Annotated in this window: 47 protein-coding genes (2 of these 47 running past the window's edge); 23 read left to right on the top strand and 24 right to left on the bottom strand. The window is 67.0% G+C overall.

The window, feature by feature from the left end; all coding sequences use genetic code 11:
• A protein-coding gene (locus QE393_RS02585) for a valine--tRNA ligase (RefSeq protein WP_310041982.1) crosses the window boundary here: on the top strand, positions 1-2,220 show its 3' portion. Its footprint begins 612 nt before the window's first position; only the last 2,220 of its 2,832 coding nucleotides appear in the window; its start codon lies off the left edge, out of view; it ends in the stop codon at positions 2,218-2,220.
• Between the two features lie 53 nt (positions 2,221-2,273).
• Complete coding sequence (locus tag QE393_RS02580) at positions 2,274-2,570, top strand: winged helix-turn-helix domain-containing protein (RefSeq protein ID WP_310041980.1); 297 nt, start codon at positions 2,274-2,276, stop codon at positions 2,568-2,570.
• 3 nt (positions 2,571-2,573) lie between these two features.
• On the opposite strand, the gene QE393_RS02575 is transcribed toward QE393_RS02580, so the two are convergent.
• The gene (locus QE393_RS02575; RefSeq protein ID WP_310041977.1) at positions 2,574-2,888 is read right to left on the bottom strand and encodes an NGG1p interacting factor NIF3; all 315 of its coding nucleotides are present in this window, start codon (positions 2,886-2,888) and stop codon (positions 2,574-2,576) included.
• Between the two features lie 105 nt (positions 2,889-2,993).
• Complete coding sequence (gene purL / locus QE393_RS02570) at positions 2,994-6,893, bottom strand: phosphoribosylformylglycinamidine synthase (RefSeq protein ID WP_310041976.1); 3,900 nt, start codon at positions 6,891-6,893, stop codon at positions 2,994-2,996.
• A gap of 315 nt (positions 6,894-7,208) precedes the next feature.
• Here purL and mltF point away from each other — a divergent pair, with 315 nt between their 5' ends.
• Positions 7,209-8,693, top strand: a complete 1,485-nt coding sequence (mltF, locus tag QE393_RS02565) for a membrane-bound lytic murein transglycosylase MltF (protein ID WP_310041975.1) — start codon at positions 7,209-7,211, stop codon at positions 8,691-8,693.
• Between the two features lie 230 nt (positions 8,694-8,923).
• Here the strand turns inward: mltF and tcdA are convergent, their stop codons facing one another.
• Complete coding sequence (gene tcdA / locus QE393_RS02560; RefSeq protein WP_310041973.1) at positions 8,924-9,709, bottom strand: tRNA cyclic N6-threonylcarbamoyladenosine(37) synthase TcdA; 786 nt, start codon at positions 9,707-9,709, stop codon at positions 8,924-8,926.
• 85 nt (positions 9,710-9,794) lie between these two features.
• On the opposite strand from tcdA, the gene dapE reads away from it, so the two are divergent.
• Genes dapE through QE393_RS02545 form a run of 3 tightly spaced genes read left to right on the top strand, consistent with a single transcriptional unit; the run spans position 9,795 to position 12,135 of the window.
• Positions 9,795-10,937 carry a succinyl-diaminopimelate desuccinylase gene (gene dapE / locus QE393_RS02555; RefSeq protein ID WP_310041971.1) on the top strand — a complete coding sequence of 381 codons (1,143 nt, stop codon included), beginning with the start codon at positions 9,795-9,797 and terminating at the stop codon, positions 10,935-10,937.
• Positions 10,934-11,746 (top strand): putative RNA methyltransferase, encoded by an 813-nt coding sequence (locus QE393_RS02550; RefSeq protein ID WP_310041969.1) that lies wholly within the window; start codon positions 10,934-10,936, stop codon positions 11,744-11,746. The genes dapE and QE393_RS02550 overlap by 4 nt, the downstream gene beginning before the upstream one ends.
• 5 nt (positions 11,747-11,751) lie before the next feature.
• Positions 11,752-12,135, top strand: a complete 384-nt coding sequence (locus QE393_RS02545) for a hypothetical protein (protein WP_310041967.1) — start codon at positions 11,752-11,754, stop codon at positions 12,133-12,135.
• Between the two features lie 41 nt (positions 12,136-12,176).
• Here the strand turns inward: QE393_RS02545 and QE393_RS02540 are convergent, their stop codons facing one another.
• A complete protein-coding gene (locus tag QE393_RS02540) occupies positions 12,177-12,389 on the bottom strand; it encodes a cold-shock protein (RefSeq protein WP_133862934.1) in 213 nt (70 codons plus the stop codon).
• 370 nt (positions 12,390-12,759) lie between these two features.
• Between QE393_RS02540 and plsB the strand changes: the two genes are divergently transcribed.
• Positions 12,760-15,270 (top strand): glycerol-3-phosphate 1-O-acyltransferase PlsB, encoded by a 2,511-nt coding sequence (gene plsB, locus QE393_RS02535; RefSeq protein ID WP_310041964.1) that lies wholly within the window; start codon positions 12,760-12,762, stop codon positions 15,268-15,270.
• A 49-nt stretch (positions 15,271-15,319) separates the two neighbouring features.
• A complete protein-coding gene (locus tag QE393_RS02530) occupies positions 15,320-15,802 on the top strand; it encodes a YbaY family lipoprotein (protein WP_310041962.1) in 483 nt (160 codons plus the stop codon).
• Between the two features lie 107 nt (positions 15,803-15,909).
• Here the strand turns inward: QE393_RS02530 and ung are convergent, their stop codons facing one another.
• The 4 genes from ung to QE393_RS02510 all read right to left on the bottom strand — a co-directional run bounded on the left by ung (position 15,910) and on the right by QE393_RS02510 (position 18,680).
• Positions 15,910-16,605, bottom strand: coding sequence for a uracil-DNA glycosylase (gene ung / locus QE393_RS02525; RefSeq protein WP_145153341.1), 696 nt, complete (start codon positions 16,603-16,605; stop codon positions 15,910-15,912).
• 64 nt (positions 16,606-16,669) lie between these two features.
• The gene (locus QE393_RS02520) at positions 16,670-16,969 is read right to left on the bottom strand and encodes a hypothetical protein (protein ID WP_007163043.1); all 300 of its coding nucleotides are present in this window, start codon (positions 16,967-16,969) and stop codon (positions 16,670-16,672) included.
• Positions 16,970-17,054: 85 nt separating this feature from the next.
• Entirely contained in the window at positions 17,055-17,507 is a 453-nt protein-coding gene (locus QE393_RS02515; protein ID WP_310041959.1) for an NUDIX hydrolase, read from the bottom strand.
• Between the two features lie 51 nt (positions 17,508-17,558).
• The gene (locus tag QE393_RS02510; RefSeq protein ID WP_310041957.1) at positions 17,559-18,680 is read right to left on the bottom strand and encodes a glycerophosphodiester phosphodiesterase; all 1,122 of its coding nucleotides are present in this window, start codon (positions 18,678-18,680) and stop codon (positions 17,559-17,561) included.
• 143 nt (positions 18,681-18,823) lie between these two features.
• On the opposite strand from QE393_RS02510, the gene QE393_RS02505 reads away from it, so the two are divergent.
• From QE393_RS02505 to QE393_RS02465, 9 genes are all read left to right on the top strand, one after another.
• A complete protein-coding gene (locus tag QE393_RS02505; RefSeq protein ID WP_310041956.1) occupies positions 18,824-19,039 on the top strand; it encodes a cysteine-rich CWC family protein in 216 nt (71 codons plus the stop codon).
• Positions 19,039-19,743 carry a pseudouridine synthase gene (locus tag QE393_RS02500; RefSeq protein ID WP_310041955.1) on the top strand — a complete coding sequence of 235 codons (705 nt, stop codon included), beginning with the start codon at positions 19,039-19,041 and terminating at the stop codon, positions 19,741-19,743. Before QE393_RS02505 ends, QE393_RS02500 begins: the two co-directional genes overlap by 1 nt.
• Positions 19,744-19,804: 61 nt before the next feature.
• Complete coding sequence (locus tag QE393_RS02495; RefSeq protein WP_310041952.1) at positions 19,805-20,776, top strand: aldo/keto reductase; 972 nt, start codon at positions 19,805-19,807, stop codon at positions 20,774-20,776.
• 205 nt (positions 20,777-20,981) lie between these two features.
• Positions 20,982-21,902, top strand: a complete 921-nt coding sequence (gene rlmF / locus QE393_RS02490) for a 23S rRNA (adenine(1618)-N(6))-methyltransferase RlmF (RefSeq protein WP_405046273.1) — start codon at positions 20,982-20,984, stop codon at positions 21,900-21,902.
• 493 nt (positions 21,903-22,395) lie between these two features.
• On the top strand, positions 22,396-24,039 hold the full coding sequence (gene mqo / locus QE393_RS02485) for a malate dehydrogenase (quinone) (protein ID WP_310041948.1): 1,644 nt from the start codon (positions 22,396-22,398) through the stop codon (positions 24,037-24,039).
• Between the two features lie 271 nt (positions 24,040-24,310).
• Positions 24,311-26,950 (top strand): MGH1-like glycoside hydrolase domain-containing protein, encoded by a 2,640-nt coding sequence (locus tag QE393_RS02480; RefSeq protein WP_310041947.1) that lies wholly within the window; start codon positions 24,311-24,313, stop codon positions 26,948-26,950.
• Positions 26,951-27,071: 121 nt separating this feature from the next.
• Positions 27,072-28,466: a diguanylate cyclase gene (locus QE393_RS02475; RefSeq protein ID WP_310041946.1), complete on the top strand. Its 1,395-nt coding sequence runs from the start codon at positions 27,072-27,074 to the stop codon at positions 28,464-28,466.
• A 729-nt stretch (positions 28,467-29,195) separates the two neighbouring features.
• Positions 29,196-31,007 (top strand): ABC transporter ATP-binding protein, encoded by a 1,812-nt coding sequence (locus QE393_RS02470; protein ID WP_310041945.1) that lies wholly within the window; start codon positions 29,196-29,198, stop codon positions 31,005-31,007.
• 65 nt (positions 31,008-31,072) lie between these two features.
• Positions 31,073-31,225 (top strand): hypothetical protein, encoded by a 153-nt coding sequence (locus QE393_RS02465; protein ID WP_007162537.1) that lies wholly within the window; start codon positions 31,073-31,075, stop codon positions 31,223-31,225.
• Between the two features lie 330 nt (positions 31,226-31,555).
• Here the strand turns inward: QE393_RS02465 and treA are convergent, their stop codons facing one another.
• From treA to QE393_RS02450, 3 genes are all read right to left on the bottom strand, one after another.
• Complete coding sequence (treA, locus tag QE393_RS02460) at positions 31,556-33,199, bottom strand: alpha,alpha-trehalase TreA (RefSeq protein ID WP_310041943.1); 1,644 nt, start codon at positions 33,197-33,199, stop codon at positions 31,556-31,558.
• A gap of 99 nt (positions 33,200-33,298) precedes the next feature.
• Positions 33,299-35,212, bottom strand: coding sequence for an ATP-binding protein (locus QE393_RS02455; RefSeq protein ID WP_310041942.1), 1,914 nt, complete (start codon positions 35,210-35,212; stop codon positions 33,299-33,301).
• Between the two features lie 126 nt (positions 35,213-35,338).
• A complete protein-coding gene (locus tag QE393_RS02450) occupies positions 35,339-38,764 on the bottom strand; it encodes an AAA family ATPase (RefSeq protein ID WP_310041939.1) in 3,426 nt (1,141 codons plus the stop codon).
• 172 nt (positions 38,765-38,936) lie between these two features.
• Between QE393_RS02450 and QE393_RS02445 the strand changes: the two genes are divergently transcribed.
• Complete coding sequence (locus QE393_RS02445; RefSeq protein WP_310041937.1) at positions 38,937-39,074, top strand: hypothetical protein; 138 nt, start codon at positions 38,937-38,939, stop codon at positions 39,072-39,074.
• 42 nt (positions 39,075-39,116) lie between these two features.
• On the opposite strand, the gene QE393_RS02440 is transcribed toward QE393_RS02445, so the two are convergent.
• From QE393_RS02440 to QE393_RS02400, 9 genes are all read right to left on the bottom strand, one after another.
• On the bottom strand, positions 39,117-40,292 hold the full coding sequence (locus QE393_RS02440; protein WP_310045609.1) for a zinc-dependent alcohol dehydrogenase: 1,176 nt from the start codon (positions 40,290-40,292) through the stop codon (positions 39,117-39,119).
• The gene (locus tag QE393_RS02435; RefSeq protein WP_310041936.1) at positions 40,292-41,131 is read right to left on the bottom strand and encodes an SRPBCC family protein; all 840 of its coding nucleotides are present in this window, start codon (positions 41,129-41,131) and stop codon (positions 40,292-40,294) included. Before QE393_RS02435 ends, QE393_RS02440 begins: the two co-directional genes overlap by 1 nt.
• A gap of 100 nt (positions 41,132-41,231) precedes the next feature.
• Positions 41,232-42,437 carry an exonuclease subunit SbcD gene (sbcD, locus tag QE393_RS02430; RefSeq protein ID WP_310045608.1) on the bottom strand — a complete coding sequence of 402 codons (1,206 nt, stop codon included), beginning with the start codon at positions 42,435-42,437 and terminating at the stop codon, positions 41,232-41,234.
• Positions 42,438-42,617: 180 nt separating this feature from the next.
• Positions 42,618-43,703, bottom strand: coding sequence for a sn-glycerol-3-phosphate import ATP-binding protein UgpC (locus QE393_RS02425; RefSeq protein ID WP_310041935.1), 1,086 nt, complete (start codon positions 43,701-43,703; stop codon positions 42,618-42,620).
• 2 nt (positions 43,704-43,705) lie between these two features.
• Positions 43,706-44,551 carry a sn-glycerol-3-phosphate ABC transporter permease UgpE gene (ugpE, locus tag QE393_RS02420; RefSeq protein WP_310041934.1) on the bottom strand — a complete coding sequence of 282 codons (846 nt, stop codon included), beginning with the start codon at positions 44,549-44,551 and terminating at the stop codon, positions 43,706-43,708.
• Positions 44,548-45,435, bottom strand: coding sequence for a sn-glycerol-3-phosphate ABC transporter permease UgpA (ugpA, locus tag QE393_RS02415; protein ID WP_310041933.1), 888 nt, complete (start codon positions 45,433-45,435; stop codon positions 44,548-44,550). The genes ugpE and ugpA overlap by 4 nt, the downstream gene beginning before the upstream one ends.
• 75 nt (positions 45,436-45,510) lie before the next feature.
• Entirely contained in the window at positions 45,511-46,827 is a 1,317-nt protein-coding gene (gene ugpB, locus QE393_RS02410) for a sn-glycerol-3-phosphate ABC transporter substrate-binding protein UgpB (RefSeq protein WP_310041930.1), read from the bottom strand.
• Positions 46,828-47,044: 217 nt separating this feature from the next.
• Positions 47,045-48,235, bottom strand: a complete 1,191-nt coding sequence (locus QE393_RS02405; protein ID WP_310041928.1) for an MFS transporter — start codon at positions 48,233-48,235, stop codon at positions 47,045-47,047.
• Between the two features lie 231 nt (positions 48,236-48,466).
• Positions 48,467-49,327: a LysR family transcriptional regulator gene (locus tag QE393_RS02400; RefSeq protein ID WP_310041926.1), complete on the bottom strand. Its 861-nt coding sequence runs from the start codon at positions 49,325-49,327 to the stop codon at positions 48,467-48,469.
• 97 nt (positions 49,328-49,424) lie between these two features.
• On the opposite strand from QE393_RS02400, the gene QE393_RS02395 reads away from it, so the two are divergent.
• Positions 49,425-50,330 carry a DMT family transporter gene (locus QE393_RS02395; protein WP_310041923.1) on the top strand — a complete coding sequence of 302 codons (906 nt, stop codon included), beginning with the start codon at positions 49,425-49,427 and terminating at the stop codon, positions 50,328-50,330.
• A gap of 75 nt (positions 50,331-50,405) precedes the next feature.
• Here QE393_RS02395 and QE393_RS02390 read toward each other — a convergent pair whose 3' ends face one another.
• Positions 50,406-50,561 carry a hypothetical protein gene (locus QE393_RS02390; protein WP_310041920.1) on the bottom strand — a complete coding sequence of 52 codons (156 nt, stop codon included), beginning with the start codon at positions 50,559-50,561 and terminating at the stop codon, positions 50,406-50,408.
• Positions 50,562-50,731: 170 nt separating this feature from the next.
• Positions 50,732-51,775, bottom strand: coding sequence for a GlxA family transcriptional regulator (locus QE393_RS02385; protein ID WP_273808503.1), 1,044 nt, complete (start codon positions 51,773-51,775; stop codon positions 50,732-50,734).
• A gap of 218 nt (positions 51,776-51,993) precedes the next feature.
• Between QE393_RS02385 and QE393_RS02380 the strand changes: the two genes are divergently transcribed.
• From QE393_RS02380 to QE393_RS02365, 4 genes are all read left to right on the top strand, one after another.
• Positions 51,994-53,448, top strand: coding sequence for an amino acid permease (locus QE393_RS02380; protein WP_310041918.1), 1,455 nt, complete (start codon positions 51,994-51,996; stop codon positions 53,446-53,448).
• 86 nt (positions 53,449-53,534) lie between these two features.
• Positions 53,535-54,413, top strand: coding sequence for a GntR family transcriptional regulator (locus tag QE393_RS02375; protein ID WP_310041914.1), 879 nt, complete (start codon positions 53,535-53,537; stop codon positions 54,411-54,413).
• Positions 54,414-54,476: 63 nt separating this feature from the next.
• Positions 54,477-55,484 (top strand): nucleoid-associated protein YejK, encoded by a 1,008-nt coding sequence (yejK, locus tag QE393_RS02370; RefSeq protein WP_273808500.1) that lies wholly within the window; start codon positions 54,477-54,479, stop codon positions 55,482-55,484.
• Between the two features lie 163 nt (positions 55,485-55,647).
• Positions 55,648-56,085 carry a hypothetical protein gene (locus QE393_RS02365; protein ID WP_273808499.1) on the top strand — a complete coding sequence of 146 codons (438 nt, stop codon included), beginning with the start codon at positions 55,648-55,650 and terminating at the stop codon, positions 56,083-56,085.
• Between the two features lie 126 nt (positions 56,086-56,211).
• On the opposite strand, the gene QE393_RS02360 is transcribed toward QE393_RS02365, so the two are convergent.
• Together QE393_RS02360 and QE393_RS02355 are read right to left on the bottom strand one after the other, a co-directional pair.
• Entirely contained in the window at positions 56,212-57,117 is a 906-nt protein-coding gene (locus tag QE393_RS02360; RefSeq protein ID WP_310045607.1) for a hypothetical protein, read from the bottom strand.
• A gap of 121 nt (positions 57,118-57,238) precedes the next feature.
• Positions 57,239-57,671, bottom strand: the 3' portion of a protein-coding gene (locus QE393_RS02355; RefSeq protein ID WP_310041912.1) for a dihydrofolate reductase. 83 nt of this gene lie beyond the right edge of the window; 433 of the gene's 516 nt are visible here — the last part of the coding sequence; its start codon lies off the right edge, out of view; the stop codon is at positions 57,239-57,241.

Below are 57,671 nucleotides of genomic sequence, written 5' to 3'. Positions count from 1 at the left end.
GCCCGCACCACCGAGGGCATGGACCACCTGGTGGTCGCCACCACCCGCCCCGAGACCCTGCTGGGCGACGCGGCCGTAGCCGTGCATCCGGAAGACCCGCGCTACAAGGACCTGATCGGCCAGTACGTCGAGCTGCCCCTGGTGGGCCGTCGCATTCCCATCGTCGGCGACGACTACTGCGACCCCGAATTCGGCACCGGCTGCGTCAAGATCACCCCGGCCCACGACTTCAACGACTATGAAGTCGGCAAGCGACACAACCTGCCGCTGATCAACATCTTCGATGCCGACGCGGCCGTCCTTCCCGGCGCCCAGGTGTTCAACCTGGACGGCAGCGTCAACGGCATGTTCGACGCCACCCTGCCCGCCGCCTACGCCGGCCTGGACCGCTTCGAGGCGCGCAAGCGCATCGTCGCCGACCTGGAGGCCGCCGGCCGCCTGGAAAAGATCGACGACCACGCCCTCAAGGTGCCCAAGGGCGATCGCTCCGGCACCGTGATCGAGCCCTGGCTGACCGACCAGTGGTACGTTTCCACCAAGCCCCTGGCCGAGAAGGCCATCGCCGTGGTCGAGAGCGGCGAGGTGCAATTCGTGCCCAAGCAGTACGAGAACATGTACTTCAGCTGGATGCGCGACATCCAGGACTGGTGCATCAGCCGCCAACTCTGGTGGGGCCACCGCATTCCCGCCTGGTACGACCAGGCCGGCAACGTCTACGTCGGTCGCGACGAGGCCGAGGTACGCGCCAAGCACAACCTGGGTGACATCGCCCTGCGCCAGGACGACGATGTCCTGGACACCTGGTTCAGCTCCGGCCTGTGGACCTTCTCCACCCTGGGCTGGCCCGAGCAGACCGAGGCGCTGAAAACCTTCCACCCCACCGACGTGCTGGTCACCGGCTTCGACATCATCTTCTTCTGGGTCGCCCGGATGATCATGCTGTCCACCCACCTGACCGGGCAGATCCCGTTCAAGACCGTCTACGTCCATGGCCTGGTGCGCGACGGCCAGGGCCAGAAGATGTCCAAGTCCAAGGGCAACGTGCTCGACCCGCTGGACATCGTCGACGGCATCGACCTGGACACCCTGCTGGAGAAGCGCACCAGCGGCCTGATGCAGCCCAAGCTGGCCGAGAAGATCGCCAAGCAGACCCGCGCCGAATTCCCGGACGGCATCGCCAGTTACGGCACCGACGCCCTGAGATTCACCTTCTGCTCCCTGGCCACCACCGGCCGCGACATCAAGTTCGACATGGGGCGCGTCGAGGGCTACCGCAACTTCTGCAACAAGCTGTGGAACGCGGCGAACTTCGTCATGGAGAACGTCGAGGGCCAGGACACCGGCGTCAACGACGAACCCGTCGAGCTGTCCTCGGTGGATCGCTGGATCATCTCCCAGCTGCAACGCACCGAGGCCGAGGTGACCCGCCAGCTCGACGCCTTCCGCTTCGACCTGGCCACCCAGGCGCTCTACGAATTCGTCTGGGACGAGTACTGCGCCTGGTACCTGGAACTGGTCAAGCCGGTACTGTGGGACGAGAACGCCTCCCTCGAGCGTCAGCGCGGCACTCGCCGTACCCTGGCGCGGGTGCTGGAAGTGGTGCTGCGCCTGGCGCATCCCTTCATGCCCTTCATCACCGAGGAGATCTGGCAGCGCCTCAAGGCGCCGGCCGGTGTCCAGGGCGAGACCCTGATGCTGCAACCCTGGCCGGTGGCCAACGAGGCGCGCATCGACGTCGCCGCCGAAGGCGACATCGAGTGGGTCAAGGCGCTGATGCTGGGCGTACGCCAGATCCGTGGCGAGATGAAGATCTCCATGGCCAAGCGCATCGACATCATCGTCGCCAATGCCAGTGCCGAGGACCAGCGCCGCCTGGCCGACTTCGAGCCGCTGCTGAACAAGCTGGCCAAGCTGGAATCGGTCCGTGTACTGGCCGCCGGCGAGGAAGCACCGATGTCCGCCACCACCCTGGTGGGCGAGATGGAAGTGCTGGTGCCCATGGCCGGCCTGATCGACAAGGACGCCGAACTTACGCGTCTGGACAAGGAGATCGGCCGCCTGGAAGGCGAGGTCAAGCGCGTCGGCGGCAAGCTGGCCAACGAAGGTTTCGTCGCCAAGGCCCCGGCCGAGGTCCTGGAGAAGGAGCGCGCCAAGCTGGCCGAGGCCGAACAGGCCCTGGCCAAGCTGGTGGACCAGCGGCAGCGCATCGCCACCCTCTGATGCCCCTGAAGCCCACCCTCGCGGTGGGCTTTTTATTGACCAGGACGACTCTCATGGACGTGAGCAAGACCAAGACCAGCTTCTATCGCCGACTCTATGTGGCCTGGCTGGTGGCCAGCGGCACCGCCACCAGCGTACCGGCCCTGATGACCGCCACCGGTATGCCGCGGCGTACCGCCCAGGACACCCTGCTGGCCCTGGCCGACCTGGATATCGACTGCCAGTTCGTGCAGGGCGAAGGCGCCCGCAACAACGCCGGCGGCTACGAGATCCGCGACTGGGGCGCGGTGGATCCACGCTGGGTAGAGCGTGAATTGCCGCGGATCAGGACGGTCCTGGGCTATCCCTGAACCCTAGAAATCCAGCACCTGCACCACGTCATAGGCCGGCGTCTCATAGGGATGCGCGGCCTTGAGCGCCGCCACCGCCTGGCGGGCGATCAGCTCGTCAGCCAGCACCAGTTCCACCCGCCATTCCGCCACGCGTTCGAGACTGCCCTGCTCGCCCAGGTGCGGCCGGCTGCCCGGCAACGGGCGGAACTGGCCGAGGCCCTGGACCTGCCAGCAGCAGCTGTCGTAGCGGCCGATGCGACCGCCACCCACGGCGAAGATCGCCTGCTTGACGGCTTCGAGGTGAGCGTCGGGGACGTAGAAACACAGTTTGAGCATCGAGAACTCCGGGGACGCTGGACGACCGCCTCAGCTTAAGCCCTTCCCAGAAAGACGAAACCCGCGCCTGGGCGCGGGTTTCGTCAGAGCGGCAAGCCGGCGGACCTAGTCCACCCAGACCCGCGCATTGCGGAACAGGCGCATCCAGCCGCCGTCCTCGCCCTGCCAGTCGGCCGGGATCCAGGAGTTCTGCACGGCGCGGAAGCAGCGCTCGGGGTGCGGCATCATCAAGAGCACGCGACCGTCCTGACTGGACAGACCGGTGATGCCCAGCGGCGAGCCGTTGGGGTTGGCCGGATAGGTCTCGGTGACCTTGCTGTGACCATCGACATAGCGCAGCGCCACGGTGCCGGAGACGTCGGCGGCGACCAGCGCCTGCTGGTTCGGGTACTCGGCGAAGCCTTCACCGTGGGCGATGGCGATGGGCAGTCGCGACCCGGCCATGCCGGCGAGGAACAGCGAGGGCGAATCCTGCACCTGGACCATGGCCACCCGCGCCTCGAACTGCTCGGACCGGTTGCGCACGAAGCGCGGCCAGAATTCGCTGCCGGGCACCAGCTCGCGCAGGTTGGCGACCATCTGGCAGCCGTTGCACACGCCCAGGGTAAAGGTGTCGGTGCGCTCGAAGAACTGCTGGAAGCCGTCACGGGCACGGGCGTTGAACAGGATGGACTTGGCCCAGCCACCGCCGGCGCCGAGGACGTCGCCATAGGAGAAGCCGCCACAGGCCACCACGCCCTTGAAGTCCGCCAGGTCGATGCGCCCGGAGAGGATGTCGCTCATGTGCACGTCGATGGCGGCGAAGCCGGCGCGATCGAAGGCCGCGCCCATCTCGACCTGACCGTTGACACCCTGCTCGCGCAGGATGGCAACCTGCGGCCGCACGCCCTTCTTGACGTAGGGGGCGCAGATGTCTTCATTGGGATCAAAGGCCAGTTTGGCCGACAGACCCGGATGATCCTCTTCCAGCAGGGCATCGAATTCCTGCTGGGCGCACTCGGCGTTGTCGCGCAGGCGCTGGATCTGGAAGCTGGTCTCGCTCCAGACGCGCTGCAGCATGCGCCGCTCGGCCCGGTAGAGGTGCTCGTCGTGGTAGTGGATGTTGATCTCGTAGCCGTTGACCGGGTTGCCGATCACCGCCACGCAGTCTTCCAGACCGGCCGCGCTGAACTGGGCCAACACCTCGTGGGTGAAGTCCTGGGGCACCTGGATGACCGCGCCCAGTTCTTCGGCGAACAGCGCGCGGGTCAGCTCGTCACGGTCGGCGGCCAGGGCGTCCAGGCGCAGGGCCAGGCCGCAGTGACCGGCGAAGGCCATTTCCACCACGGTGGTGATGAGGCCACCGTCGGAACGGTCGTGGTAGGCCAGCAGCAGGCCGTCCTGATTGAGCCCCTGGATCACCGCGAAGAAGGCCTTGAGGTCTTCGGCCTGGTCGACGTCGGGGGCCTGCTGGCCGAGCTTGCCATGGGTCTGGGCGAGGATTGAGCCACCCAGGCGATTCTGGCCGCGACCCAGGTCGATGAGGATCAGGTCGGTCTGGCCCTTGTCCAGGCGCAGCTGGGGGGTCAGGGTGCGGCGGATGTCCTGCACCGGGGCGAAGCCGGTGATCACCAGCGACAGCGGCGCGGTGACGCTCTTGTCTTCGCCGCCGTCCTGCCAGCGGGTCTTCATGGACATGGAGTCCTTGCCGACCGGGATGGTAATGCCCAGCTGCGGGCACAGCTCCATGCCCACCGCCTTGACGGTCTCATAGAGACGCGCGTCTTCGCCCGGGTGGCCGGCAGCGGCCATCCAGTTGGCGGACAGCTTGATGTCGCCGAGCTTCTCGATGCGTGCGGCGGCCAGGTTGGTGATGGTCTCGCCGATGGCCATGCGGCCCGAGGCGGGCGCGTCGAGCAGCGCCAGCGGGGTGCGTTCGCCCATGGCCATGGCTTCGCCGGTGTGGACGTCGAAGCTGGTGGCGGTCACGGCGCAGTCGGCCACCGGCACCTGCCAGGGGCCGACCATCTGGTCGCGGGCGACCAGGCCGGTGATGGTGCGGTCGCCGATGGTGATCAGGAAGCTCTTGCTGGCCACGGCCGGGTGGCGCAGGACGCGCTCCACCGACTCGGTCAGGTCCAGGCCGGCGCCGTCGAAGGCGTCGCCCAGCTCGGCTTCCCGGGTGGCGCTGCGGTGCATGCGCGGCGGCTTGCCGAGCAGGACGTCCAGCGGCATGTCCACCGCGTGGTTGCCGAAGTGGCTGTCGGCCACGGTCAGCTGGCGCTCCTCGGTGGCTTCGCCGACCACGGCGAAGGGGCAACGCTCGCGTTCGCAGATGGCCTTGAAGGTCTCGAAGTTCTCGGCGTCCACGGAGAGCACGTAGCGCTCCTGGGACTCGTTGCACCAGATCTCCAGCGGACTCATGCCCGGCTCGTCGTTGGGCACGTTGCGCAATTCGAAACGACCGCCGCGACCGGCATCGTTGACCAGCTCGGGGAAGGCGTTGGACAGGCCGCCCGCACCCACGTCGTGGATGAAGGTGATGGGGTTGTTTTCACCCAGCTGCCAGCAGCGGTCGATGACCTCCTGGCAGCGACGCTCCATTTCCGGGTTCTCGCGCTGCACCGAGGCAAAATCCAGGTCGGCGGAGCTGGCGCCGGTGGACATGGACGAGGCCGCGCCGCCGCCCAGGCCGATCAGCATGGCCGGACCGCCCAGCACGATGAGCTTGCCGCCCACCGAGATGTCGCCCTTCTGCACGTGGTCGGCGCGGATGTTGCCCAGGCCGCCGGCGAGCATGATCGGCTTGTGATAGCCACGCACCTCGGGACCGCGAGGGGTCTGGACCTGCTGTTCGAAGGTGCGGAAGTAGCCGGCCAGGGCCGGGCGACCGAATTCGTTATTGAAGGCGGCGCCACCCAGCGGGCCTTCGATCATGATATCCAGCGGGGTGACGATGCGCTCGGGCTTGCCGTAGGGCTGCTCCCAGGGCTGCTCGAAACCGGGGATGTTCAGGTTGGAGACGGTGAAGCCGGTCAGGCCCGCCTTGGGCTTGGAGCCGCGGCCGGTGGCGCCTTCGTCGCGGATCTCGCCGCCGGAGCCAGTGGAGGCGCCGGGGAAGGGGGCGATGGCGGTCGGGTGGTTGTGGGTCTCCACCTTCATCAGGATGTGCACGGGCTGGCTGTGCGCCCCGTACTCGCGGGACTCGGCGTCGGGGTAGAAGCGCCCGGCGGTGAAGCCTTCCATGACCGCGGCGTTGTCCTTGTAGGCGGACAGCACGCCGGTGCGGTTCATCTCGTAGGTGTTCTTGATCATGCCGAACAGCGACTTCTCCTGGCTCTCGCCGTCGAGGTCCCAGCTGGCATTGAAGATCTTGTGCCGGCAGTGCTCGGAGTTGGCCTGGGCGAACATCATGAGTTCGATGTCATGGGGGTTGCGCCCCAGGGCGGTGAAGCTCTTGACCAGGTAGTCGATCTCGTCATCGGCCAGGGCCAGGCCCAGCTCGAGATTGGCCTGCTCCAGCGCGGCGTGACCACCGCCGAGCACGTCCACCGCGGTGAGCGGCCTGGGCGTGGCATGGCTGAAGATGTCGGCAGCGGCGTCCAGGGCCGGCAGCACGCGCTGGGTCATGCGGTCATGCAGGGCCGCGGCCAGCTGCGCGTGGGCAGCGGCGTCCAGTTCGCCGGCGACATGGTAGGCCACGCCGCGCTCCAGGCGCTCGATCTGCGCGAGGCCACAGTTGTGGGCGATGTCGGTGGCCTTGCTCGACCAGGGCGAGATGGTGCCCAGGCGGGGCACGATGAGGAACAGTGCGCCGCTGGGTTCCTGCTGGGGGACGCTGGGGCCGTATTGCAGCAGTCGGCCGAGGATGCCCTCTTCCTCCGCGCTCAGGGTGCCGGCGACTTCGGCGAAATGAACGAACTCGGCATAGAGCCCGGAGACACCGGGAACCAGGCGAGTCAGCTGGTCGAGAAGTTTGCCGTGACGGAACGAAGAAAGAGCGGGAGCGCCGCGCAGGATCAGCATCGGGGACAGCCTCGGGGCCAAGTCACTTTGGGGCCGTGCATTCTAGCCTAAAGGCGCGCCGGGGACACCTTCCGGCGACGAGGGTTCATGCAGCCTTACCACCACCCCTGTATGTATAAAATGGGCGCTGTGCCACTTCTCGCGTATACTGCCCGCCGTTACGGCCTGCCGCGCCCCATGGACGCGGCTCCCCATTGGGCTCAGGATAGAGCCTTTGGCCGGACCGGTGGCGCGGAGCGTCCCGACCATAACGAGTGCCCGGAGGGGCCACCGATGAGGCGCGTCAGCAAGGCGCCAGTGCCGTTTTGATGCCGTATGGCCGAGCTAGCCCATTTGAATAGAGCCTTCAAGCGATTCGCCTGGCTTACCCTGCCCTTCCTCGCCTTGCTCATGAGCTGCGGGGAGGCCGACGTGCCTGCGCCGCCCAAGCCGACCGCGCTGGAGCAGGTGCAGCAGGCGGGTGTGCTGCGCGTGGTGACGCGCAACAGTCCGGCGACCTACTTCCAGGACCGCAACGGCGAGACCGGTTTCGAATACGAACTGGTCAAGGGCTTCGCCGAATCGCTCAAGGTGCGCCTGGAAATCAGCACCGCCGACAACCTCGACGACCTCTTCAATCGCCTGACCGCGCCGGACGGCCCGGTGATCGCCGCGGCCGGCCTCACGCCTTCGATCAATCGCCAGAATCTGAAATTTTCCCGCAGCTATCTGGACGTGGTGCCCCAGGTCATCTACCGCAACGGCACCGTCCGCCCCAGCACGCCCAAGGATCTGGTCGGCAAGCGCATCCTGGTGCTCAAGGGCAGCAGCCAGGCGCAGCAGCTCAGGGCGTTGCAGGCTCAGGTAGCGGGACTCACCTTCGACGAGTCCGATCAGGTGGAGGTCAGCGACCTGTTGCGCATGGTCGACGAAGGCCAGATCGACCTGACCCTGGTGGATTCCAACGAACTGGCCATGAACCAGGTGTACTTCCCCAACGTGCGGGTGGCCTTCGACCTGGGCGACAACCAGGGCCAGGCCTGGGCGCTGCAACCCGGCGCGGACGACAGCCTGCTCGATGCGGTCAACGCCTACCTCGACAAGGTCCGCCGCGACGGCACCCTGCAGCAGCTCAAGGAGCGCTACTACGGTCACGTCGACGTCCTTGGCTATGTGGGCGCCTACACCTTCGCCCAGCACCTGCAGGAACGCCTGCCCAAGTACGAGAAGCACTTCCGCAAGGTGGCGCAGAAGCATCAGCTGGACTGGCGCCTGCTCGCCGCCATGGGCTACCAGGAGTCGCTGTGGACCCCGGACGCCACCTCCAAGACCGGGGTGCGCGGCCTGATGATGCTGACCAACAACACGGCCCAGGCCATGGGCGTCGCCAACCGCCTGGATCCGGAGCAGAGCATCACCGGTGGCGCCAAGTATTTCGACCAGATCCGCGACGAGTTGCCCGACAGCATCCACGAACCGGATCGCACCTGGTTCGCCCTGGCCACCTACAACATCGGCATCGCCCACATCCTCGACGCCCGCCGCCTGGCCGAATCCCAGGGCCTGGACCCGGATCGCTGGCTGGACGTGAAGAAGATGCTGCCGCGCCTGGCGCAGAAGCAGTGGTACAGCAAGACCCGCTACGGCTACGCCCGCGGCGGCGAAACGGTGGAGTTCGTGCAGAACGTGCGCCGTTATTACGACATCCTCACCTGGACCACCCAGCCGCAGATGGAAGGCCAGCAACTGGCCAAGACCGGCCTGCACGTCCCCGCCATCGCCGACGACCGCCCCGCCCGGGAAACGCCCCAGGACATGTGAGGCACGGCGCGCTCGATACCCGTAGCGTGGAAAACCGCGGCAGCGTTTTCCACTGGCGCCCCGGCATCCGCCCGCGTGGACAAGGCTGCGCCGTTGTCCACCCTACCTAGCCAAGTCCCTCTTCAGGACGTAGGTTGGGTTGAGACAGCTTTATCGCCGAAGCCCAACATGGCGGGCTCGACCTGGTCACCGTTGGGCTTCGCTGCGCTCAACCCAACCTGCGAAAAGCGCTATGCCTTCGGCTTCTGGATCAACTTGTCCACGGCGCGGGCCGCGGCGACCATGCCGAAGGTGGCGGTGACCATCATCACCGCGCCGAAGCCACCGGCGCAGTCCAGGCGGACGCCTTCGCCGACGAAACTCTTCTGCTGGCAGACGCTGCCGTCCGGCTTGGGATAGCGCAGCTGCTCGGTGGAAAAGACGCAGGGCACGCTGTAGTGGCGACTGGGATTGCGCGAGAAGCCGTAGTCGCGGCGCAGCAGCGAGCGCACCCGCGAGGCCAGGGGGTCGTTGTAGGCGCGATTGAGGTCCACCACCTGGATCTGGGTGGGATCGATCTGACCGCCGGCGCCGCCGGTGGTGACGATGGCGATCTTGCGCCTCTTGCACCAGGCGATCAGCGCCGCCTTGGAGGCCACGCTGTCGATGCAGTCCAGCACCAGGTCGAGTTCTTCGGTGATGTAGTCGGCCATGGTCTCGCGGGTGACGAAGTCCGCCACCGCCTTGACCACGCAGGCCGGATTGATGGTCTGGATGCGCTCGGCCATCACCGTGACCTTGGGTCGCCCCACCTGCCCTTCCAGCGCATGTACCTGGCGATTGGTGTTGCTGACGCAGACGTCGTCCAGATCGAACAGACTGATGCGACCGACACCGCTGCGCGCCAGGGCCTCGGCGGCCCAGGAACCCACCCCGCCGATGCCGACCACGGCGACGTGACTGGCGGCCAGGCGCTCGACGGCCTCCTGCCCATAGAGCCGGGCGATCCCGCCGAAGCGTTGTTCATCGAACGTCATGAAGGCTTTCCACAAAAGCCACAGTATAGGTTTTCCTTTACCATACCGCTCCCCCCTGAACCCTAGCTGCCTCCCGGGACCCGCCATGACCACCGCCCTCACCCCCACCCTGGAACTCGCCTGCGACCTGATCGGCCGGGCTTCGGTCACGCCGCTGGACGAAGGCTGCCAGGCCCTGATGATGCAGCGCCTGGAGCGCCTGGGCTTCGCCCTCGAACCTCTGCGCATCGAAGAGGTGGACAACTTCTGGGCGCGCCGTGGCGGCGAGGGTCCGGTGCTGTGCTTCGCCGGTCATACCGACGTGGTGCCCACCGGCCCGCTGGAGGCCTGGCAGCAGGCCCCCTTCAATGCCCACGTGGATGCCGACGGCATGCTGCGCGGTCGGGGCGCCGCCGACATGAAGGGCAGCCTGGCAAGCATGATCATCGCCGTGGAGCGCTTCGTCGCCGACCATCCCGACCACCGTGGCGCCATCGCCTTCCTGATTACCAGCGACGAGGAAGGCCCGGCCCTGCACGGCACTCGCGCCGTGGTGGAGCGCCTGCGCGCGCGCGGCGAGCGCCTGGACTGGTGCATCGTCGGCGAACCCTCCAGCACCCGGTTGCTGGGGGACGTGGTCAAGAACGGTCGCCGTGGCTCGCTCAACGGCCGCCTGACCGTGCGCGGCAAGCAGGGTCATGTGGCCTATCCGCACCTCGCACGCAATCCCATCCACCTGGCGGCCCAGGCCCTGGCGGATCTCGCCGCCGAGCAGTGGGACGATGGCAACGCCTTCTTCCCGCCCACCAGCTTCCAGATCTCCAACCTCAATTCCGGCACTGGTGCCGGCAATGTGGTGCCAGGCGAACTGCAGGCGCTGTTCAACTTCCGTTTCTCCACCGAATCCACCGTGGAAGGCCTGCAGGCCCGCGTAGAGGCCATTCTTGATCGCCACGGCCTGGACTGGCACATCGACTGGTCGCTGTCCGGCCTGCCCTTCCTCACCGAGCCGGGCGACCTGCTCGACGCCGTCTCGGCCAGCGTGGAAGCGGTCACCGGCTATCGCCCCGAAGCCTCCACCAGTGGCGGCACCTCGGATGGTCGCTTCATCGCCACCCTGGGCGCCCAGGTGGTGGAACTGGGTCCGGTCAACGCCACCATTCACCAGGTGGACGAGCACGTCCTGGCCAGCGACCTGGATCTGCTGACCGAGGTGTACTACGGCACCCTGGTACGGTTGCTGGCATGAAGCTGATCTGTCCGCTCTGCCAGGCCCCGCTGGCCGAACTCGAGGGTGGCGTCGGTTGCGCCGCCGGCCATCGTTTCGACCGTGCCCGCCAGGGCTATCTGAATCTCCTGCCGGTGCAACACAAGAAGAGCCTGGACCCGGGCGACAACGCCGCCATGGTCGAGGCACGCCGACGTTTTCTCGATGCCGGTCACTATGCGCCCCTGGCCGAGCGCCTGGCGCACCTGGCCGCCGAACGCGCGCCCCAGCGCTGGATCGACGTGGGCTGTGGCGAAGGCTTCTATACCGCGCGCCTGGCCCAGGCCCTGCCCGCAGCCGACGGCTATGCCCTGGACATTTCCCGCGAGGCGGTGCGCCGCGCCTGCCGGCGTACCCCGGCCCTGACCTGGCTGGTGGCGAGCATGGCGCGCCTGCCGCTGCCAGACGCCAGTTGCCAGTTGCTGGCCAGCGTCTTCAGCCCCATCGACTGGAGCGAAGCCCAGCGCGTGCTGGCACCCGGCGGCGGCATACTGCGCCTGGGGCCGGCCAGCGCCCACTTGCTGGAGCTGCGCCAGCGGCTCTATGACGAGGTGCGCGACTATGCCGAGGACAAGCACCTGCAGGATCTGCCACCGGGCCTGGAACTGGCCCACAGCGAGGGGCTCGAATTCGTGCTGCCGCTGGCCGAGCGCCAGACCCGCGAAGACCTGCTGGCCATGACGCCCCACGGCTGGCGCGTCAACGCCGAGCGCCGCGAGCGGGTCCTGGCCGAGCCCTTCGAGGTGCGGGTGGCAGTACGTTACGATTGGATCATCAAATCCGGAGCCTAAGCCCCATGCGCCAGCCCGATATCGAAATCTACCTCAAGGACGTCGATCAGGACGCCGTCTCGGCCTGGCTCGAACAGGTGTTCGCCATGCCCTGCGCCTGGCAGGCGCGCGGACAGACCTTCAAATGCACCCTGCGCTATGGCGGCGAGTCGATTCCGGTGACCTGGCTGCCGAAGGCGGTCGCCAAGTGGCACAGCCTGCTGCTGGAAAGCGATGTGTCGCCCTGGGTGGATGACCTGGCCTGCGCCCGCGATGCCTACGCAGCCCTGCAGGTACAGGTGCGCTGCGCCCCGAGCGGCTGGAGCGAGGAAGAAGAGGAAGAAGCCGCCGATCGCTGGCTGAAGGTGACGGACGCGGGCGTCGAAGAGATCGTCTGGCGCACCGAGTGAACTGAAGGCGCGAGGAGCCTTGCGCTCCTCGCGCCACGGATCTAGACCTGGGCGACGTCTTCGGCCTGGAGGCCCTTCTGGCCCTCGATCACCGAAAATTCCACCTGCTGGCCTTCGTTCAGGGAACGATGACCTTCGCCGCGGATAGCGCGGTAGTGAACGAACACGTCGGCACCGCCCTCGCGTTGGATGAATCCATATCCCTTGGCGTCATTGAACCACTTGACGGTCCCGGTTTCGCGTTGCTCACCCATCACATCTCTCCGAAGCTTTCTGGATTTCCTATCCCCGCTCGCCACAAGCTGGGCGCTCGGGTTGCCTTGTTGTATCGGTACAGATCGAGCATCGAACCGGTTGCCGGGTTGGCGTCGCGGTCCGACCAGCGGCAGGAAGCTGCCGACGTCTTATAAAGCATGGCTTCCCTGGCAAAAGCAACGTTCTTTACGCAAAGTGCCATCACGGCTGGAAGCCGCGCCAACGCCGGGTTTTCGACGATTTGAGCGGCATTTTTTCGACAGCGGGGACAAGCCGCCGACTGCCGGGTCGAAGAGAGAACGACACGGGCGGTTTTACGCCCGCCAGGCCATCCGGCACACTGCCGCCTCGTCAATCCGGTAGCCCTCCATGACCCGTTCGCCGCTGCGCCTGCTGGCCTTCTCGCTGCTCAAGCGTCTGCTCTATCTCTGGGTCCGCTCCGAGACCACCCAGGCGGCCAGCCTGCTCAGCCGCATCGATCCCGCCAAGCCGGTGCTCTATGTCCTGCCCGAGGCCTCGTTGAGCGATCTGGCGGTGCTCGACCGGGAATGCCGCAAGGCCGGCCTGCCGCGACCGCTACGCCCGCTGGTGCTGGGGAGCAAGACCGAACCGCTGGCCTACTTCAACGCCACCGGCAAGGCGAATTGGCGCGGGCGCCCCGCCCGGCGCTCGGTACCTCCTACCCTGCGCCGGGTGGTGGCCACGGTGACCGAGCAGCAGCTGGAAGACGTCCAGCTGGTACCGGTCAGCGTCTTCTGGGGTCAGTCGCCGGATCGCGAGACCAGTCCCTGGAAACTGCTCTGGGCGGACAACTGGGTGGTGACCGGACGGCTGCGCAAGCTGGCGCGCATCCTGGTGCTGGGCCGGCTGACCCGGGTGCAATTCTCCAAGCCGCTGTCGCTGGGCGAACTGGCCAGCCAGCGTCCCGACCCGCAACGCCTGGAGCGCCTGGTGATGCGGCGGCTGCGCATCCACTTCCGCAACGTACGCCAGGCGGTGATCGGCCCGGACCTGTCGCACCGCCGTACCCTGCTGCGCGGCCTGCTCCGCGCGCCCCAGGTGCGGGCGACCATCGCCCACGAGATCGCCCAGCGCAAGGCTACCCCCGGGCGCATCGAAGACGAGGCGGCGCACTATGCGCGCGAGATCGCCTCGGACTTCTCCTATCCGGTGGTGCGCTGCCTGGACGTCGGCCTGCGCTGGTTCTGGAACAGCATCTACGACGGCGTCACGGTCAGCCACATCGAGCGGATCCAGGAGATGGCGCCCGGTCATACGGTGGTCTACGTCCCCTGCCACCGCAGCCACATCGACTACCTGCTGCTGTCGTACCTGCTGTTCCAGAACGGCCTGACCCCGCCGCACATCGCCGCCGGCATCAACCTGGACATGCCGGTGGTGGGCAATATCCTGCGCCGCGGCGGGGCCTTCTTCATGAGGCGCAGCTTCAAGGGCAACGCCCTCTATGCGGCGGTGTTCAACGAATACCTGCACAGCCTGTTCAGCCGCGGCTTCTCCACCGAGTACTTCGTCGAGGGCGGTCGCTCGCGCACCGGACGGACCCTGCAGCCGCGCACCGGCATGCTGGCCATGACCTTGCGCAGCTTCCTCCGCGATTCGCGGCGCCCTATCGTCTTCGTACCGGTGTACATCGGCTACGAGAAGGTCTTCGAGGGGCGCACCTACCTGGGCGAGTTGCGCGGCGCGGCCAAGAAGAAGGAATCCATCTTCGACCTGGTCAAGGTCTTTGGCGCCCTGCGCCAGCGCTTCGGTCGGGTCTGGGTCAACTTCGGCGAGCCCATCCCGCTGCAGGGCTTCCTCGATGCCCGCCGCCCGGGCTGGCGCGACGAACCCCTCGACGAAGACCTGAAGCCCGTCTGGTTCAATTCGGTCACCCACGAACTGGGCGAGCGGGTGGTACGCCGCATCAATGCCGCGGCGGCCGTCACCCCGGTCAACCTGGTGGCCCTGGCGCTGCTCTCGACCCATCGTCAGGCCCTCGACGAAGGCGCCCTGGTACGCGCCATCGACCTCTATCTGGATCTGCTGAAGCGGGTGCCCTACTCCACCAGCGTCACCCTGCCCGAGGGCGACGGCCAGGCGATCATCGAAGAGGTGCGCGCCCTGGGTTTCCTCTCCGAGCAGCAGGACGCCCTGGGGCGCATCCTCTACCTGGACGAGCAGAACGCGGTGCTGATGACCTACTATCGCAACAACGTCCTGCACCTCTTCGCCATCCCGGCGCTGATCGCCAGCTTCTTCCAGAACACCGGGCGCATGACCCGCGAGCTGATCCATAGATTCGCCCTGGCGCTCTATCCCTATCTGCAGGCCGAATTGTTCATCCACTGGGAGCGCGAGGAGCTGCCCCTGGTGCTGGACGGCTGGCTGGAAGCCATGGTGGAGCGCGGCCTGCTGCGTATCGAGGACGACGTCTTCGTGCGTGCGGCGCCCAGCTCGCGGCAATTCGTCCGCCTCACCCTGCTGGCGCGGGCCATCCTGCAGACCCTGCAGCGCTACTACATGACCACCGCGCTGATCCTCAACCACGGCCAGAACAGCCTGACCGCGCCGCAGCTGGAAGAACTCTGCACCGTGATGGCCCAGCGGCTGTCGGTGCTGCATGGCCTCAATGCGCCGGAATTCTTCGACAAGTCGCTGTTCCGCCACTTCATCCAGACGCTGCTGGCCGAGGGTGTGCTGCGCAAGGCCGACGATGGCACCCTGGGCCATCACGAATTGCTGGGCGAACTGGCCGAAGGCGCCGGCAAGCGGGTGCTGCCGGCGGAGATCCGCCTGTCGATCCGTCAGGTGGCGCTGGACCGCCCCGATGCGCCCGACCTGCCGGATCCCGAATCCCCTGCGGTCGCCGGCAACTAAGCTGGCGTCCATGGGTCACAGCAGTCGATTTCAGTCCCAGGATCTACCCATGAAGAGAATCGCCACCCTGCTCGCCACCTCGCTGCTGCTCAGCGCCTGTAGCGGGCTGCGCCCCGGCCCCGCGACGCCACCGCCGCCCGCCGGCCAGCCGCTGCCGCCCGCCGAGCAGCCGCAGACCACCACTCCTGGCGTGCCGGCCCAGCCGAGCATGACCAGCCTCAGCGGCCAGGCCACCTTTACCGCCAACGAGCCGGTGCCGCCCACCGCCAAGCTCACCGTCAGCCTCTACAGCGCCAGTGCCGGCGACACCCCTGCCGGTCGCCTGGCCCAGCGCACCCTGTTCGTCAAGCAGCCCGGCCAGGTACCCTTCCGCCTCGACTACGCCCCGGCCAAGGTCAAGAGCGGCGAGCGCTACCTGCTCAGCGGCCGCATCCTGCTCGGCGGTCGCCCGCTGTACCTGACCCAGGAGCCGGTGACCGTGGATCTGAGCGGTGGTGGCGAAGTGGAGTTGCCGCTGCAGCCGGTGCGCTGAGGGCCGAAAGGCCGCGGGGTGGCGTGCTAGTTGGGTGAACAATCCGCCTGCCGCACTCACTTCCTAGACAACCAGGCGTCTATTTCAGCTGAGGACCAGGGCTCCTCCTACGCCAGCGGCGGCAGCGCCCAGTCGATGGGGGTGAGGCCGGCGTTGCGCAGGAATTCGTTGGTGCGGCCGAAGTGGCCGTTGCCGATGAAGCCGCGGTGGGCCGACAGCGGCGAGGGATGCGCCGACTTGAGGATCAGGTGCTTCTGGGGATCGATGAGCGTCTGCTTGCTCTGGGCATGGCTGCCCCAGAGCAGGAACACCAGATTCTCCCGCTCGGCGCTGACCACCTCGATGATGCGATCGGTGAATCTCTGCCAGCCGGCCTTGGCGTGGGAACCGGCGTTGGCCTGTTCCACGGTCAGCGAGGTATTGAGTAGCAGCACGCCCTGCTCCGCCCAGTGCTGCAGGTAGCCGTGGTTGGGAATGGGCAGGTTCAGATCGCGCTTGAGCTCCTTGAAGATGTTTTGCAGTGACGGTGGCGCCGGCACCCCAGGCTGCACCGAGAAGCTCAGCCCGTGGGCCTGGCCCGGACCGTGATAGGGATCCTGGCCGAGGATGACCACCCTGACCTGATCCAGAGGGGTGGTATTGAGGGCGTTGAAGATCAGCGGACCGGGCGGATAGATGACTTTGCCCGCCGCCTTCTCGCGCCTGAGGAATTCGCTCAGCTGGCGCATGTAGGGCTGCTCGAATTCGTCGCGCAGCGCGGCTTTCCATTGGGGGTCGAGCTTGATGCGATCGTCGTCCACGATTCGAGGCTTCCTGGTCAAGACAAGGGCAGCACCCTAGAAAAGCCGGCTGCCCCTGTCAAACCCGCTACCAGCGCGGACCGTAGCGCGGGCCCCAGCCGGGCGGACCATAACCCGGACGCGGCCCCCAGCCCGGCGGTCCCCAACCGGGACCCGGACCCCAGTGAGGCGGTGGTGGCGGCGCCGGCCGATAGTAGTAGCCATAGCCATAGGGCCGCACGATGACCGCGGGCGGCGGATAGGCCGGCGTGCCGTAGAAGACCGCCGCGGGCGGTGCCGGACGGCTGTAATAGCGCGGGGACGTGTCGTAGACGGTGCAGCCGGTAAAGGTCAGGGCACAGAGCGACGCCAAGAGGAAATGGCGCATGGGGGAGATCTCCAGAACGGCCCGGATGGGCCTGGAGAAAGCTTAAGCCCTGGCCAGGCGCCGCGCCCGGTTATCGCGCGTTCATTCAGCCGGGATTAAGAGACGCCGGTCGGCTCTCCTCCCGCTCGCCCAGGTAGTCCTGCAGCCGCGCCTGCAGATGGGGCACGCCCTGGGGATGGGCGAGAAAGTCGGCGATGCCCATCAGCTGCCAGTGCTGGCCTTCGTCACCGAAGCGGATGGCGGCGATCTCGCCAGGATGCAACTGCCCGGCGAACAGCCAGCTTGGGAGATAGCCGGGTTGGCGCGGCGGATAGCAACGTCCCCAGGTCAGCCGCGCCTCGTCCAGCACCAGGCCGAATTCTTCCTCCAGCTCGCGCAGGGCGCAGCGCTCGGGCGTCTCGCCGTCTTCGCGACCACCGCCGGGCAGGTCCCAGAGGGCCGGCCAGGGGATGTCGGGCTTGTCGTCGCGCTGATAGACCAGGATCTGCTCAGCGCAGAGCAGCGCCAGCTTGGCACCGTTGAAGGCATGGCGGGACATGAGGAGGCCTCCGTTGGCGACGGGGAGACCGGCAGGCCTCCCCGCCTGGACTCAATAACCCAGCTGCTTGAGCAGGGCCGCGGGCGCCTGCTTGGCCGGACGCTCATAGAACTTCAGCAATTCGGCGGCGCGATTGCTGAAGAAGCCATCCACGCCACGCGGCGCGAGACGCGCGTAGTCCACCGCCGAGTCCACCGTATAGGCATGCACCAGCAGACCCCGCTCGTGGGCGACGTCGTTCATCCAGGGCTTCACCAGGTCCGCATAGCTCTGGTCGCCACCCTCCTCCAGGGCCGCCGAGGGGCCGATGCCGATGGCGCCATGGGCCTTGGCCCACTCGATCCAGGCGGTGAAATCGCCTTCGGAGCGCACCTGCTGCTTGGCGTAGTAGGCCGCCTTGCTGGCCTCGCCCGACTCGGCGTAGCTCGGCCCGGGCTTGGCCGGGATGTAGTCGTCGCCCAGCCACAGCAGCAGGATCTTCGGCGTCTTCGGCATCTCCTTCTGCAACAGCTCCAGGCTGCTCTTCTCGAAGGTCTGCAGGATCACCCGCCCGGGCATGGCGGCGACGCCGGTGGCGCCCGGTTTGGGCTTACCGAGCCAGCCGCGCTGGGTCAGCTTGGCCTTGAGGTCGCGCTCGATGCCCGGAAACAGCTTGGGTTGCTTGGTCTCGATGTAGAGACCCGGCTTGTTGCGACCGCCTTCGGCGATGTCGATGACCTCGTCGAGGGTAAGGATTCTGAGTCCGGCGAATTTCGGCCGGGCGCGGTCGGGATGGGCCTGGTTGAACCAGCTGCCGGCGTCCAGCGACTTGAGTTCGGCCAGGGTGAACTGGCTGACCGGGGCCTTGGCGCGGTCGGGGAAGCGCTTGGCGACGTCGGTGGTCCGTTCCAGGGTGTCGTCGTGCAGGGCGATGAGCTGGCCGTCCCTGGTGCGCTGCAGGTCGAGCTCCAGGTAGTCGGCGCCCAGTTCCCGCGCCACCAGATAGGCCGGCGCGGTGGATTCGGGGGCATCGAAGGAGGCGCCGCGATGGGCGATCACCGCCGGCCAGGGAATGCCGGCCTGCCGGGCCAGGGTCTGGCCGATATCGGCTTCGGTGGCCAGGGCCAGCTGGCTGACCAGCAGGGTGCCGGGAATGAGGGTACGGATCAGGGTGCGCAGAGCAGTTATTGTCATGGGTTCCTCGGGTGGTCCGACGATCGGAGCTAGGATGCAGCTTGCACCCCGGATGCGACAGTACGCAGACCCCCAGCGTAGCGGACGTTACCCAGGTCGCAATTCCCGGTACTCTGCCGCCCGCTTCGCCCGACGAGATCACCATGGCCGCATCGCCCACACCCTTCGATCCCACCCGCTGCCCGCTGTGCGGCCAGGCCAACAGCTGCGTCCTGGCCGCCGGTGGCGAACTCCTCGACTGCTGGTGCCTGCAGACGCCGATCGATCCCGCCGTACTGGACCGCCTGCCCGCGGAAGAGCGTGATCGACGCTGCCTCTGCCCGGCCTGCGCGGCGGGCACCGCCGGCGAATCTCGCTGATGCGCCTGGACCGCTGGCTGGGCAACCGACCCGAGCTGGGCCGCCAACTGGGGCGGCGTCTGCTCGCCGAGGGTCGGGTAAGGGTCAATGGCACCACCACCCGGCGGGCCGAGCAGGAGGTGTTCGCCTTCGATCGCATCGAGGCCGACGAGCGCCTGCTGCAGGACGGTCCCGGCGGCCGCTACCTGATGCTGCACAAGCCGCGCGGCTGCGTGAGCGCCACCGTCGATGCCCGCCATGCCACGGTGCTGGACTGCCTCGCGCCGGATCAGCGCGCCGATCTGCACCTGGCCGGGCGGCTGGACTTCAACACCACCGGCCTGCTGCTGCTCACCAACGATGGCCAGTGGTCGCGCGGCCTCAGTCATCCGCGTCACAAGCAGACCAAGCGCTACCGGGTCACCACCGCCGAGGCTATTCCGCCGCAGCTGGTGGCCACCTTCGCCGAGGGACTCTACTTCGCTTATGAGGACCTGGTCACCCAACCCGCACGACTGGAGCCACTGGATGACCACAACGCCTTCCTGACCCTGGTCGAAGGCCGCTATCACCAGGTCAAGCGCATGTTCGGCCGCTTCGGCATCGAGGTTGTCGCCCTGCATCGCGACCGCATCGGCGAGCTGGCGCTGGATTCCGCCCTGGCCGAGGGTGCCTATCGCCCGCTCACCCGCGCCGAGGTAGCCCTGCTACGTCCGGCGGACTAGGGGAACAGGAGTTCGGGGACAGCGGTCGGGATGCAGACACGCCCCCCCCTGGAGACTTCCCATGCGTATCGACATCCCCTCCCTCGGCTTTGGCGGCGCCCCGCTGGGCAACATGTTCCGCGAGGTAGGCGACGCCGACGCCCGGGCGACTCTCGAAGCCGCCTGGGACGCGGGCATCCGCCTCTATGACACCTCGCCCCACTATGGCGCCGGGCTGTCGGAGCGGCGTTTCGCCGAGGTGCTGGCCGACAAGCCGCGCGACGATTTCGTCCTCTGCAGCAAGGTCGGCCGCCTGCTGGAACCGGCCGATCAGCCGGAAAATGCGCCGCCGTTCGTCAACGAATTGCCCTTCAAGCGGGTGCTCGACTATTCCGCCGACGGCGCCCGCCGCTCCATCGAGGCCAGTCTGGAACGCCTCAAGACCGACCGCCTCGATCTGGTCTGGATCCACGATCTGTCCGAGGACCAGCACGGCCCGGCCTGGCGTGACTACTTCGCCCAGGCCATGCAGGGTGCGGCCAAGGCCCTCACCGAGATGCGCGAGGAAGGGCTGATCCTGGGCTGGGGCCTGGGCGTCAACCTGGTGGAACCCTGCCACCTGGCGCTGGAGCAGAGCGATCCCGATGCCTTCCTGCTGGCCGGTCGCTATTCCCTGCTGGATCATCGCGAAGCCCTGGACACGCTCTTCCCGGAATGTGCACGCCGCGGCGTGGGCATCGTGGTGGGTGGGCCCTACAACTCCGGCCTGCTGGCGGGTGGCAAGCATTACAACTACGCCGAAGCCGAGCCGGCACTGCGCCGCAAGGTCGAGCTGATCGAGGGCGTCTGCCAGGATCACGGGGTGGACATCCGCGCCGCGGCCCTGCAGTTCTGCCTGGCCCATCCCACGGTGGCCGCCACCATTCCCGGCAGCAGCACGCCGGAGCGGGCCCGGCAGAACGCCGAACTGCTGCGGGCGCCTATCCCCGCCGACTTCTGGCGCAACCTGCGCGAGATCGGCGTGCTGCCGGAAGACGCCCCAACGCCCGCGTGAGCCGTATAGCCTGTTTAAGGTCTGCTGCGCGTCGGGCAAACGGCGTTGAAAATGCCTTCGGAATGCTCATTTACCGACTGTAAACTTCGCTTCCTTAGGCATTTTCGCCTTGTTTGTACCTAGCTCGCGAGACTTAGAACAGGCTCTAAAAGGGCGGCTGTGCTAGGCTCGCCGCCCCTTTTCCACCCTGCCTGCCTTCATGACCTTGCCCCGCCGCCCCCTCCCTGGCCGCCCCGCGCCCCTGCATCCACGCAATCGCCACCAGGGCAGCTACGACTTTCCCGCCCTGATGCGCATGAGCCCGGCGCTCAGGCCGTTCGTGGCGCCGACGCCGCGGGGCAATCTGTCCATCGACTTCACCGATCCCCAGGCCGTCCGCGCACTCAATCGCGCGCTACTGGCACTGCACCATGGCGTGCGCGAGTGGGACATCCCCGCTGATTTCCTTTGCCCACCGATTCCTGGCCGGGCGGATTACCTGCATCACCTGGCCGACCTGCTGGCCGAGGGCAATGGCGGCCGGATTCCCCGTGGCGCGACGACGCTCTTGCTGGACGTGGGTACGGGCGCCAATGGCGTCTATCCGCTGATTGGCTTCAAGGAGTATGGCTGGCATTTCGTTGGCAGCGACATCGCCCCGGCGGCGCTGGCCGCCTTCGGACGTACCCTGGCGGCCAATGCGGATTGCGCCGCCGCCATCGAGTTGCGCCGCCAGCCGGATCCCCAGGCCATCTTCGCCGGCATCCTGCAGCCCGGTGAGCGCTACGCCGCCACCCTGTGCAACCCGCCCTTCCACGCCAGCCCCGACGATGCCGTGCGCGGCAGCCGGCGCAAGTGGAAGAATCTGGGCAAGACCACTGGCAAGCAGGTACCCCTGCTCAACTTCGGCGGCCAGGCGGCTGAACTCTGGTGCCCCGGGGGCGAGGCAGCCTTTATCGACCGGATGATCCGCGAGAGTCGGGCCTTCGCCAGGCAGGTCGGCTGGTTCACCTGCCTGGTGTCCAAGGCCAGCAATCTGCCGCCGTTGCAGGCGGCGCTACGCCGCGAACAGGTCATTGAAAGTCGCGTCGTAGCCATGGCCCAGGGCCAGAAGCAGAGTCGCTTTCTCGCCTGGCGCTTCGCCTGATCTATCGTCCCGCTACCTGCGCGCCCCTGCGAACGACGACCCTCCAGCGGCTTTCTGCCCGCTTTCGTCGGTGCCGCCGGCGGCTTGCGGAAAGCCGCCCAGGCCGCTCCGCTTCGTCTGGAGCGGCAGCTGGCGGGACTTTAACCGCCGTCACAGCAGATTAGACTAAAGGCTAATAGGCAAAGCCAATGAATTACGGGCTAGGCAGCCCTACCCCTTCCCTTTAAAATGTCCGGCAACAATTACGCCACGCGCACGCAGCCGCGCCCGGGACCTCTGTCGCCGGTCAGCCGCTGCCAAGGCCGCGCCTTGCGTTTTTGCTCCGACTCCTCCGGTGACTCATGAGAGAGGGGCGGTGGAGGGAAAAGAACCTGCCCTTGCGTGTTTCCGGCTGCATTCTGCCTTGCCCACTGCACATCCCCCCATGTGCCATGGTGCCGCACCGCACCGAAACTCGATAAGCAGACCCAGCTTCTATCGAACGAGAGATCACATGCTGAAGAAAATGACTGGCGCGCTGCTCGGCGTCGCCATCGCCTCCGCCCTGGGCACCGCACAGGCCGAAGACACCAAGAAGGTCGACGTCCTGCTGATCGGCGGCGGCATCATGAGCTCCACCCTGGGCATCTGGCTGAACGAGCTGGAGCCGAACTGGACCATGGAAATGGTCGAGCGCCTGGACAAGGTCGCCGACGAGAGCTCCAACGGCTGGAACAATGCCGGTACCGGCCACTCCGCCCTGGCCGAGCTGAACTACACCCCGGAAGACAAGGACGGCAAGGTCACCATCGCCAAGGCCATCGAGATCAACGAAGCCTTCCAGATCTCCCGTCAATTCTGGTCCTGGCAGGTCAAGAACGGTGTCCTCAAGGACCCGAAGAGCTTCATCAACAGCACCCCGCACATGAGCTTCGTCTGGGGTGACGAGAACATCGCCTTCCTGAAGAAGCGCTACGAGGCGCTCAAGGCCAGCCCGCTGTTCTCCGGCATGCAGTTCTCCGAGGATCCCGCGCAGATCAAGCAATGGGTTCCGCTGATGATGGAAGGTCGCGATCCCAAGCAGAAGGTCGCCGCCACCTGGAGTCCGCTGGGCACCGACGTCAACTTCGGCGAGATCACCCGCCAGTTCGCCGCCAACCTGCAGTCCAAGCCGAACTTCAAGCTGAACCTGTCCAGCGAAGTCGAGAACATCACCCGCAATGCCGACGGCAGCTGGCGCGTGGAGTACAAGAATTTCAAGGACGGCAAGAAGACCGAGACCGACGCCAAGTTCGTCTTCATCGGCGCCGGTGGCGGTGCGCTGCACCTGCTGCAGAAGTCGGGCATCCCCGAAGCCAACGACTACGCCGGCTTCCCGGTGGGGGGTTCCTTCCTGGTCACCGACAATCCCGAGATCGCCCAGCAGCACCTGGCCAAGGCCTATGGCAAGGCCTCGGTGGGCGCACCGCCGATGTCGGTACCGCACCTGGACACCCGCATGCTCGACGGCAAGCGCGTGATCCTGTTCGGGCCCTTTGCCACCTTCTCCACCAAGTTCCTCAAGCAGGGTTCCTACCTGGACCTGCTGACCAGCACCAACACCCACAACGCCTGGCCGATGGTCCGCGTGGGCGTGGCCGAGTACCCGCTGGTGGAATACCTCGCCGGCCAGCTGATGCTGTCGGATGACGACCGCATGGCCGCCCTGCGCGAGTACTTCCCCAACGCCAAGAAGGAAGACTGGCGCCTGTGGCAGGCCGGTCAGCGCGTGCAGATCATCAAGCGCGACGCCGACAAGGGTGGCGTGCTGAAGCTGGGCACCGAGATCGTCGCGGCCAAGGACGGCAGCATCGCCGGCCTGCTGGGCGCTTCCCCGGGTGCCTCGACCGCCGCGCCCATCATGCTGAGCGTGCTGGAGAAGGTGTTCAAGGACAAGGTCGCGACCCCGGAGTGGCAAGCCAAGCTGCACCAGATCGTGCCCAGCTACGGCACCAAGCTGAACAGCGACCCGGCGCGCGTTCAGCAGGAGTGGAACTACACCGCCGAAGTCCTGCAACTGGCCACCCCGCCGGTCGCCACCGGCACCGGCACCGAGAACGCCAAGGCCACCGCCAGCGCCCCGCGCGCCGAAAAGGCCGCCAACGACATGGCGCTGTAGATCGCTGCCAGGCCCGCTGCGCGAGCGGCGGGCTCTCCGCGATGACCAGAAGGCCCCACCCCGACCCGGCGTGGGGCTTTTTTTCGTCCGCCGCCTGCCCGAGATAGAGCCTTTGCATCCGCCCAGACCCTGTGACGAAAACCGCAACGGCGTGAATTTTTTCCGGTCAGACAGGCACTAAAAACTGCAGCGATACGCCAAGGCAGGTCGTTGCACGCCACAATGGTGATCTATCCTCGAGCCTTAACCGTTACCTGAATCTGGAGACACGATGACGGCACATCCCGCCCCGGGCATCCTGCATACCCGAGAAGGCCAGCGCCTGGCTGATACCGATGTTGCCGCCTGGCGGCAGTGGGGGCCCTACCTGAGCGAGCGCCAGTGGGCCACGGTCCGTGAAGACTACAGCGCCGATGGCGACGCCTGGCGCTACTTCCCCCATGACCATGCGCGCAGCCGCGCCTATCGCTGGGGCGAAGACGGCCTCGCCGGTTTCTGCGACAAGGCTCAGCAATGGTGCCTGGGCATCGCCCTGTGGAACGAACGCGATCCCTTCCTCAAGGAACGGCTGTTCGGCCTGACCAACGCCGAGGGCAACCATGGCGAGGACGTCAAGGAGCTGTACTTCTACCTGGACGGGGTGCCGAGCCATGCCTACCAGAAGATGCTCTACAAGTATCCCCACGCCGCCTTTCCCTATGCCCAGCTCACCGAGGAAAACGCCCGGCGTGGCCTGGAGGACCGCGAATACGAGATCCTCGATACCGGCGTCTTCGCCGAGGATCGCTATTTCGACGTCACCGTCGAATACGCCAAGCACACCCCCGACGACATCCTCATGCGGGTCACCGTGGAAAATCGCGGGACCGAGCGCGCCAGCCTGCGGGTGCTGCCGCAGATCTGGTCTCGCAACACCTGGGCCTGGACCGGTACCCCGCCGCGCTCCATGCTCAGCCTGGAAGGCGACCAGGTTCGCGCCAGCTATTTCGACCGGCCCGACCTGGTGGTCAGCGCCTGGGGCCCGCGCGAGGCCGAGTGGCTGTTCTGCAACAACGAAACCAACCTGCCCTGCCTCACCGGCGAGCCCGCCGAAGGGCCCTTCAAGGACGGCATCAACGACTACGTGGTGCGCGGCGCCCGCGAGGCGATCCGCCGCGATTTCGGCAGCAAGGCAGCCGCCCATTTCGCCGTGGCATTGGAGGGTGGCGCCAAGACCGTGGTCTACCTGCGCCTGGCGCCCACCAATGCGCTGGCGGTGGATGTCGATACGATCTTTGCCGAGCGCATCGCCGAGGCCGATGCCTTCTATGCCGCCCTGCAGGAAAAGATCGCCGATCCCGATGCGCGTCTGGTGCAGCGTCAGGCCCTGGCCGGCCTGCTCTGGTCCAAGCAGCTCTATTATTTCGAGGTCAATCGCTGGCTCGATGGCGATCCGGCCCAGCCAGCGCCGCCGGCCCAGCGCCAGCGCATCCGCAACGGCCACTGGCGCCACCTGCTCAATTTCGACATCGTGTCCATGCCGGACAAATGGGAGTACCCCTGGTACGCCTCCTGGGACCTGGCCTTCCAGGCGGTGGCCTACGCCCTGATCGATCCCGGTTTCGCCAAGCAGCAGCTGCTGCTGCTGGTGAAGGACAGATTCATGCACCCCAATGGCCAGCTGCCGGCCTACGAGTGGAATTTCGAGGACGCCAATCCGCCGGTGCACGCCTGGGCCACCTGGCACGTCTACCTGCAGGAAAAGTCCCTCACCGGGGTCGGCGACCGGGTCTTTCTCGAACGCGTCTTCCACAAGCTGCTGCTGAATTTCTCCTGGTGGATCAACCGCAAGGACACCGAGGGTCGCAACATCTTCCAGGGCGGTTTCCTCGGCCTGGACAACATCGCCCTCTTCGACCGCTCGGCCCCCCTGCCGGAGGGCTATCACCTGGACCAGGCCGACGGCACCGCCTGGATGGCCGCCTATGCCCTGGACCTGATGCGCATCGCCCTGGAGCTGGCCAAGGAAAATCCGGTGTACGTCGACCTGGGGGTGAAATTCTTCGAGCACTTCCTGCACATCGCCGGCGCCATCAACCACAGCGATGATCGCGAAGACGGGCTCTGGGACGAACAGGACGAATTCTTCTACGACGTCCTGCACAAGCCGGATGGCAGCGCCGAGCCGTTGCGCCTGAGGTCCATCGTCGGCCTCATCCCGCTGTTCGCGGTGCAGGTCCTGGAACAGCGCGAGCACGAGGGCCTCCCCGGCCTCGGCGGACGGCTGCGCGGCTTCCTGCGCCAGCGGCCGGATCTCGCCCGACTGGTCTCGCGCTGGACCGAACCCGGCCAGGGCAATAGATTCCTGCTCTCGCTGCTGCGCGGCCACCGCACCAAGCTGCTGCTCAAGCGCATGCTGGATGACAACGAATTCCTCTCCGAATACGGCATCCGCTCGCTGTCCAAGGCCCATGAACAGCAGCCCTTCGAGATGCGCCAGGCCGATGGCAATCTGCTCAGTGCCCGCTACCAGCCGGCGGAATCGGATTCGCGGCTCTATGGCGGCAACTCCAACTGGCGCGGGCCGCTGTGGATGCCGATCAACTACATGCTCATCGAGTCGTTGCACGAGTTCCACCGTTACTACGCTGACAGCTTCTCGGTGGAATACCCCAGCGGCTCCGGCTACCTGGCCAATCTGGAAGAGGTCGCCGACGGCCTCAGCCAGCGCCTGACGCGGCTGTTCCTCAAGGACGCCGACGGCAAACGCCCGAGCATGGTCGACTATCCGCAACTGCAGAACGATCCGCGCAGTCGCGACCTGGTGCTGTTCCACGAGTATTTCCACGGCGAAAACGGCCGCGGACTCGGGGCCTCCCACCAGACCGGCTGGAGCGCCCTGGTGGCGCTGCTGCTGCAACCCCGGCGCTAGTCCGCTAATGCCCAGGTGCCGGTAGCGACCGGTGCCTGGGCGAACTGCGGCAAGGCTACAATTTTCCTCTGTCGCCCTGGATACTATGCTCTAGCCAGAGACCCCGCCTTCGCGAGCCCGCATGACTCACCCCGATGACGCCCAGCGTCTCCACGCCCTGAGCGAGCTGCAGATTCTCGATAGCGGTGTCGAAGCCGCCTACGAGGACATCGTCGCCCTGGCCTGCCAACTGACCCGGGCGCCGGTGGCCTTCATCACCCTGGCCGATCGGCAACGTCTCTGGTTCAAGGCCTGCCAGGGCATGACGGTAGCCGAGGTGCCGGTCGACGCCTCGCTCTGCCACCTGGCGATCCGCACCCCTCGCCAGCCTTTTCTGGTGGAGGATCTGCAGAGGGACCCGCGTGTCTCACACCTCAGGTCGGCACCCGGGCTGGAGCGGATGCGCGCCTACCTGGGCATTCCCCTGCTCGACCGACACGGGGTCGCCCTTGGCACCCTCTGCGTGATGGACGACCGGGTCCGGCATTTCGAGCCGGCTCAGGTCGACAACCTGCAACGGCTGGCCCGGCAGGTCATCATCCTGCTGCAACAGCGCGAGACCCTGCGCCAGCTGGAAGAGCTGGACATCAATTTTTCCGCCTTCATGAACAACGGGCCCTTCATCGCCTACATCAAGGACCGCGACTGGCGCTACCGCTATGTCAACGAGCCCTTTCTGCAGCAGCTGGAACTGACCCGTGACGAGGTCCTCGGCCAGGACGACTTCACCATCTGGCCAGAGGCGGCGCCACGTTTTCGCCAGGTCGACGAGCAGGTGATGAACGAACTCAAGCCGAGCCGACTCGTCGAGCGCATGACGGCTCAGGACGGCCGACGCCTCTTCTGGCAGTCCTACAAGTTTCCCCTGGTCACCCGGCAGGGCATCGCCCTGGCGGGGCTGTCGGTGGACGTCACCGAGCATATCGAGCAACAGCACATGCTGGAGGCCTCGCAGCGTCAGCTGCTGGACATGATGCAGGCCGCCGAGCAACGCAGCGTCACCGATGCCCTGACCGGCCTGTTCAACAGGCGTGCCTTCGACCTGCGCCTGACGGAGCATCTGCGTCGCGCCGAGGACCAGGGCACGCCGTTGTCCATGCTGCTGATCGACGTCGATCACTTCAAGGCCTACAACGACGCCTTTGGCCACCAGGCCGGTGATACCGCCTTGCAGACGGTCAGCCAGTTGCTGCTACAAAGCTGTCGCGACAATGACGCCTGCTTTCGCTACGGCGGCGAGGAATTCGCCATCCTGCTGTCAGGTGCCGATCTCAGCGCTGCCCATCTGGTTGCCGAGCGTTGTCGGGCTGCCGTCGCCAACCATGCTTGGTCACGGCGCGCGGTAACCCTGAGCGTTGGTATCGCTACCTACAGGGCCGGGATGGATGCCTACACCCTCACCGAAGGCGCCGACCGGGCGCTCTATGCGGCCAAGGGCGCCGGTCGCAACCGCGTCGCCGCGGAACCCGGACCTTAATCGCCTGCCAGGCTGGCATGACGCCCAAAACAAAAAACCCGCCGAAGCGGGTTCTTTGTTGCGACCATCCCAACATCCTGTCAGGCGCCATCCTGGCCTGGTCTTCATCCGTGACCTCAGAGCTGCGCATCCTGCGCCGCTGATAGGTGTAGATTACGCAGCCCCCCGAGTTGGCGACATGGCCAGGTGACACCAGGGCATGTAAGCCTTTTGCCATACCCAACACAATCGCTCGCTGCCCTTGAATCACGCCCAACAAAAAACCCGCCGAAGCGGGTTGTTTGTTGCGACCATCCCAACATCCTGTCAGGCGCCATCCTGGCCTGGTCTTCATCCGTGACCTCAGAGCTGCGCATCCTGCGCCGCTGATAGGTGTAGATTACGCAGCCCCCCGAGTTGGCGACATGGCCAGGTGACACCAGGGCATGTAAGCCTTTTGCCATACCCAACACAATCGCTCGCTGCCCTTGAATCGCGCCCAACAAAAAACCCGCCGAAGCGGGTTGTTTGTTGCGACCATCCCAACGTCCTGTCAGGCGCCATCCTGGCCTGGTCTTCATCCGTGACCTCAGAGCTGCGCATCCTGCGCCGCTGATAGGTGTAGATTACGCAGCCCGCCGGAGCGGCGACATGGCCAGGTAACACCAGGGCGTGTAAGCCTTTTGCCATAGCCTCGGGAACATGGCGACCGCCGCCTCGACTAATGCTGACCCTCGCCGAAGATCCGCCATGGCCCTCTCGACCTCCTTCGCTATCGTGCAACAGCAGATGCGCCGCGCTGCCGGCCTGGTCTGGAGCACCTCTCCCGCGCTGATGATCGGCCTGGTTCTGGCCACCCTGGTCGCCGGCCTGCTGCCGGCGCTGGCCGCCTGGCTGGGACAGCGCATCGTCGATGCCGTAGTGGCGGCCATGCGGCTGCATGCCGAGCAGGGCCAGGCGCCGCTGTGGCCAGTGCTGAAGTTCGTGCTGGCCGAAGCCGGTGTGCTGGCCGCCCTGGCGGGGGCCCAGCGGCTGCTGTCGGTGCAGCAATCGCTGCTGCGGGTACGCCTGGGGCAGACCGTGAATCTGCTGATCCTGGAAAAGGCCCAGACCCTGTCGCTGGCACAATTCGAAGACGCGGATTTCTACGACAAGCTGGTGCGGGCCCGGCGCGAGGCGTCCATCCGGCCCCTGGCGCTGGTGACCAAGTCCCTGACCCTGTTGCAGAACCTCATCTCCCTGGTCAGCTTCGCCGTGCTGTTGGTGCATTTCTCGCCCTGGGCGCTGCTGCTGCTGGTGGTGGGCGCCCTGCCGGTGTTCCTGGCCGAGGCGCGCTTTTCCGGCGATGCCTTTCGCCTGTTCAGTCGGCGTGCGCCCGAGACGCGCCGCCAGACCTACCTGGAGACCCTGCTTTCCCACGAGGCCTACATCAAGGAGGTCAAGCTGTTCGGCCTGGCGCCGCTGCTGCTGGAGCGCTATCGCACCACCTTCACCAAGCTCTATGCCGAGGACCGCCGCCTGACGCTGAGACGTGACGGTTGGGGTTTCGTCTTTGGCCTGCTGGGCACCCTCGCCTTCTATGCCGCCTATGCCTGGGTGGTGCTCGATACCGTGCGCGGCCGTCTGAGCCTGGGCCAGATGACCCTCTATCTCACCCTGTTTCGCCAGGGTCAGGCCGCAGTCAGCGCCAGCCTGACGGCCCTTGGCGGACTCTACGAAGACAGCCTCTACCTGAGCAATCTCTACGACTACCTGGGCCAGCCGACCAGCGCCGAGGGCGGCAGCCTCACCGCCGGCAGCCAGCCCGGAGATGGCCTGAGATTCGACGGGGTCGGCTTTACCTATCCGGGCGCGACCGCACCGACGCTCAAGGACATCAGCTTTCACCTGGCGCCGGGCCAGAGCGTGGCCCTGGTGGGCGCCAACGGCTCGGGCAAGACCACCCTGATCAAGCTACTGACCCGGCTGCATGCGCCTACCCAGGGACGCATCCTGCTCGATGGCAGCGATCTGCAGGAGTGGCAGCCGGTCGCCCTGCACAGGCGTATCGGCGTCATCTTCCAGGACTTCATCCGCTACCAGCTCACCGCTGGCGAAAACCTCGGTGTCGGCGACACCATGGCCTTCAACGATGAGGCGCGCTGGCGCAAGGCGGCCGAGCAGGGCCTGGCCGACGAGGTCATCGCCGGTCTGCGCGAGGGCTACGAGACCCAGCTCGGACGCTGGTTCATGGGCGGCCAGGAGTTGTCCGGCGGGCAGTGGCAGAAGATCGCCCTGTCGCGCGCCTATATGCGCGAAGACGCCGATATCCTGGTGCTGGACGAACCTACCGCCGCGCTGGACGCCGCCGCCGAGGCGGTGATCTTCGAGCGCTTTCGCGCCCAGGCGCAGCAGCGCATGACCCTGCTGATCTCGCACCGCTTCTCCAGCGTGCGCAATGCCGATCAGATCCTGGTGCTGGAAGGCGGCGAGATCCGCGAGCGAGGGAATCACAAGCAACTGCTGGCCAGCGGCGGCCGCTATGCCCAGCTGTTCGATCTGCAGGCCAGAGGCTATCGCTGATCGCCGGTAACGAACTTCGCGTGGAGGGCTATGCCCAACGCTTAACAACCACTCGCGGAGGCCGCATGAACGATCAGATCAAGGAAAACCCCGACGACCTGGACATCGACCCGGACATTGCGCCTGATCCCGAAGAGCCCGTAGGTGAGGATCCGGATGACAAGCCAGTCGAGGAACGCCTGCCGCAGAAGAATCCGCGCAATCCGGAGTACAGCTGATGAACGCCATCCTGCCGTTGCCCGAGGACGAAGATCCGGAGGGGCTGCATCCGGCGGAGTTGCCTGCCGACGAGGACGATGCGCCACCGGTGGATCCGCTGTGACGTTGTAGTACGCCATCAAACTAGATTGGGGGTTGGGTTTACCTCAGCCCTCTCCGAAAGGGAGAGATGGAAATAGCGGTCCGTAGGTTGGGTTGAGCGCAGCGAAGCCCAACGGGTTAGCCAAAACTCCCAGATTGTTGGGCTTCGACGATGAAGCTGTCTCAGCCCAACCTACGGGATTCAGCAGTATGAAAAAGGTCCGCCATGGCGGACCTTTTCTTTGGCCTTATTTCGCGCCAGGTTGCGACTTGTAGAGTTCGAGCAGCTTGAGCGTCACGCCGTTGGTCCAGCCGAAGCCGTCCTGCAGCTCGTATTCGCCGCCGCCGCCACCCTGGCCGCCGGTGAGGTCGTATTTCTCCACCAGCTTCTGCTCGCGGGCGTAGAGGTTCTGCACCTGGGTCAGGAAGCGGGTGCCGATGTCGGCGGCCAGCTTGTCCTGCTGGTAGCGACGCAGGCCGTCCACGGCGATCCATTGCAGGGGCGCCCAGCCGTTGGGCTCGTCCCACTGCTGGCCGGTCTTGACCGTGGTGGTGGCGATGCCACCCGGACGCAGCAGCTGGTTGGCCACGGTCGCGGCGGTCTGGTCAGCACTGCTCTGGCTGGCGAGGCCCACGAACAGCGGGAACAGGGTAGCGGCGGAAACCTTGTCGGTACGGCGCTTGGCCTGCCAGTCGAAGTCGGTGTAGTAACCGGCCGGATTCCACAGGTAGCGGTCGATGGCCTGCTGGCGGGTCTTGGCCTTCTGGCTGTAGGCCTGGACGCAACTGGCCTCGCCGGTCTTCTCGCAGGCCTTGGCGATGGTCTGTTCCAGGTGATAGAGCAGGCTGTTCAGGTCCACCGGGGCAATGGCGGTGGTACGGATGGTCGCCAGGGTCTTGCCATCACCCAGCCAGCGCGAGGAGAAGTCCCAGCCACTCTCGGCCCCGGCGCGCAGGTCGCGATAGACCTCGCCGGCCGGTCGACCCTTGGCCTGGGCGGCGGTGGCCAGGTCTTCCAGGTAGGACTCCTGGCGCGGGGTATCGCGGGCGTCCCAGTAGCGATTGAGCAGGGTGCCGTCGGCCAGCCTGACCACATGGGCATTGGCCTGGCCCGGTTGCAGACCTTCGGCCCCGGCCATCCAGTAGGCGTATTCCTTCTGCAGTTGCGGCAGGTAGCGGCGATAGGCGGAGTCGCCTTCCAGGCTGGCCTGCAGATCGACCATGTAGGCGAAGAACGGCGGCTGCGAGCGACTCAGGTAGTAGCTGCGATTGCCGTTGGGAATGTGGCCGTAGACGTCGATCTCATGGGCGAAGTTGTCCACCATGTCGCGGACCAGGTCGGTGCGCCCGTCCTTGGCCAGACCCAGCATGGTGAAGTAGGAATCCCAGTAGTAGACCTCGCGGAAGCGTCCACCCGGCACCACATAGGGCTTGGGCAGCGGCAGCAGGCTGCTGTAGGCCGGCACCTCTTCGTAATGGCGGGTCAGCACCGGCCAGAGGTCCTTGACGTGGGTCGGCAGGTCAGCCCCCGCCTTGGGCGGTGCGACCTTGATCGGATCGGATTCTTCGAAGTTGGCGCTGACGAAAGCCTTGAGGTCGAAGCCCGGCTTGTCGCGCTGGGCCAGATAGTCCTGGCGGATGTCGGCCGGATTGCGCTTGGGCAGGGCATCGACGAAGTGCTTCTGGTCGCTGAACAGCTTGCCCTGCTGCACGGCGGCGAACAGCTCGGGATAGGCCTGGTCCGGCGGCACGACGCGGGCGTTGCTGGCGTCGCGCCAACTCCAGGTCGGGGTTTCCGGCTTGCTGCCCTCATGGGCGCAGGCGGCGAGAAAGGCGATGGACAGGGACAGGACGAGCATCCGCGCGGGCGGCGCAGGTGGCAGGCGTTTCATGAAGCGCTCCTTTTCTTGTCGACACGACAGCAGCCGCAACGGACGTTGCGACACGAAAGGATCGACCCTGGAGCGCCGCGACAGTTCGCCGCGACCGGCTCAGCCGCCCGGACGCAGACGCCTTACGCAGCGTGCCAGCTCTTCGAGACCGAAGGGTTTGCCGATGAGTTCGACGCCCTCTTCCGCCAGCTCCGGCAGGGACGCCGGGTCCGCCTGACCGGACAGATAGAGTACCGGCAGCCCGGGGCTGGTGGCCCGCGCCTGCTCGGCCAGTTGCCGGCCGTCCAGCCCGGAAAGGCCGAGACTGGTCACCAGCAGATCGATGCGCAGGCTGCCCGAGGCGATGAGTGCCACGGCGGTGGCGCTGTCGGCGACCGCCAGGGGCGTGTACCCCAGCTCCGCCAGCACCTCGCCGATGATGACGCGGACTTCACGCTCTTCTTCGACGATCAGCGCGCAGTCACCGGAGACCTCCGGCAGGACCGGGCCTTCGGCTTCGCTGGGAGCGGGCTCCACCACGGACTGAGCCAGCAGCCGCGGCAGATAGAGGCTGATGCAGGTGCCCTCGCCCACCACCGAATGGATCTCCACCTGACCACCGGATTGGCGGACGAAGCCATAGATCATCGACAGCCCGAGTCCGGTGCCACGCCCGCTGGGCTTGGTGGTGAAGAAGGGTTCGCAGGCGCGCTTGAGGGTATCGGCGTCCATGCCAGTGCCGGTATCGCAGACCTGGATACGGACGAAATCACCGGCCACGGTCTCGATCGGCAGGCCGATGCTGAGCGGTCCGCTGACATTGTCCACGCGGATGCTCAGGTTGCCGCCCTCGGGCATGGCATCGCGGGCGTTGATGGCCAGGTTGAGGATGGCGTTTTCCAGCTGATGCGGATCGCAGTGCAGCAGCCAGAGGTCGGCGTCGAGCTGGACGTCCTTGCGGATCTTCTTGCCCAGGCTGTGACGCAGCAATTCGTGCATGCCCTGCACCAGCTGGCCGGCATCCACCGGACGGGGTTCGAGTACCTGACGGCGGGCGAAGGCCAGCAGGCGCTGGGTCAGGGCCGCGGCGTTCTCGGCCGAGCGAGTGGCGGTGTCCAGGTAGCGTTCCAGCTCCTGGATGCGCCCCTGCTGCACCCTACGACGCATCAGATCGAGCGAGCCGACGATACCGGTCAGCAGGTTGTTGAAGTCGTGGGCGATGCCGCCGGTAAGTTGGCCGATGGCCTCCATCTTCTGCGCCTGGCGCAGCTCCTCTTCCAGAGCCATCAGCTCCTGGCTGCGTATCTCGATGCGCTCCTCGAGGTTGCGATTGAGTTCGTCCAAGGCTTCGCGGGTGTGGACGGCTTCGCTGACGTCGCGGGAAATGGAGAGGAATCTCAGGGGCTGGCCGTCATCGCCCAGGATCGGCGTGACCACCACGTCCCACCAGCGCCGGGTGCCCTTCGCCGTGGGCGCCAGCCCGGTGAAGCGCCCGATGCCGCCCTGCCGCGCCGCCTCGATGGCGGCGGTCACCTCATGGCGCTGCCCTTCGGGCCAGAGTTCGGCCCAGGGACGGCCCTGGAAGGGAATGAAGTCGTCGATCTCCATGACCACCAGGCCACCCGGATTCATGTATTCCAGACGCCCTTCCAGATCGATCAGCTTGATGCAGTCGACGCTGCAGACCATGACGCTGCGCTTGAAGGCCTCGCCCTGCCAGAGTTCGGCTTCATGGCGCCGCTGCGCGGTGACGTCGAGCAGTACGCCACCGGCCTCGCGCCGCTGGAATTGCAGGCAGCGCAACTGGCCATCGGTGCCCTGGCGCCAGGCCTCCCAGACCTGGTCCGCGGCGGGCAGCAGCCCCTCGGGCGGGGCGGTGCAACTCTGCAGCTCGCTGAGCAGCTCGGCGGGTGAAAGGCCTTGGGCCAGTGCCTCGGCGTCCCGTCCCAGCATGGCCGCACAGGCGGCATCCGCGCGCCATTCGGCGCGGCTGGGATCGTATTCGAACAGGCCGACGGCAAGGAATTGGGACATGGTGGGTAGGTGGCCGGTAGGAGAAGGAGATGTCATAGCGCCAGCAGAGACGGCGAACCTGTCTACGTTAACAGTTTCATCGTTTCGCTTCGCGCTGGGCTTCGACCACTGCGCCGGAAAAATTACTCACTCGGTCGCGTTTTTCTCCACGGCATAGCGCCGCTCCAGACCGCTATGGCCCAGACCGACGCCCTTGCGCACCCTGAGCTGCACCGGGATGCGCTCCTTGAGCGCCTCCACGTGGCTGATAATGCCGATGGTCTTGCCGCTGGCATTGAGCTGATCGAGGGCATCCAGGGCGACCTCCAGGGTCTCGCCATCCAGGGTACCGAAGCCTTCGTCGAGAAACAGCGAGTCGATGCCGGTGCGCTGGCTGACCAGATCCGACAGGGCCAGCGCCAGGGCCAGGCTCACCAAAAAGCTCTCGCCGCCGGAGAGGGTACGGATGTCGCGCAGGGCATCGGCCTGCCAGGTGTCGAGGATCTGCAATTCCAGCTCCGCCGCCTGGCGACGGATCAGCCGGTAGCGGCCGTGCAGGCGCATGAGCTGACCGTTGGCCAGGTGTACCAGGTGATCCAGGGTCAGGCCTTGGGCGAACTTGCGGAATTTGGCGCCGTCGGCCGAGCCGATCAGGCCGTTGAGGTGCTGCCAGAGATCGTGATCACGCTCCTGGGCGGCGATCTCGCCGAGCAGCGCCTGCAGACCCTCGCGGCGGCGCTCGTCTTCGCGCAGGGCGGCATTGACCTCGCCCTGGCGTTGGCCCAAGGCGCGCAATTCGGCGCTGGCAGCGGCCAGTTCGGCATCCAGTTCAGCGGCGCTGCGCTCGGTCTGCGGCTCGGCGTTCAGGGTGTTCAGGCGTTCCTGCGCCGCACCAGCCAGGGCGCGCGCCTCGGTCAGGCCGGTCTCGAGGCGGGTGCGCTCCCTGGTCAGGGCGCTGTGCTCGTGGTCGTCGAGTTGTGCGGCGCGCCAGGCGTCGGCGTCGGCGAAGGCGCTGGCGGCCAGAGCGGTCTGCCAACGGGCGGCGGCTTCGCTGGCCAGCTGCACCTCGCCCGCCAGTCGCTCATGCAGCGCCTGGTGGCTGCCCTGCAGCGCCGCACCCTGCTCGCGGCAGTCTTCCCAGGTCGCGGTCGCCTCCGCGAGCACGGCCGCAGCGGCCTCCGGCGCTACCGGGACGGCTGCGACCTCGCCGGCGCGCTGGCGCCAGGTCTCGACCAGCGGCGCGAGGGTGGCCAGGCGCTGGGCAATGTCCTTCAGGTGCTGCTGCAGTTCCTGCGCTCGCTGGCGATCGGCCTGCCAGCGGCGCCACTCCTGCTCGCGCAGCGTCAGCCATTCGCCGGCACGACTGGGCACCTCATGTCCCCAGCGCGCCAGCTCCGCGCCCAACTGGCGCTCTGCGGTGGCCTGTTGCGCCTCGGCCTCACGCTGTTCCCTGGCCCCCTCCGCCAGATCTTGGCGCGCTCGCTCCCACGCCGCCTCGGCCAGCGCCTGGCGCTGTTCGGCATCGGCCTGTTGACGCGCCAGGCGCTGGGCTTCGTTGCGGCCTTCCTCGCCTTGCTGACGCAGGCCATCCAGGGTGGCGAGCACCTGCTGGATGCGCGCCAGCTCCTGATCCTGACGGCGGCGCAATTCGGCCACCGCGCCGGGTATTTCGGGATCGGCGCCCAGGGCAACGCAACGCTGGCGCCAGAGTTCGCCCAGCTGTTCCAGTTGCTGGCTGGCTTCGGCCTGCTGTTCGTTGGCCTGATCGAGTTGCGCCTTGAGCGCGGCCAGGGCCTCGCTGAGTTCCTTGCCCTCCTGGGTCAGGCGCTCCAGTTCGGCCTTGGCGTCCTGCAGGACGGTCTGGGTGGCAGAAACGTCCAGGGCGGCATAGTCGGCCACCGCGGGGTGCTCTCGGGAGCCGCACAGCGGACAGGGTTCGTCGGGCTGCAATTCGGCGCGTTGGGCCTCCAGGCTGCGAATGACCCTTTCCTGTTCGAGCAGCTTCTCGCGCTCGCGCACCTGCTGGGCCACCTCGCGATAGCGTCCGCGCAGGGCATCCAGGCGCACCTGATGATCGCCATGCTGGCGCTGGCGCTCGCCCTGGCTGCGGGCCAGGCGCTCCAGCTGGGTCTGCAGCTGGCGTCGACGCTCGACCAGTTGGTCCAGCTGATCCACCTCGTTGACCCGGCCCAGCGTGGCCTGCCAGAGGGCACGCCAGGCCTTTTCGTCGCGGCCGTCCAGCGCCGCCTGCCAGCGCTCGCGCTGGGCCTGCTCCGCCGCCTGGGCCTGGGCGGCCTGCTCGCGTGCCCGTGTCACCGCTTCCTGCTGGGCTTCGCGTTCCTCGGCCAGCAGCTGCAGCTGCCGGGTCTGCTCCTGCTGGCGGCGCGTCAGGCGCGCCAGGGCCTCGGCTCGTTCATCACGCAGGGCCAGCTGGCTGCGCCAGTCGCCCAGGCGTTCGCCAAGTTCGGCATGACCCCTGCGCTCGGCCAGGCTTAGCTCCAGATGCTGGTGTTCGTCTAGCGCCTGCGCCTGCTCCGCCTCGGCCTGGCGCAGTTGTTCGCCACTGGCACCCAGGGACTGGGCCAGGGCGACGTCGCGGCGACTGGCCAGGGTCTGGATACGCTGATCGAGCTGTGCCAGTTCTTCCCGGCTGCGCTGTTCGCGCGCCGCGGCCTCGCGCCAGGCCTGCTCGATGGGCAGCAACCGGGCCGCCGGCTCGGCCGCCGCCAGCCGCTGACGTTGCGGCTCGGCGGCCTCCCAGGCCTGCTGCGCGGTGGCCAGGCGCGCCTGGGCCTGCTGCTCGTCCGCCGCCGCCTGCTCCACGGCGGACAGCCACTGGCGTTGGGTCTGCCAGGTCTTGAGGTCTGCCCCCAGTCGCTCTTCGCATGCGGCCAGGCCGCTGCCCTCGGCGGCCAGCGCCTGGCGGCGTTCGGCGTCCAGCACCTCGACCCCGGCGACGCGCTGGCGCAGGCCGTCCAGGACGCCCTTGGCCTCCCGCGCGCGCTCGAACACCCGCTGGGAGATCTGCCCGTACACCGCGGTGCCGGTCAGCTCTTCCAGCAGTTCGGCACGCTGGCTGGCACTGGCTTCCAGGAAGGCGGCGAAGCCCCCCTGGGCCAGCAGCATGGAACGGGTGAAGCGCTCGAAGTCGAGGCCAGTGAGTTCTTCGGTGAGTCTGAGCTTGTCACCGGTCTTTTCGGCGAGGATGCTGCCATCGAGCCTGGCCAGTTCCACCTTGGGCGGTTGCAGGGCGCCATCGGCGCGGTCGCGGGCGCGGCGCTGGCTCCAGAAGGCCCGATAGCGCTCGCCACGCACGGCGAATTCCACCTCGGCGAGGCAGTCACCGGTGTGGCGGGTCATGAGTTCATTGCTCTCCCCGCCCACCTTGCTCATGCGCGGCGTACGGTGATAGAGGGCCAGGCAGATGGCGTCCAGCAGGGTGGTCTTGCCCGCCCCGGTCGGTCCGGTGATGGCGAACAGACCGCTGCTGGCGAAGGGTTCGGCGGTGAAGTCGATCTTCCACTCACCCTTGAGGGAATTGAGGTTCTTCAGGCGCAGGGTGAGGATCTTCATCGGGCTTTTCCAGGACGACTCGGCGAACCGCCGATTCTGGCATTGTTGGGCTCGCTCGCCCATGCCAACCGACCACTCGACCTGTGGTCGTGTCCACCGCTGAACTTGCTCCGGCCCTCGCTCTCAACTGCAAGGTATCGCTCTGCAACCACGTTTCCCCGGAGGATCCGTCGTGCGCTCGCCCCTCTCTCCCTTCGATTTTCTCGGCATGCCCCTGCTGGTCGGTGTGGGCACCCTGGCGCTGGTCAGCTGCAGTGGCGGCCACAAGGTCGCCGCGCTGTGGCAGCCGCTGGCGATCTGGCTGGTCTAGCGGATAAAAAGCCCGGCGATCCGGGGATCGCCGGGCGGCCCCTCAGGGCATGAACACCGCCCTCATGCAGTTCTTGTCCTTGGACTTGAACAGCTCGTAGCCATAGGGCGACTCTTCCAGGCTCATCGGATGGGTGAGCAGGTAGGACGGATCCAGCTCGCCTTTCTGGATGTGTTCGAACAGCCGCTCCACATAGCGTTGCCCCGGCTGCTGGCCCGATCTCAGGGTCAGGGCCTTGTTGACGATGGCACCCATGGGAAACTTGTCGATCACCCCGCCATAGACGCCGATCACCGATACCGTCCCGCCCTTGCGGCAGGCACGAATGGCCTGGCGCAGCGCCGAACCGCGCTCGGTATGCAGGCGTAGCAGCTGCTTGGTCTTGTCGTAGGCATAGTCGACCTGGGTGCCGTGGGCTTCCATGCCGACGCAATCGATGCAGCGATCCGGGCCACGGCCACCGGTCAGTTCCAGCAGCGCCTCATGGATGTTGGTGGTCTCGTAATCGAGGACGATGGCGCCGGCCTTCTTGGCCGCCAACTGCAGTCGATCGCTGAAGCGGTCGATGGCGATGACCCGCTCGGCGCCCAGCAGGTAGGCGCTGCGAATGGCCATCTGGCCAACGCCACCACACCCCCAGACCGCCACGGTATCGCCAGGCTGGATGTCGGCGATGTCGGCGGCGTAGTAGCCGGTGGGCACGGCATCGGACACGAACACCGCCTGGGCATCGCTGACGCCGTCAGGCACCTTGAACAGGTTGACGTCGGCATAGGGCACCCGCACGTAGGTGGCGTGGCTGCCGGCATAGCCGCCGAAGGCATGGCTGTAGCCGAAGATGCCGGAACAGGGCTGTCCATAGGCCAGCTCGGTCATCTCAGGTTTGGGATTGCTGTTGTCGCAGCAGTTGTAATCCTCGCGCTGGCAGTGCTCGCAGTCACCGCAGCCGATGATGGAGACGGTCACCACCCGGTCGCCAACGGCCAGGCCCTGGTTACGCAGGCTGCTGCCCAGCTCGACGATCTCGCCGAGGAATTCATGACCGATGATGTCGCCAGGCTTCATCGCCGGGACGTAGCCACCCAGCAAGTGCAGGTCCGAGCCGCACACCGAGGACATGATGATGCGCACGATGGCATCGCGCGGATTGAGGATCTCCGGATCCGGGACGGTTTCCACCTGCAGACGGTTGGGGGCTTGCCAGGTCAGGGCACGCATCATTCGGTCCTCCCCTGGGTGCCCAGGCCGGCATTGATATCGGCCTGGGGTTCGTCGGCCGGGCGGGTCACCGGAGGATGAGGCGGCGCCAGCGGGCGACCGCTGCGGGTGACCTCGGGGGTGGCGATCTCGCCGGTTTCCAGTTGTTGCTTGAGCCGGCGCAGGCCGAGATTGACCGCCTTGCCGGTGAAGCGGCTGATGCCTTCGGTGACGGCATGACCGAGCAGGCCGGCCGGGGCTTCGCAGGCCAGTACGGCCTGGACCAGGGTGCCGCGGCCCTGGGGTGCGTCGCTGAAGGTCAGACTGGCCTTGTGCGCCATGAAGGTGCCGGGCACGGTGCTCCACAGCAGGAATTCGTTCTCGCGGCGCTCGCTCTGCTCCAGGGTCCAGCTCAGGGTGCGCCCCAGGGGACCGGAGGCATGCCAGTGGCTGTCACCATCGGCGCCCAGCTCGATGCGGTCGACGAAGGGCAGCAGCTCGCGCAGGTGCTGCAGGTCGGCGCAGTAGGCGAACACCTCTTCACGCGGCTTGGCGATGGTGACGCTGCGCTGGATGGCGGTGGGATTGCGCCAGCCCCAGCGCTCGGCCAGCGCCTGTTCGAAAGGTGATGGCTGCAGCGCGGCCTTGAGCTCGCAGCGCTGGCGTACCCCGCGACTGAGGGCCATGGCGCCCAGCGCCATCTTCACGCAGCCGGCCAGACCACCGCGGCGCATTCCGCCAAGGATCAGCAGACCACCGCCAAGCAGGGAAACCACGCGTTCGGTGCTCTGGACATTGGGGACCTGGTTGTCGGAACGTTCATGACGCGTGGCGGCGAGGGGTTGCGATAGGTCGTGCATGGGGTCTCCTCCGATATGGGCTACATAGAGAGGGTGACCCCGGGGCAGCGGGCCTTGTTCCGGAGGAGAAATACCGTCCGATGGAAGCGTTTCGCTGCGATCAGGCGGGCAACTCGCCGAGAACCTCGCGGTAAAGGCCTTCCAGGCGGGTACGCAGGTCGTCGTCCAGGGTCTCCTCGGCCAGGCGCTGGCTGAAGACGTCGAGCGGGCTGAGCTCTTCCAGCGTTTCGCGCTGGGTACCCTGCAGGGTGGGCGCGATGGTGCTGCGCGCGCGCCTTACCCGCAGCACTTCCAGCGGCAACTCGGCCACCAGCGCGGAGATGCGCGGCTGCAGATCGGCCAGGTAGTCGTCACCGGCCACCACCACCTCGGCCCACACCGGGCACTCGGGGCGGCCGTCGGCCGCCGCCTCGACCAGGGCCGCGCCCAGGGTGTCGAGGGTGCCCTGCACCACGGCCAGCGGCTGGAAACAGGGCACCGCCACGGCTGTCACTCGCTCCAGGGCCGCGCCGAACTCCACCAGCAGGACTTCCTTGGCATGCTCCTCATCGAAGCTGAGGCACAGCGGCGAACCGCTGTAGCGCACCTGCTCCAGGCCGCCGACCCGCTGGGGGCGGTGGATATGACCGAGGGCAATGTAGTCCGCCGGCGGAAAGGCGCTGGTGGGAAAGGCGTCGAGGCTGCCGACATAGATCTCCCGTACCGACTCGCTGGTGCTGGCGCCCACGGTGGTCAAATGGCCGGTGGCGATGATCGGCAGGGCAACGCCCAGTTCGACGCGGCGCGCCTCGGCCAGGGCGTACAACTCGGCATAGTGCCCCTGGATCGCCTGTTGCAGCGCCTGACGCTTTTCCTCGGCGCTCTGTCCGGCCTGGCTCTGCACCACGTCACGCGGCCGCACGAAGGGAATGCCGCAGAGCAGTGCGCCGATCTCGCCGTCGCGGCGGCGCAATTCCAGCAGCTGGTCGGCTGGCGTCTCGCTGACGCAGGGGATCACCCGGGTGTCCAGGCAGGCCAGCAATTCGCGGGACTCGGCCAGCACCGCGGCGGAATCATGGTTGCCGCCCAGCACCACCAGGCTGGCGCCGGTACCGCGCAGGGCGACGATGAAGCCGTTGTACAGCTCGCGGGCATAGCTCGGCGGGGTGGCGGTATCGAAGATGTCCCCTGCCACCAGCACCACGTCCACCTCATGCTCTGCCACCTGGTCGACCAGCCAGCCGAGAAAGGCGCGATGCTCGGCCTCGCGGGTGCGCCCGAGGAAATGCTGCCCCAGGTGCCAGTCGGAGGTGTGCAACAGGCGCAGACCGCTCGCGGGAGCGGACTTTCGAGCGCGTCTGGACTTGGGTTTTTCCTCGGCGGCGGCGGGCAGATCGAACAGCGGGAGGTTTTCCATGGGTATCGGCGGTCAGAACGGCAAAGGGCGCAGTATCCTCTCCCGGCCGCCCGAGGGAAACCGCCCCGCGCCTTGACCGGACCGGCGTGCCTAGCGCCGGGATTCGAGGCGCCGACCGGAGGCGGCATCGAACAGGTGCAGGTGCTCCTCCGGCGCGCGCAGCTGCAGGACATGGCCCGGCGCCGGCCGCTGCTGGTGGGGCAGGCGCACCACCAGCGCCTGCTCGCCCCAGCGCCCATGCGCCAGGTTGTCGGCGCCAAGGATTTCCAGGGTGCGGACCACCAGGGGCAGGCCCTGCTCCGAAACGCCGCAGGGCTGCAGGTGCTCGGGCCGGATGCCCAGGCAGACCGCACGTCCGGCCAGATGGCGATAGCCCGGCCCCAGCGGCAGGCGCAGACCGCCCGGCACTTCGCAGTGGCTGCCAGCGGCGTCGACCTGGCCGTCCAGCAGATTCATCGCCGGACTGCCGATGAAGCTGGCGACGAAGCGCGTCGCCGGACGTTCGTAGACCTCCACCGGGGTGCCAAGCTGCTCGACCACCCCTGCCTGCATCACCACCACGCGCTGAGCCAGGGTCATGGCCTCCACCTGGTCATGGGTTACATAGAGGCTGGTGGTATTGAGCCGCTGGTGCAGCTGCTGCAACTCCAGGCGCATCTGCACCCGCAGCTTGGCGTCCAGGTTGGACAGCGGCTCGTCGAACAGGAACACCGCCGGATCACGCACCAGGGCGCGGCCCATGGCCACCCGCTGGCGCTGGCCGCCGGACAGCTCTCGCGGTCGGCGGTCAAGCAGGCCATCGAGCTCCAGGATGCGCGCCGCCTCCTTGACCCGGGTGGCGATCTCGGCACGGCCGAGCCCGGCGATCTTGAGTCCCCAGGCCAGATTCTCGGCCACGCTCATGTGCGGATAGAGGGCGTAGTTCTGGAACACCATGGCGATGCCGCGCGCCTTGGGCTCCAGTGCGGTGACGTCCCGGCCGCCGATGTGGATGCTGCCGGCGCTGACCCGCTCCAGCCCGGCTACCAGCCGCAGCAGGGTGGACTTGCCGCAGCCCGAAGGCCCCACCAGCACGATGAATTCGCCATCCGCCACCTGCAGATCGAGGGGCTGAATGACCTGGGTCTTGCCGCCGTTCCAGCTCTTGGAAACGGCCCTGAGTTCGAGGTTTGCCATGGTTACTTTTCGCTATCCACCAGACCGCGCACGAAGGCGCGTTGCATGACCATTACCACCGCCACCGGCGGGATCAGGGTAAGCAGCATGGCTGCCATCACCTGGTTCCATTGCGGCACCCGCTCGCCGAGCGAGAGCATGCCGCGAATGCCCGCCACGGCCGTGCCGAGGTCGGGGTTGCTGACGATCAGCAGCGGCCAGAGGTACTGGTTCCAGCCGTAGATGAAGGTGATGACGAACAGCGCCGCCAGGTTGGTCCGCGACAGCGGCAGGACGATGTCGCGGAAGAAGCGCAGCGGCGAGGCGCCATCGATGCGCGCCGCTTCGAGTAATTCCTCGGGCAGCGTCAGAAAGAACTGGCGGAACAGGAAGGTGGCGGTGGCCGAGGCCATCAGCGGCAGGGTCAGGCCGGCGTAGCTGTCCAGCATTCCCAGGTGGCCGATGGTGTCCACGGTGGGAAAGATGCGCACCTCCACCGGCAGCATCAGGGTGATGAAGATCAGCCAGAAGGCCAGGGTACGCAGCGGAAAGCGGAACCAGACGATGGCGAAGGCCGAGAGGATGGAGACCGACAGCTTGCCCAGGGTGATGCCCAGCGCCATCAGGAAGCTGTTGAGCAGCAGCAACCAGAAGGGTGCGGTGCTGTTGCTCACGCCCTGGGTCCAGATCAGGCTGAGGTTGTCCCAGAGATGGCGCCCCGGGATCAGGCTCATGGGCGTGGCGAACACCGCCCGGTTGTCGAGGGTGGCGGCGACGAAGGCCACATAGAGCGGAAAGAGGATGACGCCGATGCCCAGCACCAGCATCAGGTGGCACAGCAGCGTCAGCCCGCGGCGATTCTCGATCATTGATAGCGCACCCGACGTTCGACGTAGCGGAACTGCACCACCGTGAGCACGATGACCAGCAGCATCAGCACCACCGACTGGGTGGCGGAGGCGGCGAGATCGAGTCCGGTGAAGCCCTCGCGATAGATCTTGTAGATCAGGGTGGTGGTGGCCTGCACCGGTCCGCCGCCGGTGGCCGCGTCGATCACCGGAAAGGTGTCGAAGAAGGCGTAGACCAGGTTGACCACCAGCAGGAAGAAGCTGACCGGCGCGATCAGCGGCAGCGACAGCTGCAGGAAGCGGCGCAGCGGCCCGGCGCCGTCGATGGCGGCAGCCTCCAGCAGCGAGCGCGGGATGGATTGCAGCGCCGCGAAGAAGAACAGGAAGTTGTAGCTGATCTGCTTCCACACCGAAGCGAGCACCACCAGGAACATCGCCTGACCGGCGTTCTGGGCGTGGTTCCAGTGATAGCCGTAGCGCTCCAGCAACAGGGTGAGCAGACCGAGACCGGGGTTGAACAGAAAGATCCACAACACCGCGGCGATGGCCGGGGCCACCGCATAGGGCAGCAGCAGCAGGGTCTGGTAGATCCGGCTGCCACGCACCACCAGATCGACCAGGGCCGCGAGGACCAGGGACACCAGCAGGCCGCAGCCGGTCACCAGGGCGCTGAAGGTCAGGGTGGTCCAGAAGGAGGCCAGATACAGCGGGTCCTGGAACAGCTGACGGAAGTTGTCGAGGCCGACGAACTGGCTGGAAAGGCCGAAGGGATCGACGCTCTGCAACGAGTACCAGAGCGTCTTGCCGGCGGGCCAGAGAAAGAACACGGCGGTGATCGCCAGCTGCGGCGCGAGCAGCGCATAGGGCAGCCAGCCGGAGGGAAAGACCTGACGGGATGTGGACATGGGCGCACGCATCGTCGCGAAAAGAGGAGCGGCGCCGGCAGTCGTCGGCAGGCGCCGCCAGGGCGGACCCCAGACTTACTGGGTGGATTTCTCGAAGCGGCGCAACAGCACGTTGCCGCGCTGCACGGCGGTATCCAGCGCCTGTTGCGGGGCCTGCTTGCCGGTCCAGACGCTTTCCAGCTCTTCATCGATCACCGCGCGGATCTGCGGCATGTTGCCCAGGCGCAGGCCCTTGGTGAAGGCCAGTGGCGGCTTGTTCAGCATCTGCCGGGTGGCGATGTCGGCCCCCGGATTCTTGCTGTAGAAGCCCTGCTCGCGGGTCAGGTCGTAGGCCGCCTTGGTGATCGGCAGGTAGCCGGTCTGCTGGTGCCATTCGGCGGCTATCTCCGGCTGCGCCAGGAAGGCGAGGAATTCGGCCACGCCGCGCTTCACCGCGGCATCCTGGCCTTTGAACACCCAGAGGCTGGCGCCGCCGATGATGGCGTTCTGGGGAGCGCCCTTGAGGTCGCCGTCGTAGGGCATCATGGCCACGCCGAAGTCGAACTTGGCGTAGTGGCGGATGTTGGCCAGCGAGCCGGACGAGGTGGTCAGCATGGCGCAGTCGCCGTTGTAGAACTTCTCCGTGGGTTCGTCCTTGCGGCCGACGTAGGTGAAGTCACCGCGCTTGCCCATCTCCTGCAACAGGGCGATGTGCTTGACCTGCGGCGCCTGGTTGAAGTCCAGCACGGCATCGCTGCCCAGGTAGCCGTTGTCCCGGCTGGCGAAGGGAAGGCCGTTCCAGGCGCTGAAGTTTTCCAGCTGCACCCAGCTCTGCCAGCCGCTGGTGTAGCCGCACTTGAGACCGGCGGCGCGCAGCTTGGCGCTGTCCTCGGCCAGGTCCTTCCAGGTCTTGGGCGGCGCTTCCGGATCGAGGCCGGCCTGCTTGAAGGCGGCCTTGTTGTAGTAGAGCACCGGGGTGGAACTGTTGAACGGCATGGACAGCAGTTGACCGGTCTTGGCGTCGCTGTAGTAGCTGGCGACGGTGGGTACGAAGCCCGCTTCATCCAGCTTCAGACCCGCGTCCTTGAACACCTGGTAGACCGGCTCGATGGCCTTGGAGGCCATCATGGTCGCGGTGCCCACTTCGTAGACCTGGAGAATGGCCGGCGGCTTGCCGGTCCGGAAGGCCGCGATGCCAGCCGCCAGATTCTGCTCGTAGTTGCCCTTGTACACCGGCTGTACCTGGAATTCCGGGTGCGCCTGGTTGAAGCGCTGGGCCAGGGAGTCGACCTCCTTGCCAAGCTCCGCATCCATTGAATGCCAGAAGGGAATGGGCGTCGCCGCCCACACCGGGCCGCCACTCACCAGCCCGAGTACCAATCCCAACGTCATACCGCGAAGCGAAGCCTGCATGTCTGTGCCGCCCTTATCGATAGCCTGAGGAGCGAAGGCGCGAAATCGCGCTTTCCTGTTCGAAAGGCAACATGCCAGGCAAAGATGACAGTCAGGCTACAGCGAAGGCAGCACACGCGAGACCGCTGAAAGGCTCGTCGTAGAGCCGTTCAGCGATGAAATTCCTGGCGAGCGCGGCGGCAGTCCGGCGCGGCCAGATCGCCACCGCTGCCAGCTGCTAGCAGCGCCGCGCGGGCGACGCCGCCAGGGTCAGCCGCTGCACCAGGCTGGGCACCAGGCTCAGCACGCCCAGCAGCGCCATACCCAGACCGACCCACAGCGGCGCGCGCAGGCCCTGGCCGGCATCGATGGCCGCGCCGCCGGCCCAGGCACCCACTGCCAGGCCCGCGGTGATCACCGAGGTATGCAGGGTGTTGACCAGGGGCCCTGGGGTGGCGGCGGCCATGACCCGGGCGACCATGGCTGGGTTGAGCGCCACCCCGGTCAGGCCGATCAGCGCCAGGGCCAGGAGGCTGGCCGCGGCACTGTCGGCGTAGCTGACGAACAGGGCGAAGCCCAGCGCCAGCACCGCCAGGCCGACGCCCTGCACCTTGAGGGTGTAGCGATCGGCCAGGCGACCCACCAGCAGATTGCCCAGCACGTTGGCGAGGCCGTAACCCATCAGCAGCCAGGGAATGGTGGTGGACGCGAAACCCGTCACCTGGATGAGGATGGGCGAGAAGTAGCTGAAACCGGCGAAGGTCGCGCCGATGATCAGGCCGCTGGTGAGGTAGGCCGCCCAGAGCCGGGCGCTGACCAGGGTCCGCAGCTCGCCCCTCAGCTGCCCGGCCGCGCGCGCCGGCGCCCGCGGCACGCACAGGCCGACCAGCAGGGTGCAGCAGGCCGCCAGCAGGGCGACCGCCCAGAAGCTGGCGCGCCAGCCGGCCAGCTGCTCGATCAGTACCGTACCCGGCACCCCGAACACCGGCGCCAGCATGAGTCCGGACAGGATCAGCGAGGCTGCCCGGCCGCGGCGATCCGGCGCGACCAGATTAGCGCCCAGGGTCAGGCACAGGCCGATGCTGGCGGAGCTGGCGATGCCCATGAGCACCCTCCCCGCCGCCATCACCGGATAGCTGGCCGCCAGCGCGGCGACCACGGCGCCCACCAGATAGAGCGACAGCAGCCACAGCAGCGCCGACTTTTCCGCGAGACGCAGGGCCAGCAGCAACAGGGTCAGGGGCGGGCCGCCCAGGGCCATGCCCAGGGCGTACCAGGAGATCAGATAGCCGACCTGGCCGATGGAGACGCCGAGATCGGCGGCCAGCGCCGGCATCATGCCGGCCACCATGAACTCGGCGGTGGTCAGCGCGAAGATGGTGAGGGCCAGCAGATAGATGAGACGGGGGATGGCAGGTGGGGCATTCATGACAGCGGAATATTCCAGAAAAGCGGGCGGGAGCGGCGGAATCGGGCCGGATGTAGGACTGGCCCCGGGTATCCCGGGAGGCGACACGTCTGGCGGCCACAGGGAATCCGAGTGGTCTCGGGAGGCGAGCGTTCCAGGCGGAACGAGGGATCGACAGGCGGCAGGGCTCGCGCGTCGGGGCCGGCACCTTAGTGGCTGCGCGGGCGCCCGGTCAAACCTCGCGCCGCCCGGCTAGAGGCGAAAATCCTCGGCGATCAGCCCGGCCAGCGAGGCGCAGGCCGGGCTGCGCTCGCCCGGTGGCGAGGCCAGCCGCAGCTCGTGCACCGGCAGCTGCGCAAAGCCCTCTTCCGGCGTCAGTTCGCGCATCGGCGGGGTCATGCGCGTCCGGTCGGTGATGGCCACGGCCTGGCCCAGTTCGACCGCCGCTTCCAATGCCGAAGAGGCGGCGCTGGTCACCACCGCATGCCAGCGCCGGCCCTGGCGGATCAGCAGGTCGATGCCCAGTTCGCGATAGCTGCAGCCTTCGCCGTGCAGCGCCAGGGGCACGCTCGCGTCCGGGCTCAGCTGCAGCCCGGGACCGGCGACCCACACCGGCTGGGTATGGCCGAACATCTGGCCGTCCGCCCGATCGGTGCGGGGCGGCCCCACCAGCAGCGCCAGGTCCAGCAGTCCCTGGCCGAGCCAGCGCCGGAGCTGGCTGCTGTTGCCGGTCAGCACCTGCAGGACGATCCCGGGATGCTCGCCCTGCAAGCGCGGCAGCACGGCCTTGAGCAGGCGGGCGGCATAGTCCTCGGCCACCCCCAGGCGCACCTCGCCCACCACCGGCTGACCGGTGAGCCCGGCGAGGATGCGGTCATGGGCCTGCAGCAGGTCGGCGGTCTCCAGCAGCACGCGGCGCCCGAGCGGGGTCAGGGTCACCGCCTGGTTGTCGCGCTCGAACAGCCGGCCGCCGGTCTGCTCCTCCAGTCGGCGGATCTGGCTGCTCACCGCCGAGGGACTGCGATTGAGCTGCAGCGAGGCGGCACGAAACTGCCCCAGCCGCACGATGGTGTGGAAGGTACGCAGGACGTCGATATCGAGAGGTGTGGGCATGATGCGCTTTTATCGAACCATAGCTACCAATAATGTCGTTTGAGTGTATTACCACCCTGAGCCAGGCTCAAGGCATCCCGTCATCTGGAGCCCCGCCATGCCTGCCATCCTGTCTTCCCCACTGCTGCGCCAGCTCGCCCTGGTGCTGTGCTGGAGCGCCGGTTTTGTCGGTTATCGCTACGCCGCGGACCAGGCCCCTACCCTGCTGGTGACCTTCTGGCGCCTGCTGCTGGCGGCCCTGCTGCTGCTGCCCTTCGCCTGGGCCGAAGTGCGGCGATTGCCACTGAAGATCATCGGCCAGCAGGCGGGCATCGGCGTGCTGGCCTTTGCCGGAGCGGCAGGGCCGGCGGCCAAGGCCATCGAACTGGGCGTCTCACCCGGGCTGGCGGCGCTGCTGTCGGATCTGTCGCCGTTGTTGGTGGCGCTGGGCTGCTGCCTGCTGCCGGGCCAGCGCACCAACGGACGCCAGTGGCTCGGCTTGGGCCTGGGCCTGACGGGCGTCCTGCTGGCTACCGGCGCGGGATTGGGATTGGGTGTGGCCCCCGGCTGGGCCTACGCCCTGCCGCTGGGCAGCGCCCTGGCCCTGGCGCTGGCGACCCTGGTGCAGAGTCGCCTGCCGCCGAGCCGACTGGCGCTGCGGACCCAGCTGTTCATCCAGCTCGCGGCCAGCAGTCTGGTGATGCTGGGGGTGGCCGGGGTAGAAGGTCCGCTGACCCCACCGCTGACCCTCGGCTTCGCCCTGGCGGTGCTCTGGCTGCTGATCCCGACCCTGCTCGGCTTCGGCCTCTACTGGCTGTGCCTGCGTCAGGGCAGCCCCCAGGCGGTGAGTGGCGCGCTCTACCTGAGTCCGCCGGTGGCGCTACTCTGGGCCTGGGCCTGTTTCGACGAACCCCTGGCACCGGGCATGCTGTTCGGTCTGCTGTTCGCCCTGGCGGGCTTGCTGTGCCTGAATGCAGCGGAGCGGACCCGGCAACCGGAGCCGGCGCTGGCGCCGGGCAGCTGACTCTGGCGGGAAGGTGCGATGCTGACGGCCGTCAGCATCGGCGAAGGCCTCGCGTGCTGCGAGGCTGGCAGACCGTCAGGCCTGGTCGTCGGCCTGCTCGTCGTGGTCCTTGAGCGCGGGTTTCTTGCCCGGTTGCGGCGCGTGCTCGGCATCGGGTGCGATGTCCTCGCCCTGATGCTTCTTTTCCTGCTGCACTTTCTTGTCGTGGGCGACATTACGTGGGTCAGTCATGGGACATCCTCGCTCGGTAGGTCATCGGGGTATCCGTTGACGCGTCACGCAAGCCGTGTCGCGCCGGGATAAGGCTTCGAGCGGGGCGATGCGTAGCCGTTCCTGTGCGCCGACGAAACGCTCTGGGGCGCACCCTCTGCTCCTTTGCCCCGAGCGCAGCAACAGGCGCCTCAATACTTCAACCGCCGCTCCTTGGACGGCGGATAGCCGAAGTAGGCCGAGTATCTCTTGCTGAAGTGGGTGACCGAGGTGAAGCCGCAGGCGACCGCCACCTCCAGCACCGACAGGGTGGAATGCTGCAGCAGGCGGCGGCCTTCGGTGATGCGCAACTCCAGGTAATAGCGCATGGGCGCGGTGTCGAGCTGCTCGCGAAACAGCCGCTCGACCTGGCGCCGCGAGCGGCCGGCGTAGTCGCACAGCTGCTCGATGGTCAGGGGTTCCTCGATGTTGGCCTCCATCAGGGTCACCACCTCGCGCAGCGGCGGGGTCATCTGCACCTTGAGCGTCGGATTGACCTGGCGAAAGCGCGATTCCTCGAAGGCCAGGATATTGACCAGGCCATCGGCCAGGGCGCTGCCGCACTGGGCGCCGATCCATTCGAGGAAGAGGTGGAAGGCGCCGCTGGGACTGGCCGCGGTGAGGCGATCGCGATCCAGCACATGGCTTTCCGCCGAGGTCTTGCAACCGCGCACCCGTTCGCTGAAGGCGCTGCGCTGCTCGGGATGGATGGCGCAGCGATAGCCGTCCAGCATTCCGGCCTGGCCCAGCTGCCAGGCGCCATTCCACAGGCCGCAGAGGGTCACCTGCTGCTTGGCCGCGCGCAGCAGCAGCGCCTTGAGCCGCGGATCCAGCTCCAGCGGTGTCCGCAGTCCGCCACAGACCACCAGCAGATCGAAGCGGGCGCTCTCCGCGGCGCGGTAGTCGCCGTCCGGACGGATGACGATGCCGAGGTCACTGAGCACCTCGGCGCCGGTCGGGCTGTAGGTCCGGGTGGCGAAGGTCCCGGCGGCCAGCAGGTTGGCGGTGACCAGGGTATCCAGCGCCTGGGTGAAGGACGGCAGGGAAAAGTGGTCGAGCAGGATGAAGCCGACCACCCGGGAAAACTCCGGCCGCGGCCGTGTCGACTGCAACTGCAGGTAGTTCTTGCCCTGGATACCGCTGCCAAAGGTTCTCGAATCGATCACGCTGCGCTGCCTGCTGGGACCCTGGATCATGCTAGCCGAAGCTCGGCCCGGCGATGATCGGACTGCGACAGTCGCGCACCGACGACCGCCATCCCACCTGGCGCCCTTAGCCTGCTAAGCTTCGCCGCTTTTTTGCCACCTGCCCGTGCCGGTGGCCGCAGGTGGTGGGTGCACCGCCCTGCGCCCGACGACCGTGAATGGCCGCCAGAGCCAACGTCCGGCCCCTTCAACTGCCAGCTGGAAACCCCATGTCCACCGCCTCTCCGAGTCTGCAGCGCCGGCTCAAGCCCCGTCACCTCAACATGATCGCCATCGGCGGCTCCATCGGCACCGGGCTGTTCGTCGCCTCCGGCGCCACCGTGGCCACCGCCGGTCCGGGCGGCGCCCTGGCGGCCTATGCGCTGATCGGCCTGATGGTCTATTTCCTCATGACCAGCCTTGGCGAGATGGCTGCCTACCAGCCGGTATCCGGCTCCTTCTCCATCTATGGCAGCCGTTTCGTCGAAGACGGCTTCGGCTTCGCCCTCGGCTGGAACTACTGGTACAACTGGGCGGTGACCATCGCCGCCGAACTGGTGGCGGCGCAGCTGGTGATGGGCTTCTGGTTTCCCGAGGTGCCCGGGCTGATCTGGAGCGCGCTGTTCCTCGCGCTGATGTTCCTGCTCAACGCGGTGTCGGTGCGCGGCTTCGGCGAGAGCGAATTCTGGTTCGCGCTGATCAAGGTGGCCACCGTGGTGGTCTTCATCGGCCTGGGCCTGGCCGCCATTCTCGGCATCTTCAGCGGCATCGAACCGCCAGGTCTTTCCGTGTTCACCCAGGGCGAGGCGCCCTTCGTCGGCGGTCTGCAAGCCATGGTCGGGGTAGCCATGATCGCCGGCTTCTCCTTCCAGGGCACCGAGCTGATCGGCATCGCCGCCGGCGAATCGGAAAATCCGCGCAAGAACGTGCCCATCGCCATCCGCCAGGTGTTCTGGCGCATCCTGATGTTCTATGTGCTGGCGATCTTCGTCATCGGCATGCTGATCCCCTACACCGATCCGCGCCTCCTGCAGAACGATGCCACCGACGTCTCCGTCTCGCCGTTCACCCTGCTGTTCGAGCGCGCCGGCCTGGCCTTCGCCGCCAGCCTGATGAACGCGGTGATCCTCTCGGCGGTGCTCTCCGCCGGCACCTCGGGCATGTACGCCTCGACCCGGATGCTGCACAGCCTGGCCGAACAGGGCAAGGCGCCGCGGCTGTTCGCCCGCGTCTCGCGCAATGGCGTGCCGCGCAACGCCCTGCTCGCCACCACCGCGGTGGGCGCCCTGTGCTTCTTCACCTCCCTGGTGGGTGACAAGGCGCTCTATGGCTGGCTGCTCAACACCTCGGGCATGTGCGGTTTCATCGCCTGGCTGGGCATCGCCGTGTCCCACTATCGCTTCCGCCAGGGCTACCTGGCCCAGGGTCGTCGCCTGGAAGACCTGCCCTACCGCGCCAAGCTGTTTCCCTTCGGCCCGCTGCTGGCCTTCGCCCTCTGCCTGGTGATCACCCTGGGGCAGAACTATGCCGCCCTGTTCGGCCCCCAGGGCGTCGACTGGCTGGGCCTGGCCGCCACCTACATCAGCCTGCCGCTGTTCCTCGCCGTCTGGCTGGGCTATCGCTTCAAACACGGCAGCCGGCTGGTTAAGCTCAAGGACATGGACGTCAGCCCGAGCGGGGACTGAGCGCTCGCCAGCAGGACCCGCCGGCGGCGCCCGGCGGGTCCCGTGCTAGCATCCCGGATCTTTCCGATCGACTCGCCAGCGCTGCCATGGGCACCACCCTCGCCTCCCAACTGATTCCCGACATCCTCACCTACATCGCCTCGCACCAGCTGGCGGTCGGCACGCGGCTGCCCGAGCGCGCCCTGGCCGAGCGGCTGCGGGTGTCGCGCTCGCCGGTGCGCAGCGCCCTGCAGCAGATGGCCGACCAGAGCCTGCTGGCACGGCATCCCGAGGGCGGTTTCGCCGTGGCCGCCGCAGCCCTGGACGCCACGCCCCAGGCGCGCGAAGAGGTGTCCGCCAGCGAACGCCTGTACCTGACCATCGCCCGCGATCGCATCGAAGGCGAGTTGCCGCTGAAGGTCACGGAAAACGAGCTGATCCGCCGCTACCGGGTCACCCGTGGGCAACTGGCCGACATCCTCAGGCGCATCGTCCAGGAGGGCTGGGCCGAGCGCCTGCCGGGCTACGGCTGGAGCTTCGTCGAAGGTCTCACCTCGCCCGACGCCTATGCCCAGAGCTATGCCTTCCGCCTGCTGATCGAACCGGCCGGCATCCGCGACGCCGGCTTCACCCTGGATGCAGGTGAATTGCGGCGCTGCCGCGACGAGCAGGCGCTGCTGGCCGCGGGCCGGGTGTTCGAGGCCTCGCCCGCGGAAATCTTCGACGCCAACACCCGCCTGCACGAGACCATCGCCCGCTGCTCGGGCAATGCCTTCATCCTCGATGCGCTGCGCCGGCTCAATCGCCTGCGCCGCTTGATCGAATACAAGAAGTCGGTGGATCGCGAGCAGGCCCAGCGCCGCTGCCAGGAGCACCTGGAGCTGATCGATCTGCTGCTGGAGAATCGCCGTGAAGACGCCGCGGTCTTCATGACCCGCCACCTCGGCAACGCGCTGCAGGAAAAGCAGGCAACGGCCGCACGCTGAGCCTGCCCGCCAGGGCGCGGGAGCGTTAGACTGGTGGACTTTTCTCCGTTACCCGAGGCCGTCATGCCGATCCGTCACGCCATCGTCCATCTGATCGACAAGAAGCCCGACGGCCAGCCCGCGACCCTGCACGCGCGGGACGCCGAACTGGCCGACTCCCAGGCCATCGAGAATCTGCTGGCCGATCTCAACGACAGCTACAACGCCAAGCCAAATAAAGCATGGGGCCTGTTCCACGAGGAATCCGGCGCCTATCCCTTCAGCGGCTGGCTCCATGCCTACCTGGAAGGCGAACAGGACTTCGTCGCCTTCAGTCGTCAGGCGGTGGAGCACCTCAAGGGGCTGATGGAGAGCAGCAACCTTTCCACCGGCGGCCATGTGCTGTTCGCCCAATACCAGCAGGGCATGACCGACTACCTGAGCATCGCCCTGCTGCACCACAGCGAGGGGGTGACCGTCACCGAAAGTCTGGAAGTCGCTCCCGCCAAGCACCTGGACCTGGGCCAGTTGCACCTGGCCGCGCGGATCAACCTCTCGGAGTGGCGCAACAACAAGCAGTCGCGCCAGTACATCTCCTTCATCCGCGGCAAGGGCGGCAAGAAGGTCTCGGATTACTTCCGCGACTTCATCGGCTGCCAGGAAGGCGTCGACGCCAAGGGCGAGACCCGCACCCTGCTCAAGGCCTTCAGCGACTACGTGGAGAGCGAGGACCTGCCGGAAGAGGCCGCCAAGGAAAAGACCGACACCCTGGTGGACTACGCCAGCAGCCAGGCCAAGCGCGGCGAGCCCATGGCCCTGGACGCCCTCTCCGAGTTGATGGATGACCAGGCACCGCGCGCCTTCTACGACTACATCCGCAACAAGGATTATGGTCTGGCCCCGGAGATCCCGGCGGACAAGCGGACCCTCAATCAATTCCGCCGCTTCACCGGCCGCGCCGAGGGGCTGTCGATCAGCTTCGAGGCGCACCTGCTGGGCTCGCGCATCGAATACGACGAAGGCCAGGATCTGCTGATCATTCGCGAGGTGCCGACCCAGCTGAAAGACCAGCTCAAGCGGCGCAATGACTAGCCTGAGCGCAGCGAGTACGGTCATCCGCGAATGACCGCCGGGCCGCTGGACACCTGGCGTTGCAAACGCGATCACCGATCGGGCGCCCCCGGCTGGACAGCGGCCGGCCAAAGGGGGCACAAGATGTCCCTTCTTTTCCTTATCTGCCGAAAAAGTCGAAACCATGAGCCAGTACCCCTTCGAACGCCGCATCGTCATCACCCTGCAATCGAACAACGAACTGACGCTCGACGCCGCCCTCGACCAGGCCGTGTCGCGCATCAAGCAGGGCGAGATCCACGGTGGTGACGAAGGCCTGGCCACCGCCTACAACTTCCATGTGGACACCGTCGCCGAAGGCCCTTCCGGTCCGGTGGATCTGGGCGAATACCTGGGCCGTCCGGCGACCAAGGCCGAGCAGAGCGTGGTGGACAGTGGCGTCATCCCGCGTTTCCGCCTGGGGCAGGAGGTGGCCGTGCAGCTGGGCAATGGTGCGATCAAGCCCAGCAGCATCCAGGAAGTGCGCCTCTTTCCCCAGGTGGAAGGCCCCTGCTGGCTGTACCTGGTGGAAGAGCGCGTCCACCGCGACTACCTGCCGGCGAAGAAGCTGCGGGCGATCTGAATGCTGGTTGCTGGGAGCGTTGGGCTTCGCTGCGCTCAACCCAACCTGCCAGCCGTGTAGGTTGGGTTGAGACGGCTCCATCGTCGAAGCCCAACAGGCAGAGTCAGACCTCGGGACTGCCTGACATCAACCGCCGTAGGCGGCGATCTGACGATAGAGCGACAGCGAAGGCGCCGCCGTCGCGCCGGTCATCTGGGTGAGAATACTGCCATCCAGCGCGGTGCTCGCCCCGGGGTCCTGCCCGTCCGCCGGTTGCGTCGTCCACTGGGGTGCGCCATCCGCCCCGGTGGTGACGCCAAAGGTCGGAGTCGACAACGCGGCCGTTTCCTGAGCCGCCGCAGTCGCCACCCCGCCAGCGCTCAGGCCATCGATGAGCTGGGTGTTCAACTGACCCGACTGCCAGCCCGGCGCGCCCGGATTCAGGGTCCCGAGGATGCAGGCATCCTCGGTGGCGGCAGGTGCCCAGTTCCAGGAAGCGGCTCCCTGAGCCTGCGGTGAGAGAGCGGAAAAGGCCACGTTGGCGCCATCGGTGCCGCGCTGCGCCCCTTCGAAATAGGCCAACTGACGTTCAGCCGAAGTAAAGGTGCCGGAATCGTTACTGGCGATACGCGTCAGGCTGTCGCTGTCCAGATTGGCGAAGGGATCCTGGGTGGAGGCGTCGGCATAGCGACTGTCGTCATGGTAATAGCTCACCAGCAGGTGATTGGCCGCCTGCTTGGCCAATTGCACACGATCGGCACTGGCGTCCTGAGGCAGTTCGCCAAGCACGGCGGCATCGGTGCCCTGGCTGTGGATCTGCTGCTGAAGAATCTGCATGAAGCCGTCGAGATCGGCGTTGCCGCCGGACTGCCCCGGCAGAAGGCCGGCGATCACCTGGGCGGCGGGCGACAGGTCAACGGCGACGGCGCTGCCACCGGACGCATCGGTAGTCTGGCTGCTTTCGGCCGTGGGAGTGGTCTGGTTGCCTGCCGCATCTGACCGAGCAGCTTGAGCCCCTGCCGTTGTCGTCTGCATCTGGCTATTGATCGCCATCACGTCTGCACCCTCCGGCCGCCCGGGCGGCTCGCCTCAGCTTCCTTTATGCCAGGGCAGCCTTAGGCTTTGCTTAGCGCCGGAGGAAATCGGCAGGAGAACCCAGGCGTCGCGACCGACCCTAGGCCCGGCGCTCCCAGACCTCGCAGGCATAGGCCGGACGGTCTGCTTCGGCCGCGTGCTCCTGCCGCGAGACGAGTGCCCACTCGGCCTCGTTCCAGGCGGGAAAGAACACATCCCCGGCCGGCGCCAGGGCGACCCGGGTCAGGTAGAGGCGCTGGGCCACCGGCAGGGCTTCGGCGAACAGCTGGGCGCCGCCGATCAGCATGATCTCGCTGGCCTCGCGGTCCCGCGCCCAGGCCTCGGCGCGCTCCACGGCAGCGGCCAGCGACGTCCGCACCTCGGCACCTTCGGCCACCAGATCAGTCTGACGGGAGACCACCAGATTCAGCCGGCCCGGCAGCGGGCGGCCCAGGGAATCCCAGGTCTTGCGACCCATGACCAGCGGCTTGCCGAGGGTCACGGCCTTGAAATATTTGAGCTCCGCCGGCAGG

This window comes from Pseudomonas sp. SORGH_AS_0211 (genome assembly GCF_031453455.1).
GTDB lineage: Bacteria > Pseudomonadota > Gammaproteobacteria > Pseudomonadales > Pseudomonadaceae > Chryseomonas > Chryseomonas aestiva.
The sequence above is the reverse complement of the archived record's forward strand: the minus strand, read 5'-3'. Positions and strand labels throughout refer to the sequence as shown.

Bases quoted from the DNA above. Each gene is read 5' to 3' on its own strand.
- QE393_RS02390 (WP_310041920.1), bottom strand. From the start codon at position 50,561: ATGACTGACCCACGTAATGTCGCCCACGACAAGAAAGTGCAGCAGGAA.
- QE393_RS02515 (WP_310041959.1), bottom strand. From the start codon at position 17,507: ATGTCCCGCCATGCCTTCAACGGTGCCAAGCTGGCGCTGCTCTGCGCT.
- mltF (WP_310041975.1), top strand. From the start codon at position 7,209: ATGGCCGAGCTAGCCCATTTGAATAGAGCCTTCAAGCGATTCGCCTGG.
- QE393_RS02500 (WP_310041955.1), top strand. From the start codon at position 19,039: ATGCGCCTGGACCGCTGGCTGGGCAACCGACCCGAGCTGGGCCGCCAA.
- QE393_RS02470 (WP_310041945.1), top strand. From the start codon at position 29,196: ATGGCCCTCTCGACCTCCTTCGCTATCGTGCAACAGCAGATGCGCCGC.
- QE393_RS02425 (WP_310041935.1), bottom strand. From the start codon at position 43,703: ATGGCAAACCTCGAACTCAGGGCCGTTTCCAAGAGCTGGAACGGCGGC.
- QE393_RS02400 (WP_310041926.1), bottom strand. From the start codon at position 49,327: ATGCCCACACCTCTCGATATCGACGTCCTGCGTACCTTCCACACCATC.
- QE393_RS02480 (WP_310041947.1), top strand. From the start codon at position 24,311: ATGACGGCACATCCCGCCCCGGGCATCCTGCATACCCGAGAAGGCCAG.
- QE393_RS02550 (WP_310041969.1), top strand. From the start codon at position 10,934: ATGAAGCTGATCTGTCCGCTCTGCCAGGCCCCGCTGGCCGAACTCGAG.
- QE393_RS02580 (WP_310041980.1), top strand. From the start codon at position 2,274: ATGGACGTGAGCAAGACCAAGACCAGCTTCTATCGCCGACTCTATGTG.
- QE393_RS02365 (WP_273808499.1), top strand. From the start codon at position 55,648: ATGAGCCAGTACCCCTTCGAACGCCGCATCGTCATCACCCTGCAATCG.
- QE393_RS02435 (WP_310041936.1), bottom strand. From the start codon at position 41,131: ATGCACGACCTATCGCAACCCCTCGCCGCCACGCGTCATGAACGTTCC.
- plsB (WP_310041964.1), top strand. From the start codon at position 12,760: ATGACCCGTTCGCCGCTGCGCCTGCTGGCCTTCTCGCTGCTCAAGCGT.
- purL (WP_310041976.1), bottom strand. From the start codon at position 6,893: ATGCTGATCCTGCGCGGCGCTCCCGCTCTTTCTTCGTTCCGTCACGGC.
- QE393_RS02360 (WP_310045607.1), bottom strand. From the start codon at position 57,117: ATGGCGATCAATAGCCAGATGCAGACGACAACGGCAGGGGCTCAAGCT.
- ugpA (WP_310041933.1), bottom strand. From the start codon at position 45,435: ATGTCCACATCCCGTCAGGTCTTTCCCTCCGGCTGGCTGCCCTATGCG.
- dapE (WP_310041971.1), top strand. From the start codon at position 9,795: ATGACCACCGCCCTCACCCCCACCCTGGAACTCGCCTGCGACCTGATC.
- QE393_RS02510 (WP_310041957.1), bottom strand. From the start codon at position 18,680: ATGACAATAACTGCTCTGCGCACCCTGATCCGTACCCTCATTCCCGGC.
- QE393_RS02405 (WP_310041928.1), bottom strand. From the start codon at position 48,235: ATGAATGCCCCACCTGCCATCCCCCGTCTCATCTATCTGCTGGCCCTC.
- QE393_RS02455 (WP_310041942.1), bottom strand. From the start codon at position 35,212: ATGTCCCAATTCCTTGCCGTCGGCCTGTTCGAATACGATCCCAGCCGC.
- QE393_RS02520 (WP_007163043.1), bottom strand. From the start codon at position 16,969: ATGCGCCATTTCCTCTTGGCGTCGCTCTGTGCCCTGACCTTTACCGGC.
- QE393_RS02385 (WP_273808503.1), bottom strand. From the start codon at position 51,775: ATGATCCAGGGTCCCAGCAGGCAGCGCAGCGTGATCGATTCGAGAACC.
- tcdA (WP_310041973.1), bottom strand. From the start codon at position 9,709: ATGACGTTCGATGAACAACGCTTCGGCGGGATCGCCCGGCTCTATGGG.
- mqo (WP_310041948.1), top strand. From the start codon at position 22,396: ATGCTGAAGAAAATGACTGGCGCGCTGCTCGGCGTCGCCATCGCCTCC.
- QE393_RS02530 (WP_310041962.1), top strand. From the start codon at position 15,320: ATGAAGAGAATCGCCACCCTGCTCGCCACCTCGCTGCTGCTCAGCGCC.
- QE393_RS02465 (WP_007162537.1), top strand. From the start codon at position 31,073: ATGAACGATCAGATCAAGGAAAACCCCGACGACCTGGACATCGACCCG.
- ugpE (WP_310041934.1), bottom strand. From the start codon at position 44,551: ATGATCGAGAATCGCCGCGGGCTGACGCTGCTGTGCCACCTGATGCTG.
- QE393_RS02380 (WP_310041918.1), top strand. From the start codon at position 51,994: ATGTCCACCGCCTCTCCGAGTCTGCAGCGCCGGCTCAAGCCCCGTCAC.
- QE393_RS02545 (WP_310041967.1), top strand. From the start codon at position 11,752: ATGCGCCAGCCCGATATCGAAATCTACCTCAAGGACGTCGATCAGGAC.
- ugpB (WP_310041930.1), bottom strand. From the start codon at position 46,827: ATGCAGGCTTCGCTTCGCGGTATGACGTTGGGATTGGTACTCGGGCTG.
- yejK (WP_273808500.1), top strand. From the start codon at position 54,477: ATGCCGATCCGTCACGCCATCGTCCATCTGATCGACAAGAAGCCCGAC.
- QE393_RS02540 (WP_133862934.1), bottom strand. From the start codon at position 12,389: ATGGGTGAGCAACGCGAAACCGGGACCGTCAAGTGGTTCAATGACGCC.
- QE393_RS02375 (WP_310041914.1), top strand. From the start codon at position 53,535: ATGGGCACCACCCTCGCCTCCCAACTGATTCCCGACATCCTCACCTAC.
- QE393_RS02505 (WP_310041956.1), top strand. From the start codon at position 18,824: ATGGCCGCATCGCCCACACCCTTCGATCCCACCCGCTGCCCGCTGTGC.
- QE393_RS02575 (WP_310041977.1), bottom strand. From the start codon at position 2,888: ATGCTCAAACTGTGTTTCTACGTCCCCGACGCTCACCTCGAAGCCGTC.
- QE393_RS02395 (WP_310041923.1), top strand. From the start codon at position 49,425: ATGCCTGCCATCCTGTCTTCCCCACTGCTGCGCCAGCTCGCCCTGGTG.
- QE393_RS02440 (WP_310045609.1), bottom strand. From the start codon at position 40,292: ATGCGTGCCCTGACCTGGCAAGCCCCCAACCGTCTGCAGGTGGAAACC.
- QE393_RS02450 (WP_310041939.1), bottom strand. From the start codon at position 38,764: ATGAAGATCCTCACCCTGCGCCTGAAGAACCTCAATTCCCTCAAGGGT.
- QE393_RS02495 (WP_310041952.1), top strand. From the start codon at position 19,805: ATGCGTATCGACATCCCCTCCCTCGGCTTTGGCGGCGCCCCGCTGGGC.
- QE393_RS02475 (WP_310041946.1), top strand. From the start codon at position 27,072: ATGACTCACCCCGATGACGCCCAGCGTCTCCACGCCCTGAGCGAGCTG.
- treA (WP_310041943.1), bottom strand. From the start codon at position 33,199: ATGAAACGCCTGCCACCTGCGCCGCCCGCGCGGATGCTCGTCCTGTCC.